General features: G+C 44.9%; 52 protein-coding genes, 3 tRNA genes and 4 pseudogenes (1 of these 59 running past the window's edge). 27 read left to right on the top strand and 32 right to left on the bottom strand.

Translation table 11 applies throughout. The features are described from left to right. The 3 genes in view from E2B99_RS05340 to E2B99_RS05330 are tightly spaced (each overlapping or abutting the next) and all read right to left on the bottom strand, a layout consistent with a single transcriptional unit that may run on beyond the window. Window positions 1–1,778 carry the 5' portion of a xanthine dehydrogenase family protein molybdopterin-binding subunit gene (locus tag E2B99_RS05340; protein WP_134243924.1) on the bottom strand. It extends 442 nt beyond the left edge of the window, so 1,778 of the gene's 2,220 nt are visible here — the first part of the coding sequence; its start codon is at window positions 1,776–1,778; the stop codon falls past the left edge of the window. After that, window positions 1,775–2,809, bottom strand: coding sequence for an FAD binding domain-containing protein (locus E2B99_RS05335; protein WP_134243923.1), 1,035 nt, complete (start codon window positions 2,807–2,809; stop codon window positions 1,775–1,777). Before E2B99_RS05335 ends, E2B99_RS05340 begins: the two co-directional genes overlap by 4 nt. After that, window positions 2,806–3,321, bottom strand: a complete 516-nt coding sequence (locus tag E2B99_RS05330) for a 2Fe-2S iron-sulfur cluster-binding protein (RefSeq protein WP_134243922.1) — start codon at window positions 3,319–3,321, stop codon at window positions 2,806–2,808. The genes E2B99_RS05335 and E2B99_RS05330 overlap by 4 nt, the downstream gene beginning before the upstream one ends. Before the next feature lie 321 nt (window positions 3,322–3,642). Between E2B99_RS05330 and E2B99_RS05325 the strand changes: the two genes are divergently transcribed. Beyond that, window positions 3,643–4,305 carry a CAP domain-containing protein gene (locus tag E2B99_RS05325; RefSeq protein WP_205669638.1) on the top strand — a complete coding sequence of 221 codons (663 nt, stop codon included), beginning with the start codon at window positions 3,643–3,645 and terminating at the stop codon, window positions 4,303–4,305. A gap of 75 nt (window positions 4,306–4,380) precedes the next feature. Here E2B99_RS05325 and E2B99_RS05320 read toward each other — a convergent pair whose 3' ends face one another. After that, the gene (locus tag E2B99_RS05320) at window positions 4,381–5,244 is read right to left on the bottom strand and encodes a metal-dependent hydrolase (protein WP_134243921.1); all 864 of its coding nucleotides are present in this window, start codon (window positions 5,242–5,244) and stop codon (window positions 4,381–4,383) included. A gap of 326 nt (window positions 5,245–5,570) precedes the next feature. On the opposite strand from E2B99_RS05320, the gene E2B99_RS05315 reads away from it, so the two are divergent. The 5 genes and pseudogenes from E2B99_RS05315 to E2B99_RS15075 form a co-directional block, all read left to right on the top strand. Beyond that, entirely contained in the window at window positions 5,571–6,320 is a 750-nt protein-coding gene (locus tag E2B99_RS05315) for an electron transfer flavoprotein subunit beta/FixA family protein (RefSeq protein ID WP_026470790.1), read from the top strand. 22 nt (window positions 6,321–6,342) lie between these two features. Continuing rightward, the gene (locus tag E2B99_RS05310) at window positions 6,343–7,275 is read left to right on the top strand and encodes an electron transfer flavoprotein subunit alpha/FixB family protein (protein WP_134243920.1); all 933 of its coding nucleotides are present in this window, start codon (window positions 6,343–6,345) and stop codon (window positions 7,273–7,275) included. A gap of 197 nt (window positions 7,276–7,472) precedes the next feature. Then, a complete protein-coding gene (locus tag E2B99_RS05305) occupies window positions 7,473–7,880 on the top strand; it encodes a hypothetical protein (protein WP_134243919.1) in 408 nt (135 codons plus the stop codon). A gap of 287 nt (window positions 7,881–8,167) precedes the next feature. After that, window positions 8,168–10,640, top strand: a pseudogene (gyrA, locus tag E2B99_RS05300) (DNA gyrase subunit A); the annotation flags it as partial. Between the two features lie 92 nt (window positions 10,641–10,732). Beyond that, a pseudogene (locus tag E2B99_RS15075) lies at window positions 10,733–11,230 on the top strand (DNA gyrase C-terminal beta-propeller domain-containing protein); the annotation flags it as partial. A 75-nt stretch (window positions 11,231–11,305) separates the two neighbouring features. Here the strand turns inward: E2B99_RS15075 and E2B99_RS05295 are convergent. After that, window positions 11,306–12,070, bottom strand: a complete 765-nt coding sequence (locus E2B99_RS05295) for a ZIP family metal transporter (RefSeq protein ID WP_134243917.1) — start codon at window positions 12,068–12,070, stop codon at window positions 11,306–11,308. A 119-nt stretch (window positions 12,071–12,189) separates the two neighbouring features. On the opposite strand from E2B99_RS05295, the gene serC reads away from it, so the two are divergent. Next, on the top strand, window positions 12,190–13,269 hold the full coding sequence (gene serC / locus E2B99_RS05290; protein ID WP_134243916.1) for a 3-phosphoserine/phosphohydroxythreonine transaminase: 1,080 nt from the start codon (window positions 12,190–12,192) through the stop codon (window positions 13,267–13,269). Between the two features lie 38 nt (window positions 13,270–13,307). Beyond that, entirely contained in the window at window positions 13,308–13,853 is a 546-nt protein-coding gene (locus E2B99_RS05285; protein ID WP_134243915.1) for a GNAT family N-acetyltransferase, read from the top strand. A gap of 85 nt (window positions 13,854–13,938) precedes the next feature. On the opposite strand, the gene E2B99_RS05280 is transcribed toward E2B99_RS05285, so the two are convergent. From E2B99_RS05280 to E2B99_RS05255, 6 genes are all read right to left on the bottom strand, one after another. Continuing rightward, window positions 13,939–15,063 carry a transglycosylase SLT domain-containing protein gene (locus E2B99_RS05280; RefSeq protein ID WP_134243914.1) on the bottom strand — a complete coding sequence of 375 codons (1,125 nt, stop codon included), beginning with the start codon at window positions 15,061–15,063 and terminating at the stop codon, window positions 13,939–13,941. A gap of 217 nt (window positions 15,064–15,280) precedes the next feature. Beyond that, entirely contained in the window at window positions 15,281–15,760 is a 480-nt protein-coding gene (greB, locus tag E2B99_RS05275) for a transcription elongation factor GreB (RefSeq protein ID WP_134243913.1), read from the bottom strand. 113 nt (window positions 15,761–15,873) lie between these two features. Next, window positions 15,874–16,863: a patatin-like phospholipase family protein gene (locus E2B99_RS05270; protein ID WP_134243912.1), complete on the bottom strand. Its 990-nt coding sequence runs from the start codon at window positions 16,861–16,863 to the stop codon at window positions 15,874–15,876. 244 nt (window positions 16,864–17,107) lie between these two features. Then, entirely contained in the window at window positions 17,108–17,743 is a 636-nt protein-coding gene (locus tag E2B99_RS05265; protein WP_026470778.1) for a superoxide dismutase, read from the bottom strand. Window positions 17,744–17,896: 153 nt separating this feature from the next. Further along, window positions 17,897–18,499: a peroxiredoxin gene (locus E2B99_RS05260; protein WP_134243911.1), complete on the bottom strand. Its 603-nt coding sequence runs from the start codon at window positions 18,497–18,499 to the stop codon at window positions 17,897–17,899. Window positions 18,500–18,662: 163 nt separating this feature from the next. After that, on the bottom strand, window positions 18,663–19,421 hold the full coding sequence (locus tag E2B99_RS05255) for a Nif3-like dinuclear metal center hexameric protein (RefSeq protein WP_134243910.1): 759 nt from the start codon (window positions 19,419–19,421) through the stop codon (window positions 18,663–18,665). Window positions 19,422–19,603: 182 nt separating this feature from the next. On the opposite strand from E2B99_RS05255, the gene E2B99_RS05250 reads away from it, so the two are divergent. Continuing rightward, entirely contained in the window at window positions 19,604–20,773 is a 1,170-nt protein-coding gene (locus E2B99_RS05250) for a S1C family serine protease (protein ID WP_134243909.1), read from the top strand. A 97-nt stretch (window positions 20,774–20,870) separates the two neighbouring features. Here E2B99_RS05250 and map read toward each other — a convergent pair whose 3' ends face one another. Then, the gene (gene map, locus E2B99_RS05245; protein ID WP_026470774.1) at window positions 20,871–21,695 is read right to left on the bottom strand and encodes a type I methionyl aminopeptidase; all 825 of its coding nucleotides are present in this window, start codon (window positions 21,693–21,695) and stop codon (window positions 20,871–20,873) included. 234 nt (window positions 21,696–21,929) lie between these two features. Between map and rpsB the strand changes: the two genes are divergently transcribed. Together rpsB and tsf are read left to right on the top strand one after the other, a co-directional pair. Continuing rightward, complete coding sequence (gene rpsB, locus E2B99_RS05240; RefSeq protein ID WP_026470773.1) at window positions 21,930–22,694, top strand: 30S ribosomal protein S2; 765 nt, start codon at window positions 21,930–21,932, stop codon at window positions 22,692–22,694. A 161-nt stretch (window positions 22,695–22,855) separates the two neighbouring features. Then, window positions 22,856–23,734 carry a translation elongation factor Ts gene (gene tsf / locus E2B99_RS05235; RefSeq protein ID WP_134243908.1) on the top strand — a complete coding sequence of 293 codons (879 nt, stop codon included), beginning with the start codon at window positions 22,856–22,858 and terminating at the stop codon, window positions 23,732–23,734. A 122-nt stretch (window positions 23,735–23,856) separates the two neighbouring features. Here tsf and E2B99_RS05230 read toward each other — a convergent pair whose 3' ends face one another. From E2B99_RS05230 to E2B99_RS05190, 9 genes and pseudogenes are all read right to left on the bottom strand, one after another. Continuing rightward, on the bottom strand, window positions 23,857–24,294 hold the full coding sequence (locus E2B99_RS05230) for a hypothetical protein (RefSeq protein ID WP_134243907.1): 438 nt from the start codon (window positions 24,292–24,294) through the stop codon (window positions 23,857–23,859). Window positions 24,295–24,349: 55 nt separating this feature from the next. Next, window positions 24,350–24,799: pseudogene (locus E2B99_RS05225) on the bottom strand (DUF962 domain-containing protein). A 152-nt stretch (window positions 24,800–24,951) separates the two neighbouring features. Next, on the bottom strand, window positions 24,952–25,611 hold the full coding sequence (locus E2B99_RS05220) for a septal ring lytic transglycosylase RlpA family protein (protein ID WP_134243906.1): 660 nt from the start codon (window positions 25,609–25,611) through the stop codon (window positions 24,952–24,954). A 283-nt stretch (window positions 25,612–25,894) separates the two neighbouring features. Continuing rightward, entirely contained in the window at window positions 25,895–26,851 is a 957-nt protein-coding gene (mltB, locus tag E2B99_RS05215; RefSeq protein WP_240687745.1) for a lytic murein transglycosylase B, read from the bottom strand. 112 nt (window positions 26,852–26,963) lie between these two features. Beyond that, on the bottom strand, window positions 26,964–28,106 hold the full coding sequence (gene rodA, locus E2B99_RS05210; protein WP_134243905.1) for a rod shape-determining protein RodA: 1,143 nt from the start codon (window positions 28,104–28,106) through the stop codon (window positions 26,964–26,966). A gap of 209 nt (window positions 28,107–28,315) precedes the next feature. Then, the gene (locus E2B99_RS05205; RefSeq protein WP_134243904.1) at window positions 28,316–28,975 is read right to left on the bottom strand and encodes a hypothetical protein; all 660 of its coding nucleotides are present in this window, start codon (window positions 28,973–28,975) and stop codon (window positions 28,316–28,318) included. Window positions 28,976–29,011: 36 nt separating this feature from the next. After that, entirely contained in the window at window positions 29,012–29,830 is an 819-nt protein-coding gene (queF, locus tag E2B99_RS05200) for an NADPH-dependent 7-cyano-7-deazaguanine reductase QueF (RefSeq protein ID WP_134243903.1), read from the bottom strand. 57 nt (window positions 29,831–29,887) lie between these two features. Continuing rightward, entirely contained in the window at window positions 29,888–30,661 is a 774-nt protein-coding gene (locus E2B99_RS05195; protein WP_134243902.1) for an ABC transporter permease, read from the bottom strand. Further along, window positions 30,658–31,626: an ABC transporter ATP-binding protein gene (locus tag E2B99_RS05190; protein WP_134243901.1), complete on the bottom strand. Its 969-nt coding sequence runs from the start codon at window positions 31,624–31,626 to the stop codon at window positions 30,658–30,660. The genes E2B99_RS05195 and E2B99_RS05190 overlap by 4 nt, the downstream gene beginning before the upstream one ends. 223 nt (window positions 31,627–31,849) lie before the next feature. On the opposite strand from E2B99_RS05190, the gene E2B99_RS05185 reads away from it, so the two are divergent. From E2B99_RS05185 to E2B99_RS05175, 3 genes are all read left to right on the top strand, one after another. After that, a tRNA-Arg gene (locus E2B99_RS05185) sits at window positions 31,850–31,926 on the top strand. A gap of 370 nt (window positions 31,927–32,296) precedes the next feature. Further along, the gene (locus E2B99_RS05180; RefSeq protein WP_134243900.1) at window positions 32,297–32,506 is read left to right on the top strand and encodes a cold-shock protein; all 210 of its coding nucleotides are present in this window, start codon (window positions 32,297–32,299) and stop codon (window positions 32,504–32,506) included. Between the two features lie 311 nt (window positions 32,507–32,817). Beyond that, a complete protein-coding gene (locus E2B99_RS05175) occupies window positions 32,818–33,189 on the top strand; it encodes a hypothetical protein (RefSeq protein ID WP_134243899.1) in 372 nt (123 codons plus the stop codon). A 130-nt stretch (window positions 33,190–33,319) separates the two neighbouring features. Here the strand turns inward: E2B99_RS05175 and E2B99_RS05170 are convergent, their stop codons facing one another. The 6 genes from E2B99_RS05170 to E2B99_RS05145 all read right to left on the bottom strand — a co-directional run bounded on the left by E2B99_RS05170 (window position 33,320) and on the right by E2B99_RS05145 (window position 37,254). Beyond that, complete coding sequence (locus tag E2B99_RS05170) at window positions 33,320–33,766, bottom strand: DUF2726 domain-containing protein (protein ID WP_134243898.1); 447 nt, start codon at window positions 33,764–33,766, stop codon at window positions 33,320–33,322. 109 nt (window positions 33,767–33,875) lie between these two features. Further along, window positions 33,876–33,951 (bottom strand) — tRNA-Asn (locus tag E2B99_RS05165). 131 nt (window positions 33,952–34,082) lie between these two features. Then, window positions 34,083–34,346, bottom strand: coding sequence for a hypothetical protein (locus tag E2B99_RS05160; protein WP_134243897.1), 264 nt, complete (start codon window positions 34,344–34,346; stop codon window positions 34,083–34,085). 122 nt (window positions 34,347–34,468) lie between these two features. Beyond that, a tRNA-Asn gene (locus E2B99_RS05155) sits at window positions 34,469–34,544 on the bottom strand. Between the two features lie 232 nt (window positions 34,545–34,776). Further along, entirely contained in the window at window positions 34,777–36,021 is a 1,245-nt protein-coding gene (locus E2B99_RS05150) for a pyridoxal phosphate-dependent aminotransferase (RefSeq protein ID WP_134243896.1), read from the bottom strand. Window positions 36,022–36,162: 141 nt separating this feature from the next. Next, on the bottom strand, window positions 36,163–37,254 hold the full coding sequence (locus E2B99_RS05145) for a YheT family hydrolase (RefSeq protein WP_134243895.1): 1,092 nt from the start codon (window positions 37,252–37,254) through the stop codon (window positions 36,163–36,165). Window positions 37,255–37,494: 240 nt separating this feature from the next. Between E2B99_RS05145 and E2B99_RS14590 the strand changes: the two genes are divergently transcribed. The 9 genes from E2B99_RS14590 (at window position 37,495) to proB (ending at window position 46,964) form a co-directional block, all read left to right on the top strand. Then, the gene (locus E2B99_RS14590; RefSeq protein ID WP_166738993.1) at window positions 37,495–37,662 is read left to right on the top strand and encodes a hypothetical protein; all 168 of its coding nucleotides are present in this window, start codon (window positions 37,495–37,497) and stop codon (window positions 37,660–37,662) included. Window positions 37,663–37,803: 141 nt separating this feature from the next. Then, on the top strand, window positions 37,804–38,208 hold the full coding sequence (locus E2B99_RS05140) for a hypothetical protein (protein WP_134243894.1): 405 nt from the start codon (window positions 37,804–37,806) through the stop codon (window positions 38,206–38,208). A gap of 182 nt (window positions 38,209–38,390) precedes the next feature. Next, window positions 38,391–40,511, top strand: a complete 2,121-nt coding sequence (gene uvrB / locus E2B99_RS05135) for an excinuclease ABC subunit UvrB (RefSeq protein ID WP_276320931.1) — start codon at window positions 38,391–38,393, stop codon at window positions 40,509–40,511. Window positions 40,512–40,811: 300 nt separating this feature from the next. After that, on the top strand, window positions 40,812–41,345 hold the full coding sequence (locus E2B99_RS05130; protein WP_240687743.1) for a lipocalin family protein: 534 nt from the start codon (window positions 40,812–40,814) through the stop codon (window positions 41,343–41,345). A 461-nt stretch (window positions 41,346–41,806) separates the two neighbouring features. Next, on the top strand, window positions 41,807–41,965 hold the full coding sequence (locus E2B99_RS14585; RefSeq protein ID WP_166738991.1) for a hypothetical protein: 159 nt from the start codon (window positions 41,807–41,809) through the stop codon (window positions 41,963–41,965). Window positions 41,966–42,470: 505 nt separating this feature from the next. Continuing rightward, window positions 42,471–43,931: a glyceraldehyde-3-phosphate dehydrogenase gene (locus tag E2B99_RS05125; protein ID WP_134243891.1), complete on the top strand. Its 1,461-nt coding sequence runs from the start codon at window positions 42,471–42,473 to the stop codon at window positions 43,929–43,931. Window positions 43,932–44,099: 168 nt separating this feature from the next. Further along, window positions 44,100–44,438: a hypothetical protein gene (locus E2B99_RS05120; RefSeq protein ID WP_134243890.1), complete on the top strand. Its 339-nt coding sequence runs from the start codon at window positions 44,100–44,102 to the stop codon at window positions 44,436–44,438. Between the two features lie 145 nt (window positions 44,439–44,583). Further along, the gene (cgtA, locus tag E2B99_RS05115; RefSeq protein WP_134243889.1) at window positions 44,584–45,795 is read left to right on the top strand and encodes an Obg family GTPase CgtA; all 1,212 of its coding nucleotides are present in this window, start codon (window positions 44,584–44,586) and stop codon (window positions 45,793–45,795) included. Between the two features lie 35 nt (window positions 45,796–45,830). Further along, window positions 45,831–46,964: a glutamate 5-kinase gene (proB, locus tag E2B99_RS05110; protein ID WP_134243888.1), complete on the top strand. Its 1,134-nt coding sequence runs from the start codon at window positions 45,831–45,833 to the stop codon at window positions 46,962–46,964. Window positions 46,965–46,974: 10 nt separating this feature from the next. Here proB and E2B99_RS14985 read toward each other — a convergent pair whose 3' ends face one another. The 3 genes from E2B99_RS14985 to E2B99_RS05095 all read right to left on the bottom strand — a co-directional run bounded on the left by E2B99_RS14985 (window position 46,975) and on the right by E2B99_RS05095 (window position 49,687). Continuing rightward, window positions 46,975–47,100, bottom strand: coding sequence for a hypothetical protein (locus E2B99_RS14985; RefSeq protein ID WP_276320930.1), 126 nt, complete (start codon window positions 47,098–47,100; stop codon window positions 46,975–46,977). A gap of 721 nt (window positions 47,101–47,821) precedes the next feature. Further along, window positions 47,822–49,009: a DUF1615 family protein gene (locus E2B99_RS05100; RefSeq protein WP_134243887.1), complete on the bottom strand. Its 1,188-nt coding sequence runs from the start codon at window positions 49,007–49,009 to the stop codon at window positions 47,822–47,824. Window positions 49,010–49,210: 201 nt separating this feature from the next. Then, entirely contained in the window at window positions 49,211–49,687 is a 477-nt protein-coding gene (locus tag E2B99_RS05095) for a pyridoxamine 5'-phosphate oxidase family protein (RefSeq protein WP_134243886.1), read from the bottom strand. A 317-nt stretch (window positions 49,688–50,004) separates the two neighbouring features. Between E2B99_RS05095 and dusB the strand changes: the two genes are divergently transcribed. Beyond that, window positions 50,005–51,024, top strand: a complete 1,020-nt coding sequence (gene dusB / locus E2B99_RS05090; RefSeq protein ID WP_134243885.1) for a tRNA dihydrouridine synthase DusB — start codon at window positions 50,005–50,007, stop codon at window positions 51,022–51,024. A gap of 133 nt (window positions 51,025–51,157) precedes the next feature. Here the strand turns inward: dusB and slyD are convergent, their stop codons facing one another. Together slyD and E2B99_RS05080 are read right to left on the bottom strand one after the other, a co-directional pair. After that, the gene (gene slyD, locus E2B99_RS05085; RefSeq protein ID WP_134243884.1) at window positions 51,158–51,640 is read right to left on the bottom strand and encodes a peptidylprolyl isomerase; all 483 of its coding nucleotides are present in this window, start codon (window positions 51,638–51,640) and stop codon (window positions 51,158–51,160) included. Between the two features lie 167 nt (window positions 51,641–51,807). After that, complete coding sequence (locus E2B99_RS05080) at window positions 51,808–53,130, bottom strand: NAD(P)/FAD-dependent oxidoreductase (RefSeq protein ID WP_134243883.1); 1,323 nt, start codon at window positions 53,128–53,130, stop codon at window positions 51,808–51,810. A 517-nt stretch (window positions 53,131–53,647) separates the two neighbouring features. On the opposite strand from E2B99_RS05080, the gene E2B99_RS05075 reads away from it, so the two are divergent. From E2B99_RS05075 to E2B99_RS05065, 3 genes and pseudogenes are all read left to right on the top strand, one after another. Further along, window positions 53,648–55,372, top strand: coding sequence for a M61 family metallopeptidase (locus E2B99_RS05075; RefSeq protein WP_134243882.1), 1,725 nt, complete (start codon window positions 53,648–53,650; stop codon window positions 55,370–55,372). A 121-nt stretch (window positions 55,373–55,493) separates the two neighbouring features. Continuing rightward, complete coding sequence (locus E2B99_RS05070) at window positions 55,494–57,275, top strand: AMP-binding protein (RefSeq protein WP_134243881.1); 1,782 nt, start codon at window positions 55,494–55,496, stop codon at window positions 57,273–57,275. Window positions 57,276–57,364: 89 nt separating this feature from the next. Beyond that, window positions 57,365–57,671: pseudogene (locus E2B99_RS05065) on the top strand (transposase); the annotation flags it as partial.

Genomic DNA, 57,671 nt, shown 5'->3' with positions numbered 1-57,671 from the left:
CTGGCCTGGGTATATTCCTTGGTGGTTTTGCCTGGTTCAATCTGGCCCATGGCAACAATATTTCCCTGAATTAGCTCGGGAATTGACTTGCTCATGCCATTGCCGCTGGCTATTCCGTCTTGCAGCGTTAGATTATCTTCTTCAACACCCAGCGTTTCTGCCAGCACTGCACGGATTTTTTTGCAGGCCATATATACTGAACTACCTGAGCTGCATGCCCCCCAGCTACCCCCAGACCCTGCAGCAGGTGGAAAGTTGGTATCGCCCAGCCTGACGTCTACCTGCGAAACCGGCAGTCCCAGCAGATCGGCAGCAATCTGGGTCAAAATGGTATAGCTGCCAGTGCCAATATCGGTCATGTCCGTCTCGACAATCGCCTTTGCATCCGGTGTCAGGGTCACACGCGCCGCCGATGCCTTAAGATCGTTACTGCGGGTGGCTGAAGCCATGCCCATACCAATCAGCCAGTCACCTTCACGCTGTGCGGCAGGTTGTTTATGCCGTTTTTCCCAGCCAAAATGCTTGGCACCATAATCCAGTGTGTCAGTCAGTTTGCGGGTAGAAAAGGGCACTCCCTTACTGGGGTCTATGGCTGGGTCGTTGATTTTGCGCAATTCCACTGGGTCCATGTTCAGTTTTTCGGCCAGCTCATCCATGGCACATTCCAGCGCCAGCATGCCCACTGCTTCACCCGGTGCGCGCATGGAACCGGCCAATACCTGATTCATGCGTACCATTTCATATTTAACTTCACGGTTTTGGCCGCTATAGGCAAAATGGGTGGAAACCGCTGTGGGTTCAAAAAAGGTTTCACCGGGCAAATTGGTGCAGATGGTATTATGAATAATGGTATGAATCCGTCCATCATGATTGGCACCCAATGCCACACGCTGACGGGTATTGGTACGACGCACGGTACTTTCAAATACCTGAGTCCGGTGCATTACCACCTTAACGCGGCGCTGAAGCTGTTTGGCAGCAATGGCAGCAGCAATTGATTCGGGCGAGATACCCAGTTTGGAACCGAACCCGCCACCCACATAACGTGAAATCAGGCGGACATTATCCGGTTTTAAACCCAAAGCATCACAAATCTGCTGCTTGCAGGAGGACAGCATTTGCATAGAGCAATGCAGGATAAGCTGATCGCCATCCCACTCGGCAATCGTGGCGTGCGGTTCCATGGCAGCACTGTTCTGGCTAGGGGTTACATAAATGGAATCTACCTTAACTGCCGCAGTGGCCAATCCTTCATCCGGGTTATTTTTATACTCGGGCTTGTCATTGCCTGAGGTGATCGGTTCACGCTTGCCAAGCTCTGCAATAAAGTCAAAGGCGCCCTGTTCCTGTGTGTAATGAACTTTAAGTGCTGCTGCACCTTCACGCGCTGCTTCAAACGAGGTTGCCACCACCAGCGCAATTGGTTGGCCAAAATAATCAACGTCTTTCACACCCTGCGTGGGTGCTTTTTTCTCGCCACCCTGCTGCGAGTTGCGAATAAATGCCTTGAAGTCAGTGATGACAGCCACCACGCCATCAATTGCAGTTGCGCTGCTCTCATCAATGGATTGCACTGTACCTTTGGCAATGCTCGCACTTACCAGATAACCATGCAGTGCTTCACCTTCAAAGGTATATTCGGCCGCATAAGTGGCCTTGCCGCTGACTTTAAGTGGCCCTTCAACCCGGCTTAATTCTTCGCCCACACAAGGATTGGGAACACGATCCAGCAGTGATTCTACGGCCTGATCCATTACGAGTTGAGAAGTCTCGCTCATTGCAGTTCTCCCTTGCAGGCATCAGTTAGTACAGACAGCAAAACCCGACGGGTTAGCGCTATTTTAAAATCATTATCGCCCGAACCCTTGGCATCCTTGAGTAGCAGATCGGCTGCCTGATTAAATAACTGCGGGCTGGCAGGCTGACTACATAGCAATTGTTCTACGTCTTTATTGCGCCATGGTCTTACCCCAATCCCGCCAAACGCCAGCCTTGCACCATGAATCTGGCCTGACGTGGCATCTATCACGGCAGCAACAGACACCAGCGCAAAGGCATAGGAAGCGCGATCACGGACTTTACGGTAGGCATGTTGTCCGGCAGGTGGCGGCGGTAAGATAATATGGGTAATCAGTTCACCTGTTTCCAATACAGTTTCACGCTCAGGATGATCTTCTGGCAGCAGATAAAAGTCCGCCAGTGCAATATGCCTTGTAGTGCCGTCAATACGGCGGGTTTCTACACGGGCATCCAGTGCTTGCATGGCAACCGCCATATCGGAAGGATGCTGCGCAATGCAGTGCTCACTAATTCCCAAAATGGCATGCATGCGGTTACGGCCTTCGCGTGCGGGGCAGCCTGAACCGGGAATACGCTTGTTGCAGGGGCTGTTGGGTGAATAAAAATAATAGCAGCGGGTGCGCTGGAGCAGATTACCGCCTGTGCTGGCTTTGTTGCGCAACTGGCCGGAAGCACCTGCCAGCAAGGCGCGCGATAGCACTGCATAGCGCTCACGAACCAATGGATGCGCTGCAAGGTCGCTATTGGTCACCATCGCGCCAATCTTCAGGCCACCATCTGCTGTTTGTTCAATATCCGTTAAAGGCAGACGCGAAATATCAACAAGGGCGATTGGGGTTTCTATTTGCAGTTTCATTAAGTCCAGCAAATTAGTGCCACCGGCAATGTATTTTCCACCCTGACTCCCCTGTATCTGATTGTCATCCCAATGATCTGCGTCAACCTGACTGGCAAGCAGGTGAGGTGCCTGTTCAGGCGTTTCGGCACGAAAATAAGCAAAGGTTTTCATGTATTGTCCTCACTTAAGGCACTGGCCGCGACACGCTTAATGGCCCTGACAATGTTCGGATAGGCTGCACAACGACACACATTACCACTCATACGTTCAGCAATTTCTTCATCGGTGAGAGGAGGCTGACCATTCAGTGAGTGGGTCACATGGCTGGGCCATCCCTGTTTTAATTCTTCAATCATGCCCATAGCCGAGCAAATCTGGCCCACAGTACAATAGCCACACTGATAGGCATCTTCTTCCACAAAGGCTTCCTGCATGGGAATCAATGCACCGGGCGCACCCATGCCTTCAATGGTAATGATTTCGTCATCCTGATGCATAACTGCCAGCGTCAGGCAGCTATTAATCCGTCTGCCATTAACCAGCATGGTACAAGCCCCGCACTGACCGTGATCGCAGCCTTTTTTTGAACCCGTTAAATCCAGATGTTCCCGGCATAGATCCAGCAGGGTAGTGCGTATATCCACCTCAACTTCATAATTGGTTCTATTAATATTAATTTTCATAGCAAACCTCTGTGGCTACTTTTGCTAAAAGTATTTGTATGGCTAAAAGGCAGTGTGCAGGCTTGGCTTCATTCCATTGAAACGTTATATTAATCAGTGGCTGGCCCAAGTTTTAAAAAACAATAACTGGATAAAAATGAATTGGCATTAAATTTTATAAAACAGCTACATAATGCTGTTAAAGGATTACTGAGCAGTAACGATATGGTTGAATAAGTGGTAATGATTTTTAAGCGAGCAAGGTCTAAAAGTCATTAATAATTGTTCAATAATGATCTGGAAAAATCATCGCATAACTGCGCTAGCAACAGGGAGTTCATAATGAAAATTGCCATGGAAACGCAAGTTCAACCGTCTACTGGCCAAAGTGCTCTTACACATCTGAGCTCAGCAACGCTAATACTCTGTGGTGCATTGATGCTGGCAGGCTGCGGTGGTGGCGGTGATTCAGGCTCAGGCAATAGTGGTTCGAACAGTAGCAATACACCAACGCCCAATAATCCAGACCCTGCACCAGCGCCAGACACCACAACAGGCAGTACGGCTTTATCCCTATGTGGTAACAGCACAACCGTGCAGCAGTTGGTGGACAAAATCAATGCAGTCAGGAGTCAGAGCCGTAGCTGTGGCAGCACATTTTATCCGGCAGTCGGCGCGCTGACCTGGAATACCCGCCTTGCCAATGCGGCGCAAGGCCATTCTACTGATATGGCCAATAACAACTATTTTGCCCATGAAGGCTTAAATGGCAGCACCATTGGCACTCGTGCCAGTGCAGCAGGCTATAATTATCGGGTGGTTGGTGAAAATATTGCAGCAGGATATAACAGTATTGATGAGGTCATAACAGGCTGGATTAATAGTCCCGGACATTGCGCCAACATGATGAATGCCAGCTTTAAGGAGTATGGTATGGCCTGCGCCAGCAATCCGAATTCAACCTATAAAACCTACTGGACGCAGGAGTTTGGTGCGACTAACTAGAAAAATAAACTGATCCAAATAAAAAGCCTGATCAATCAATTTAATCAGGCTATTTATTTGACTATTAAAACTGTTTCAATGAATGGCAGCGCTTGCCACTTCTTTACTAATTTCCTGATCAAATAACTGTTTACGCCAATGGGCAGTAATTTGTGTACTGTCATGCTGATTAGGATGAAAGTTGTCCTGATAATAGTCCAGATAAGCAGGCACTAGCGTGGTGAACACATCTTTCAACTGCTTAAAAGCAGTAATGTGCTGACGCCACTGCTTGCGGCCCACCGGATCATTCAGCAATAGCTTAAAGGTGAGATAGCTAATGCGGGACAGGAATGTTGTGGTGATAATCCGCATAATACGCTTACGGGTGGCCTGATCTGCAAAAATTTCCTGATACACATCAAATGCCACCGCCTTGTGTTCGGTTTCTTCCAGCGCATGCCACATCCATAGCTTGGCAACCCGTGGATTTAACTGACGGTGAAAGTCTGGATGCTCTAGCAGGTACTGCGCAATAATAGCCGTAAAATGCTCCAGTGCACAGGTAACAGCCAATTGCTGCTTATGATTCAGCTTGCTTTTGGCATATTCAATTTTTTCATATTCGCTGTCCAGAATAGGCTGAATATTAAGACCCAGACCCTCAACAAAACGGTTGAAATCTTCATGCGCATGGCTATGCATGGCTTCCTGGCCAATAAAGGCAGACACATCCTTTTGCAGTGTGTCATTTTTGATCTGGTCACGCACATTGCGCACGCTATGCACAAAGAATCGCTCACCATGCGGAAAGGTGAGTGACAACGCCGTTAGCAGGTAGGAAAGTAGCGGATTATTATCAAAGTAATATTTGGGAGTGGCCGCAAAATCAAAAGACTGGCGGCGCACCTGAATGCTTGAGGTGCCGCGTGTATTGGCAGGAACATTGCTACTGGTCATGATGGCATTCCTCGTTTTATAGGTAGAATGAGGGCAGTAATGCAGTATTGAATGTAAACTAAATTAGACAATTGATATTGTCAATAAACTTCTGCTGCAATTTGTATAAATTCAACTGCTCAGATTAACTAAAGACCTAAAGCCATCAGGGACACGGGTTTTGTGTCATTTTGTGCAAAAAGCGCTGTTAATTGCTGGTTTTTTTTAGTCTATTGGGTTTTCTGACTTGACCTGTTTACGCTCACATAGCAAGATAACGCACCATTTCCACATCGGGGTGTTTTGACACTTCCGTTTCATTGATTAGCTAAAAAGCCGAGGATTCCATGAAGGCTCTTGTTGCTGTTAAACGCGTTGTCGATGCCAACGTCAAAGTTCGCGTAAAAGCGGACAAGACTGGTGTTGATTTAACCAACGTCAAAATGTCTATTAACCCATTTTGTGAAATTGCTGTTGAAGAAGCAGTACGTTTAAAAGAAAAGGGTGCGGTTACTGAGATTGTGGTGGTTTCTGTAGGCCCACAAGCTGCTCAAGAACAAATTCGCTCAGCACTGGCACTGGGTGCTGACCGCGGTATTCTGGTTCAGACTGATGATGAAGTTGGTGCTCTGGAAGTTGCCAAAATCCTGAAAGGTATCGTTGATCAGGAAAAGCCGGAAGTTATCCTGCTGGGTAAACAAGCCATTGATGACGACAGCAATCAGGTAGGCCAGATGCTGGCTGCACTGATGGGTGCTGGTCAGGGTACATTTGCCTCTGAAGTTAAAGTTGAAGGCGGCAAGGTACAGGTTACCCGTGAAGTTGACGGCGGTTTGCAAACTGTTGAATTGGCCCTGCCAGCAATCATCACCACCGACCTGCGCTTGAACGAGCCACGTTACGCTGCACTGCCGAACATCATGAAAGCGCGTAAAAAGCCGCTGGATACCAAATCTCCTAGCGACTATGGCGTAGCAACCGGCACCAAGCTAAAAACCATTTTGGTTGAAGCGCCTGCTGACCGTAAAGCCGGTGTTCAGGTTAAATCTGTTGATGAGCTGGTTGAAAAGCTCAGAAACGAAGCTAAAGTAATTTAATTTTCGGTAAGGAATTCAAACGATGAGTATTCTGGTTTACGCCGAACACGACAACAATTCTATTCTATCTGCAACTTTAAATACGGTGACTGCTGCGCAAAAGATTGGCGGTGACATTCATGTATTGGTTGCTGGTCAAAATGCACAGGCTGCTGCCGATGCTGCTGCCAAGATTGCTGGTGTAAGCAAGGTATTGCTGGCTGACAACGCTGCCTATGGTCACCAGCTGGCTGAAAACGTTGCCAAACTGATTGCTGACCTTGGCAAAAACTATAGTCACATTCTGGCACCTGCAACTACCACTGGCAAAAACGTTCTGCCACGTGTTGCTGCGCTGCTGGACGTGAGCATGGTTTCTGAAATTATTGCCGTAGATAGCCCTGATACTTTCAAGCGCCCAATCTATGCTGGTAATGCTATTGCCACTGTTAAATCTGAAGAAGCCATCAAGGTAATCACTGTACGTGGTACTGGCTTTGATGCTGCTGCTGCCGAGGGTGGTTCTGCTGCTGTTGAAGCTGTTGGCACCGTTGAAGATGCTGGCGTTTCCAGCTTTGTTGGCGAAGAACTGGCCAAGTCTGACCGTCCTGAACTGACCTCTGCCAAGATTGTTGTATCTGGTGGCCGTGGCGTAGGTTCTGGTGAGAACTACTACAAAATCCTTGAGCCTCTGGCTGACAAGCTGGGTGCTGCGCTGGGTGCGTCCCGTGCTGCGGTTGACGCTGGTTTCGTACCAAACGACCTGCAAGTGGGTCAAACTGGTAAAATCGTTGCGCCAAGCCTGTATTTGGCTGTAGGTATTTCTGGTGCTATCCAGCATTTGGCTGGTATGAAAGATTCTAAAGTTATTGTTGCCATCAACAAGGACGAAGAAGCGCCAATCAATGCCATTGCTGATTACTGGTTAGTCGGTGACTTGAACACCGTTATTCCAGAACTGGTTAGCAAGCTGTAATTTTCAGATTTAGGTCTGAACTAAAAACGCCCCGGGTTTACCTTGGGCGTTTTTTTATGGTAAAAGTATATTAATAAATAGACCACTTGCATTAGTCAAAAGTTAAACAACAGACTTTGGCTTTTAAGGGGTTGCTTAAAATATAAATCATTGAAACCCCACTTACGTAAGAAGGGCAGTGTTTAAAAAGGTGTGACGTGTTCAAGCATAAAAAAATACTAAATGATCCTCTATTTGCTCGCATAAATCTCTTACTCATTGGCATAGCTTGGACTATTGGTTTTTTTATTGCGCCTTTTATATTAATGTCAAATGCTCAACCTTCGCCTCCTTTTGTTATGGATGGCTTATTAATATTGGTATTGATTGTAGGGTTAGCAGTATTATGGGGATGCCTAGTCTTCTATGGTTTATATTTAATATGGAAAGCATTGGTTAGTTCCGATCAAAGTTTGGCGAATTATTCTGTATATGATTTACCCACAGGAGTAGATTTTATTAATTTATTAATTCTTTTGCTAACAATTTTGGGTCTAGGTTTTATTGCTTTTATATTAACTCTTTTAATCCGATGGTTTAGACCTCATGGATATTCTCTGTTTTAAACTTAGGCTTGAATGGGCGTATTATTCATAATATAAGAGGTCTGTTAAAGTATGGGTAGTGCAATGAAAGACATACTTTTGTATTAAAAAAATGCAGAATATAAGTTATTGAAATATAATAATTAAAAATAAAAAGACCTGCAATAAAATTTAGCTTATATTCAGCATTTATGTTAAAATCCTTTAACTTTTTATTGTAACGTTTTTACTGTTTTGAGTTTGTATATTAAAGCGGTAGGCGACTGATTTGAATTCTAAATAGGCGAAAAGCCAGTAAAGGAGTGGGCATGAGCGTATCGGAAATTCTCCCGATTGCGATTGAGGATGAACTCAAACATTCTTATCTTGATTATGCCATGAGCGTCATTGTATCCCGTGCACTGCCAGATGTGCGGGATGGTTTAAAACCCGTTCATCGCCGTGTTTTATTTGCCATGCATGAGCTGGGAAACGATTACAACAAAGCCTATAAAAAATCTGCGCGCGTGGTGGGTGATGTTATCGGTAAATATCACCCGCATGGTGATACAGCCGTTTACGATACCATTGTTCGTATGGCGCAGGACTTTAGTTTGCGTTATTTGCTGGTAGATGGTCAGGGTAACTTTGGCTCGGTGGATGGTGATAGCGCGGCAGCCATGCGTTATACCGAAGTGCGCATGACCCGGCTGGCGCATGAGTTACTGGCTGATCTTGAAAAAGATACTGTGGACTGGGAAGACAATTACGACGGTTCCGAGCGTATTCCTCAGGTAATGCCCACCCGGTTTCCCAATTTGCTGGTCAATGGTGCTGCTGGTATTGCAGTGGGTATGGCCACCAACATGGCACCGCATAACCTGACCGAGGTGATTAATGCCTGTCTGGCCTATGTGGACGATAGCCATATCACCATTGAAGGCCTGATGCAGCATATTAGCGGCCCTGATTTCCCTACAGGCGGAATCATTTACGGTAAGTCCGGCATTGTGGATGCTTACCGGACTGGTAAAGGGCGTTTGCATATCCGTGGTAAGTATCATTTTGAAGAAGATGAGAAAACCGGACGCACGACCATTGTCTTTACTGAAATTCCGTATCAGGCCAATAAGGCGCGGGTGATTGAGCGCATTGCCGAGCTGGTAAAAGAGAAAAAGCTGGAAGGCATTTCCGAGCTGCGTGATGAATCCGATAAGGACGGCATGCGGATTGCCATTGATCTAAAGCGCAATGAAAACGCAGAAATTATTGTCAATAACCTGTTCCTGCATACCCCCCTACAAAGTTCTTTTAGCATTAACATGGTTTGTCTGGATAATGGCCAGCCTAAATTAATGAACCTGAAAGACCTGATTGCGGCATTTGTCCGTCACCGTCAGGAAGTGGTTACCCGCCGTACCATGTTTGAACTGCGTAAGGCACGTGAACGTGGTCATATCTTAGAAGGCCTGGCAGTTGCGCTGGCCAATATTGACGACATTATCGATACCATCAAAACCTCTGCCAATCCGGGTGAAGCACGGGAGCGCTTGCTGGCGGGTATGTGGCAGGCGGGTGGTGTTCTGGCTTTGCTGGAAAAATCAGGTCATCAATCTATCCGTCCTGATGAAATTGAAGGTGAAGATTTAACTAAACCGTTTGGTTTGACTGAACAGCAGTATCGTTTGTCACCTGCTCAGGTTGCAGCCATTTTAGAATTGCGCCTGCATCGCTTGACTGGTCTTGAGCAAGACAAGTTGCTGGGCGAATACAGTGAAATTCTGCAGCAGATTGCTGAGTTACAAGCCATTCTGGATAGCTTTGAATTGCTGATGGATGTAATCCGTGGTGAGTTGCGCGCTATTCTGGAGCAATATGGCGATGGTCGCCGTACCGAAATTATTGAATCCCGTGTTGATTTTTCACGTGAAGACTTAATTCCTGAAGAGCAGGTGGTACTGACCGTATCCAAAGCAGGCTATGCCAAGACTCAGCCATTGTCCGACTATGCAGCACAGCGTCGTGGTGGCCGTGGCAAATCTGCCACTAGCATGAAAGAAGATGATTTTATCCAGCATCTGGTGGTGACTTCAAACCATGCAACTGTGCTGTGCTTTACCAATGTCGGTAAGGTATATAGCCTGAAAGTCTATGAAGTACCGCAGGCATCACGTGGTTCGCGTGGCCGTCCAATGGTCAATTTATTGCCACTGGAAGCCAGTGAAACCATCACTGCCATTTTGTCGGTTATTGATATCCCTAAGAAATTTAAAGAGCGTTTTGTCAATTTTAAAGCCTTTGTTAAGGCACAAAGTACGCTACTGCAATCAGAAGCGTTAATTGCTGATCATTTCCCACAACTTGAAGCAGTACTTTCAGGCTTGAGTGAAGACAGTGTTGATGACTTACCGGAAACATTGAAAGAACCGCTAAAAGCCTTGCATGCCCTGTTGAATGAGCAGTTAAGTACGCCAGCTGCCGAAGGTGAAACAAGCTATTCCCCAGTGCTGACCCAATTTGCAGCGCAGGTAGAAAACATTGTTAAAAACTACTATGTGTTCATGGCCACTCAATGTGGTACGGTGAAGCGGGTTGAGCTGGAACAGTTTAGTAACGTGCGTTCAAACGGCTTACGTGCCATTGAACTTAACGGTGATGACACGTTGATCGGGGTTGCCATTACCGATGGCGAGCAGCAAATCATGCTGTTCTCCAATGAGGGCAAGGCTATTCGTTTCTCAGAAACGGATGCGCGAGTTATGGGCCGTACCGCCAAGGGTGTGCGTGGCATGCGTATTGGCGGTGTTCAGGAAGTGGATCAGGAGCTGGAACAGGATCAGTTACCTGATAGCGATGAGCAGGAAGACAATGAGGGAAGCTGTGATAGCACGGGTGCCCGCATTGTTTCATTGGTTGTTGTGCCGGAAAATGGCGAAGTACTGACGGCTTGTGCCAATGGCTATGGTAAGCGTACCCCAGTGGGTGATTACCCAACCAAAAAGCGTGGTGGTAAGGGCGTCATTGCCATTAAGACCAGCGAGCGAAATGGCGAGCTGGTAGGTGCGGTAGCCATTGATGAACATCATGAACTGCTACTCATTTCCAACGGCGGTACACTGGTGCGTACCCGTGCTTCAGAAATTGCAACCACAGGGCGTAATGCCCAGGGTGTGCGCCTGATTCGTGTGGATGAGGATGAAGTGCTCGTAGGCGTTGTGTCGCTGGATGACATCGACGATGTGGAAGATATTGCCGCTGATGATGTAAGCGCTGATGATTCTACTGCCGATAGTATGACTACTGGTGAGCCTGCTGCTTATAGTGAAGCAGAATTAATCACTGGGCAAGATCAGATAGAAGCTGATGAGCAGGATACTGACTCTGCTGACTAGATCAGGCTAAAATAAAAAAAGGACGTCCGGCTTTGGGACGTCCTTTTTTTATGACTTTAATTTTATAATAATGACTTAACCACCCAGTTTGGTGAGCATAAAGGCGGTTAAAAAGCCTAATACGGTGATCAAACCGGTCCAGTCATGCGCGGTTTCAAAGGCTTCTGGAATCATGGTGTCGGCAATCATGGCCAAAATCGCGCCAGCCGCAATAGCCGTGGTGGCTGCAATCACCTCAACTGAAAATGCATTAAACACGCTATAACCGCTAATGGCCGCGATCCCGCTAATCAACATAATCCCACCCCAGATTCCAAAAATATACAGCTTGGAGCGCCCGGCTTTTTTCATGCCTGCTGCACTGGACATGCCTTCTGGGATATTGGACAAAAAAATTGCCGCCACAGCCACCAGACTTACCTTGCTGCCTCCCAGCATGGATAAACCAATGACAATGGATTCAGGAATTCCATCCAGTAAGGCACCCACAGCAATGGCTGCTCCACCATTGGATTCTGTCGTAGATTGCGCTTCTTTAGCCTGCTGATCACCCGAGCGCTTACGATGCTTGGCGCCATATTTGGCCAGCAACCAGTTGGCCACTGTGTAGATCCCGGCACCCACTACAAACCCCAGCGCGGTGGCATTAAAGCCACCCTGTTTATAGGCTTCATCCATCAATTCAAATGACAGGGCAGAAATCAAAACCCCGCTACCGAAGGCCATAATGGCAGCAATCAGACGGGATGGAACTTTAAAAAAATAACCAATTGCTGCGCCAATCAATAGTGCAAAACCAGCCAGCCAGCCCCATAGTCCAGCCTGTAACCAGATTGGCATGTATTTTTCTCCTTAAATCATAGCGTGTAAGGCCAGTTTTAAAAAAACATGGCTACTTACACAAGAGGTTTTATGCTTAAATAGTGCTTCTTTTTTTCTTGTTTTTATAAGGAATATCCATGCGCGCGTATAATTTTTGCGCCGGCCCAGCGGCTTTACCCACTCCTGTACTTGAACGTGCCCAGCAAGAACTGGCTGACTGGCATGGTCGTGGCTTATCCATTATGGAAATGAGTCATCGCAGCAGTGATTATGTTGCCGTGGCACACAAGGCCGAAACAGACTTGCGCACATTGCTGAATATTCCTGACAACTACAAAGTATTATTTTTACAGGGCGGCGCTAGCCTGCAATTTTCGGCGATTCCGTTGAATTTGCTGGGTAAAAATGCACGGGCTGATTATGTGCATACGGGTATCTGGTCTGAAAAAGCCTTAAAAGAAGCCCAGCGTTACGGCGACATTAATGTGATTGAAGCGGGTCGCACCATTGATGGTAAGTTTGCCATTGCACCCCAGAGTGAATGGCAGCTTAGTGACAACGCGGCTTATTTGCATTATGTGGACAACGAAACCATTGGTGGTTTGCAGTTTGATTTTATTCCAGAGAGCAATGCGCCACTGGTAGCTGATTTTTCATCCAGCATTTTGTCTGCACCCCTAGATGTGAGCAAGTTCGGCATTATTTATGCGGGTGCACAAAAAAATATTGGTCCGGCTGGCTTAACCATTGTGATTGTGCGGGAAGACCTGCTGGATCAAGCCCGTTCTGATATTCCAAGCATCTTAAAATATAGCGACCAAGCCAAAAACGATTCGATGGTAAATACGCCTGCCACCTTTGCCTGGTATTTATCAGGGTTGGTATTTGAGTGGCTATTGGAGCAGGGCGGTGTTGCAGCCATTCAGCAGGTTAATCTGCAAAAAGCCAGATTGCTTTATGATTATATTGACCAAAGCGATTTTTATGCCAATCCGATTGCCCTTCAGAATCGTTCCATTATGAATGTGCCCTTTACCTTAAAAGACACTAATCTGGAAAAAATCTTTTTAAAAGAAGCTGAAGGTGTTGGGCTATTAAATTTGGCAGGCCATCGTTCGGTGGGTGGAATGCGCGCCAGCATTTATAATGCGGTTCCACTAGAAGGTGTACAAGCACTGGTGGCATTTATGCAGGAATTTGCCAAAAAACACGGCTAGGTTTTGTCGTGATTCATAGCAAGTATTTAGCTTAAACCATGATCACGCTAAATTTTCGGCCAGCCACTATGCAGGATGCTACTGCACTGGTGGCACTGATCAACCGGGCTTACCGGCCTGAGCCGGGTCAGGAAGGCTGGACGCATGAATCTGGCTGGATAACTCAGCAGCGAATTCATTTAGAGCAACTTCAGGATTTGCTGCAAGATCCAGTTAATCATTTGCTGGTTGCAACTGCTTTACCAACTGAAAACCATAATCAGCAAATTGTGGGTTGTGTGCTGTTAAGCAATACATCACCAATTGTGCAGATTGGCCTGCTGACTGTTGATCCTGATTATCAGGCGCAGCAAATCGGCAGATTGTTGCTAGACTATGCCGAACAACAGGGCCGTGAGCTGTATCAGCCTGAATGGTTTGAAAGGTCTGTGGTACATACCCGTCAGGAACTGATTGCCTATTATGAACGACGCGGTTATCAGCACACTGGGCAAATCAAGCCTTATCCCGTAGATCAAAACGTGGTTATATACCGAGAGAGCTTGCATTTAATCATCATGCAAAAGCCTGCTTATAGTATATAAACGATAAACGCACAAAGTAAAAAAAAGCCCTGCATGATCAACAGGGCTTTTTTATTTTGAAGCATATTCCAGCGTTATCTCTCAACTAGATATGAGCCAGTTGCTGATTCTGCTTGATATTTTCCAGATATGCCCGAATACGGGTCACATAGGTAATACACTGTTTGTAACGTGGATTAGCCCGTGAATTACTGGATAAATATTGATATACATCCACCCAGCTATTGGGATTGTTGCCTTTGCGTTTAACCGTAGCACGGACTTTATCCAGTGCACCAGGGCCCATATTGTAGGCTGCCAGAGCAAACCAGACCTGATCCGGCTTGGCAATATGATTATACTGGGTCAGCATCATGCGGAAATATTGTGCACCGCCCTGAATACTTTGCGTCGGGTCACGGCGATCTACTACACCCATTTCCTTGGCGGTATCCTGAGTGAGCATCATTAGTCCAGTCACCCCGGTTGGCGATACTGAGGCTGGATTCAGATAAGATTCCTGATAGCCAATGGCTGCCAACAAATGCCAGTCCAGCTGATGTTTTTTAGCCGTTTTCTGGAAACTGGCTTTATATACTGGCAAGCGTGTACGGATGTCACGATAAAAAACCTGTTGTGCGGTTTTATTCATCACATTACGGTCATAAAACGCTGCCAATTTCGACAGAGTACCTTGTTGCTTATTGCTGCAAATAAAGCCATTGGCTGTGGCAGCAATAGGGTCAGTTGCGTCCTTGAATGACCAGCTTAAATTGGTACTCAAGCCATACTGGCTTAAAGTTTTCTGGTCACCACAACTAATATCCAGTGCAATCAGGGATTTTTTCTCAATTAAGTCTGGCTGGGCAGTGGTCAGGGCAAAATCGGCCTGACCTTTTTTAACCATGTCCAGCGCAGCCGCGCTACTGGATGCAGTCTTAAACTTAAAGTTGACATTCAGGTCATTGGCATAGGCACGTGCCAGGTCATAGCCAAAACCGTGCAGGAACTGGTCTTCCTTAAAAAAGGTGCTACTGCCTTCAACACCAACGACAGTCAGGGTTTTCTTGCCCACAACTTTGTCATACTGGGTGACAGGACTACTACTAAAACTATGTAAGGGAAGAAATACGGTTGAAAGTAAAGCAATACGAAACGTGGAAGAAAATCGGTTTGACTGAAAAAATGCAAAAGCAGGCTTCAAACTCAAACCGCCGGAGCTATGGCGCATGGGTGTCTCCATCTTACGCTAGACAATGCACCTGAGCAAAGGGATGAACAGGTTGCACTAACTAATGGCTGAGGTACGGCATCGCATGACGTCATTCCAGACGACAAAACTTGGGTTAACCTTAGGGTTAAGGTTATTTATTTACTGATTGTTACAAATTAACAATTCAGGTGATTAATTTCTGAGCTGAGAATACTAGACTTTTATAATGCATTTGTCAAATTTTGTATGAAACGTGCGTTACTATGTAATTTGCTCGCTGATTGTGAGGTAGTTGCACAAAAACTTCATCGTCGACTTGCTTGCCCAGTAAGGCGCGTGCCAAAGGGGATTCAATACTAATCCAGTGTTTTTCAGGTAAAAATTCATCTGACCCTACAATACGGATTTTTAAAATTTCTCCTTCATCATTTTCAAGTTCCACGAAAGCGCCGAAAAAAATCCGCTCCGGCTGATCCGGTAAACGATCAATCACTTTTAAATCAGGTAGTCTTTTTTGTAAAAACCGGATGCGTCGGTCAGTTTCACGCAACAATTTTTTGCCATAGATATATTCTGCATTTTCTGAACGGTCGCCCAGTGCGGCAGCTTCACTGACAGCCCGGGTTAGTTCTGGCCGCCGTACACGCAGCAAGTAGCTCAGTTCATCAGAAAGGGTTTTATAGCCTTCAGCGGTAATATAGGGTGCTCTGGACATAGGTATTGCTTATAAAATCAAATCGTGGGTAATTTTAATTCACTCAAGGTACATAGCCAGTGAAATGACGGTGTAGCAAACCGTTTATTCAACAAGACCCATGTTTGTACCTGTTAAGGTAAAGTCTGGATGACAGGCGTACTTTGCTGTGCCAGCTTTTGCCGCGCTGTTTCAAGGGCATATTTAATCTTGTCCATCTGAAATAGCGTTGCTTCCTCACCAGCCACAATATTTTGCATTCGCGAATCAAGGGAAAAAATATGCTGTTTTTCCTTGATATTGGGCTGGATTACGATATCAGCGTCTTTGAGTTCATACGACGCCAGCCGGTTTTGCATCACGTTAATATTCTGGTTAAACAAACCCCAGATATTGGTCGTAGGGGTATTTTCCGGTTGTGCCAGAATATTTACCGCAATAATGACATCGGCTCCCAGACTTTTAGCCACTTCTACAGGAACAGGGCTAACCAGACCGCCATCAACATATTGTTTCTTGCTGATTGAAGCAGGCACAAACATGCTGGGAATAGACACTGAAGCACTGACTGCCTGTCCGGTATTTCCATAATTAAATACAGCGCGTGTCCCCGTTTGCAGTTCGGTTGCTACCACAAACAGTGGAATATCCAGTTGTTCCAGCGAGCGATTGTTGACTTGCCTGTTAACAAAATCAGCCACTTTTTCACTGTTAAAAAATCCTTGGCGGCTTAGGGTAATATCGCGCACATCGGAGCTTTTTAGGCTACTGGCAATTTTGTCCATCTGGGCTGCATTTTTACCGCTGGCATATAAGGCCCCAACAATACTTCCTGCGCTAGTGCCTACAATCAGTTGCGGTTTAATGCCATAGGTTTCCAGAATACGGATTACACCGATATGGGCATAGCCGCGTGCGCCACCACTGCCGAGAACCAGTGCTACCATCGGCTGGTTTTTACCCAGTTTTTGCCTTAACGCCAGACCTGCCTTTTGTAATTCATATTCACGCGCATCTGCAATTTTTGTGATGTTGACAGGCGAGGGGGGCGTAGCCATATGACTACAGCCGCTAAGCAACACACTACTGGCCAGCAGCATGGAAGTTAAAGTATGGCGTTGCATGAATTTAAAGAGCGTAATAGTACAAGGAAGGAAAGCTTTTTTTGGCATAGGCAAGTGTATTGGCAATCAATTGATAGATGAATGAGCCAGATTATAAAGATAGCCTACAAGTTGGTTATAGCAGGATTCGGTAAATAACGTTATTACAGGTAAATGAATTAATAAGAATAAAGTAAAAAGCGGGTATAAAAAAACAGGCCAAAAGACCTGTTTTTTTGTAGATAAAAACCTGTTGCTTTTGAGCTTACTTTTCAACACCAGCAGGCTGGCCAGCCAGTTTGGCATTGACGTAGTCCCAGTTGATCAGGTGATCAATAAAGGTGCTAATGTATTTAGGACGTGCATTACGGAAATCGATATAGTAAGCATGCTCCCACACGTCAATGGTCAGAATAGCAGTTTTGCCATGCGCCATTGGGTTGTCGCCATTGGCAGTTTTCATAATGGATAAGTCGCCATTGACCTGATCAGCAACCAGCCATGCCCAGCCAGAACCAAACTGGGTCGTTGCAGCTTTGGTAAATTCTTCAACGAATTTTTCATAGCTACCAAATGCAGCATTGATTTTATCGCTAACCGGGCCAGTAGGTTGACCACCACCATTAGGTGTCATGCAGTTCCAGTAAAAAGTATGGTTCCATACCTGGGCTGCATTATTGAAAATACCCGCTTTGCTTGGATCAGCAGCATCACCGGCTGTTGCACGGATAATCTCATCCAACTCTTTATCTTCAAGGTCAGTGCCCTTGATCAGGTTGTTCAGGTTGGTGACATAAGCCTGATGATGCTTGTCGTGGTGATATTCCAGTGTTTCTTTGCTGATATGCGGCTCAAGTGCGTCATGAGCATAAGGTAAATCGGGTAAAGAAATTTGTGTCATGGTGTTTTCCTTGCGTTCGCTGGGAAATTGATTTTAAAAACAGCATGTTTTCGTAAAACTGTCGGTTTCAAGTATGCCATGCTGTATGCGTGGTACAAAAGCATTAAAGTTTTGTAGTTTAGTATTAAAAATTAGATACTAATCATTCAGTGCTTATAGCGCAGTGGCATGTTCAGACAGATAAGAAGCCACACCAGCAGGCGTTGCTGTCATGCCTTTATCGCCTTTTTGCCAGTTGGCTGGACACACTTCGCCATGCTGTTCGGTAAATTGCAGTGCATCAACAATACGGATAATTTCATCAATATTACGGCCCAGTGGCAGGTCATTGATAATTTGTGAACGTACAATGCCTTCTTTATCAATAATAAATGCACCACGGAATGCAACGCCACCCGCAGACTGTACATCGTAGGCGCGTACAATATCCTGTCTGGTGTCGGCAGCCATGGTAAATTTAACCGGACCAATGCCACCCGCGTTCACCGGGGTATTACGCCATGCATTATGGGTAAACTGGGAGTCAATCGATACACCTACCACTTCAACATTGCGAGCCTTAAATTCTTCAATCTTGTTATCAAGCGCAATAATTTCAGATGGACAAACAAAGGTAAAGTCCAGGGGCCAGAAAAATACCAGCGCATATTTGCCTTTGCTGGCGTCGCTAAAGCAATAGGAATCGACAATTTCGCCATTGCCCAGTACAGCGGCCACATTAAAATCTGGTGCTGGTTTTCCAACGAGAACTGCCATGTATTTCTCCAAAATTGTTTAAAAATCAATCAGATTTTTGCTGTGAAAAAGAACTGCATTACCATGCCGTAACCCGTTGCAGATAGCAAGACTGTAGCCAGGTAAAATGTATTTTTTGCCCAAAAAATAATTCATTATTCAAAAAATAACGTCATCAGGAAATTTAAACTGGATTATTAAAATCCATAAAGGTAACGTCCAGATTAAACTGCTGTGCGACAGCTTGCCCCAAGCGTTGAATGCCACCGCGCTCGGTTGCATGATGTCCACAGGCAAAATAATGGATACCCAATTCTTTTGCTTCATGATAGGTGCGCTCACTCACTTCGCCAGAAATATAAGCATCACAGTCAAGGGCAGCGGCTTTATATAAAAAGTCCTGTGCTGCACCCGTACAAAACCCTACCTTTTGAATCGTGGCTGATGCGCCAGCAATATGTAACGGCATACGCTGCAAGCAATTGGTGAGGTGTGTGCTGAACTCATCAGCTGACATGGGTGCTGTGAGTTCCCCTACATTACCAATAGGCTGGTTTTCAGTGGGATCAAGTGGCCCCGTGATGGTAATACCCAGCAAATCCGCCAGAGCTGCATTATTTCCCAAACTCACATGAGCATCCAGCGGCAGGTGATAGGCAATCAGGGAAATATCGTGTTGCATAAGTTTCTTGATCCGCTGACCTTTGATGCCAGTTAGTGGTTCAGGTTCACCTTTCCAGAAATAACCATGATGAACCATGAGTGCATTGGCTTTTGCTGCAACCGCAGCATCAATAGCTTCTTGCGAGGCGGTCACTGCTGTAATTATTTTATAGACGCTATGGCTGCCTTCAATTTGCAGGCCATTGGGACAATAATCTTTAAATGCCTTCACATTTAGGGTTTTATTACACCATGCCAATAATTGATTTAACTCAACCATAACAACATTACTCTATTTAGCTGATTAATTTATAGTTAAACACTTTACAATAATTGCCAAACCCGGTGTATGGTTTATTGCCTGGCCTTTAAATTTTTAGGTGGGTGAAGTGATTATGGGAATGGAAACTTTGAAGTAAAAATCCATTTGCAATAAAGTAGCAGATAAAAAGGGGTATACACGTGCGTCGCACCATGATTTGGTTACCTTGGATTTTATTATTTATTTTTGTCGTCGGTTTTTTTATCTGGCACCAGCAAAATAGGCCCATAGAGCCTGTTATGCCAAACCTGCCTGCCGAAAAGCAAAAGCCACTGTTGTCTACAGCACCGCAGGGCGGGGTGGTTTCCTATAATCGAGCAGTGAAAGTCGCTGCGCCAGCGGTAGTGAATATCTTTACCACCCAAAAAGTAATTGCCCATCCACAAATCGAAGATCCGGTATTACGCAAGTTTTTTGAGCGCCAGTTTCCTCAGGAAAGCAGTGATGATGAAACCAGTCTTGGTTCAGGTGTCATTGTCAGTAAGGATGGCTATATTTTAACCAATAATCATGTGGTGGCGCAGGCAGAACAAATTGTGGTGGCGTTACAGGATGGCCGCCGTGCAACTGCAAAAGTAATTGGCACAGATCCGGATACTGATCTGGCTGTAATTAAAATTGAGCTCAGCAATTTGCCAGTATTACCATTTAAAAATTCTCCCAGTGAAGTAGGTGATGTTGTGCTGGCAATCGGTAATCCATTCGGGGTGGGTCAGACTGTCACCCAGGGAATTATTTCCGCTACCGGACGTTCTGGTCTTGGTATTAATACTTACGAAGATTTCATTCAGACCGATGCTGCTATTAATCCCGGCAACTCAGGCGGTGCGCTTATCGATGTGGCAGGTAACCTAGTAGGCATTAACACCGCAATTTTTTCCAGAACAGGGGGGTCGCTGGGTATTGGCTTTGCCATTCCGGCTAAGCTGGCCCAGCAGGTATGGCAATCTATCCTTGCAGATGGCAAGGTTACCCGTGGCTGGCTGGGAATTGAAGTTAAAGGGGTAGACCCTTCTGAGTTTCCAAGTACCACAGCACCAGATACCGGGGTGCAGGTGATGGGCGTACTGGCAAAAGGTCCAGCAGATCAGGGTGGACTGAAAAAAGGCGATATTATTTTGTCTGTGAATAATCAGCCCATGCAAAGTGCAACCCAGTTAATCAAATGGGTGGCCCAGCAAAAACCTAATACAGTGATTACTATGCTGGTGAAGCGCGGCAAGGAAAATATCAGTGTTAAAGTCACGATAGCCGAACGTCCGCAGCAGAAAAATACGCCAGTGATGGAATTGCCGGGCTGGATGGAATAATTGCCTTTTCTTCCTGATAATTATCAATTTATATAAAAAACCGCTCATCATGAGCGGTTTTTTTAAAATGAAATAAAGCAACTAAATGCGGACAGTATTATGCCTGAAAGCGGGATAAATCTTCTTCCGGACGGGCGGTCAGCACTTCAATACCGGTTTCAGTGACCAAAATCGTATGTTCCCATTGCGCTGACAGCTTGTGATCTTTGGTTACGACTGTCCAGTTGTCACCCAACAGGCGAGTTTGCCAAACGCCAGCATTAACCATGGGTTCAATGGTAAAGGTCATGCCAGCTTCCAGACGCATACCAGTGCCTGCCTTACCGTAATGCAGGATTTGCGGATCATCATGGAAAGTGGTGCCAATGCCATGACCGCAATATTCCCGAACGACACTAAAGCGCTCGGATTCCACATATTTCTGGATGGCAGCGCCAATATCACCCACATAGGAACCCGCTTTAACGGTTTCCATGCCTTTATACATGGCTTCTTGTGCAACTGCACAAATACGATTGGCTAGGATTGAGCCTTCACCAATAATAAACATCTTGCTGGTGTCACCATGATAACCGTCCTTAATTACGGTAACATCAATATTGACAATATCACCGTTTTTCAGGATTTTGGTTTCCGATGGAATGCCATGACACACCACATGATTTACTGATGTACAAATTACCGCAGGAAACGGTTTGCGGCCATGACCACCACCATAGCCCAGACAGGCAGGAATGGCATTTTGCACATTAACAATATAATCATGGCAAATTTTGTCTAGCTCAAGTGTGCTTACACCAGCTTTGACAAAAGGCGTAATCATGGTCAGCACCTCGGCGGCCAAACGACCTGCAACCCGCATTTTTTCAATGGCGTCAGGTGATTTGATCAAATGCCGATTTGGTGAGCTAAAACTATTCATGGGCTTAATTTTTTTTGGCAAAAATGACCTATATATGGTATAAATAGCGCCCCGTTTTAGCAAATGCTTTTGGGTAATAATTTTTAGCACAGTTATTTATCCAAAAATTATGTTTAGACGGTCAATCCCACACATATGTCGACACATTGCTCTGGGTGCTTTTCTGTTTTTAATCAACTGGAAAGTGGACAATGAGGACATATGGAGGCCTAACCCATATTTAAGGTAAATATCATGGCAGAATATAACGTAAGCATGCGTGACCTGTTACAGGCAGGCGCACACTTTGGTCACCAAACCCGTTTCTGGAACCCAAAAATGGGTCCTTACATTTTTGGTGCCCGCAACAAGATTCATATCATTAACCTGGAGCACACTGTTCCTGCGTTAAACGATGCGCTAAATTTTGTGAACAATCTGGCCAGCAAAAAGAACAAGGTACTGTTTGTTGGTACCAAGCGCGCTGCCAGCAACATCATTCGTGAACAAGCACAACGTGCTGGCCAGCCTTATGTTGACCATCGCTGGTTGGGCGGTATGCTGACTAACTGGAAAACCCTGCGTCAGTCCATCAATCGCCTGAAAGATCTGGAAGTTCAGTCTCAGGACGGTACTTTCGCCAAGCTGACCAAGCGTGAAGCGCTGGAACGCACCCGCGAAATGGAAAAGCTGGAGCGTTCACTGGGTGGTGTTAAAAACATGGGCGGTTTGCCAGATGCACTGTTCATCATTGACGTTGACCACGAAGCGATTGCCATCAAAGAAGCCAAAAACCTGGGTATTCCGGTAATTGGTATTGTTGATACCAACTCTAACCCGGATGGCGTTGATTACATCATTCCTGGTAATGACGATGCGATCCGTGCAGTTACCCTGTATGCCAGCTCTATGGCAAACGCAATTCTGGCGGGTAAAGAATATGCGCAGACTCAGGGTGGCGCAAAAGCTGCCGAGCCAGCTGAACAAGCTAGCGAAGAAACTGCTGCTACCGACGCTTAATGTTGGATACATCGGTTCTATTGGCAGTTTTTCATGGCTTTGACATGCTTTAACGTCACCATCTACCAGTAAACCGATGTAACGGCCCAGGCGGTAAACCCAATGGGCCGTTTTTATTTGCAATTAATTTCTTGATTTAAATGACAGTTTAGGAGACAAGCATGACTGCAATTAGCGCAAGCATGGTAAAAGAATTACGTGACCGTACTGGCCTTGGCATGATGGAATGCAAAAAAGCATTGACTGAAGCAGGTGGTGATATTGAAGTAGCCATTGATAACCTGCGTAAATCTGGTCAGGCTAAAGCGGCCAAAAAAGCAGGTAATATTGCTGCTGACGGCGCAATCATTATTGCTCAGGACGGTAATCGCGCTTTATTGCTTGAAGTCAACAGCCAGACTGACTTTGTTGCTAAAGATGAAAATTTCACAAAGTATGCTAACCGCGTTGCTGAAGTTGCCCTTGCAAACAATGCAACTGACGCTGCTGAAATTGCTAACCTGAAATTTGATGACAGCCTGACCGTTGAAGAAGCACGTGTTGAACTGGTTCAAAAAATCGGTGAAAACATTCAGGTACGTCGTGGCTATATCGTTGAAGGTGAAAAACTTGCAACTTACAGACACGGTCTGAAAATTGGTGTTGTGGTTGCTTACACTGGTGGCGATGAAGAAACTGGTAAAGGCGTTGCCATGCACGTTGCTGCGTTTAACCCAGCTGCAGTTAATGCTGAAGACGTTCCTGCTGAAATTCTGGCTAAGGAAAAAGAAATTGCTGAAGCTAAAGCAATTGAGTCTGGCAAACCTGCCAATATTGTTGAAAAAATGGTTCAGGGTAGCCTGGATAAATACCTGAACGAAGTAACATTGTTACGTCAGGCTTATGTAATCGACAATGAAAAGAAAGTTGGTGACGTACTGAAAGCTGCTGGCTTGACTGTTACTGAGTTCAAGCGTTTTGAAGTTGGCGAAGGCATTGAGAAGAAAGAAGTCAGCTTTGCTGATGAAGTTGCTGCTGCTCAGGCTGGGGCAGCCAAATAATTGTTATAGTGGCTGTAATTATTGCATTGCGATAATGACAGCTTGTGCAAAAAACCCCGCTTGTCGGGGTTTTTTGCTGCTATAAATAGAATAAACATTATTGCTATCAGCCATTGTCAGACTTATAGGGCTATTTCTACCTGATGAATTTTCCAGCCCTGTTCGTTATGCATGACCACCGACTGCTTTTGCAAATGACTTGAGCCTGGATTGCAGATGTCGGTTTGTTCATAACTAAGATAGGCTGTATTCCCATCAATGCGTTCCTCGAGCAACCGGATTTTTTTGCATCGGGCAACCGATTGTGAAATGCTCTGGTACATTTGAATAACCTGTTCACGGTTTTTTTTCATTTGCTGCATATATTGAGGGATTTTTTGTTCTATTTCAGCCTGCTTGGCATCGGTGAAATAGCTTTTTTCTTCCTCATAGCTGATACCCTGAATGATTTTATCATTATATTGTTCATAAACAGTGCTGGGTTTAGAAGAGGGAGTGGTGTCATTGCTGGAGCAGGCTACAATTAGCCCGCATGCAGCCAGATAAATTGCTAACTTCAAGAATAAACCTTAATAAACTTTTGTCTGCTTAAGCATCGCAAGGCGTTGTAACGGTTCAGGCGGTTTGCTCAATAAAGTGCTTGCGCCAGTTGGGAAAAAACTTGCTAATTGCTGCATCCATGCACCAGGCTGGGCCGATTAACAAAAATTGCAGGTCTTTAAAGAAAGATGGTTTTTTTCCTTCCACTTTATGGCCGTAAAACTGGCCAATCCATGCCACTACAAACAAGCCCACAAAAAATCCTGAACCTACCGGGAACCAGTTGATGAGCAGCACCATCAGTAACATGAGCACACTCATGGCCATGAGCAAGGGCAGGGATAAACGGGCATAGAATAATAAAGTTAAGGCAGTCAGGACAATGGTCATGACCGTACTTAGATGCCAGCTAAATCCTACAATAGAAAACAGGATGGCAGGCACACATTACCAGTGGATACGCTTATTGGTTAAGTTGCGGTGGCTTTCACTATATTCATCAAGCCATTGCTGAAGATTGCGCATGAGCATAGTCCCTTAATTTTCATGACATTCTGACAATGCCATAAGTCCAGTTGCAAAGCAAGCCTAAATCTTTCAGTCAGCCTAACTAAAATTTATAGTCAGAAATATTAAAGCCACCCGAAGGTGGCTAAAATTTTTGCCGTATTGATGCATTAGTTTGGCGCATCAATACGTTCAATAGTTACGTTACCTGTACCACTACCTGCGATGCCCAGTTTGTTGGCTGCTGCATAGGATAAATCAAGTACACGGTTACCATGGAATGGGCCACGGTCATTCACTTTCACCACAACACTTTTACCATTAGCTTTGTTGGTCACACGGATATAGCAGTTTAGTGGCAGGCTGCGGTGTGCGGCAGTCATCGCATACATGTCAAAAGTATCACCACTGGCAGTTTTGCGTCCATGAAACTGACGGCCATACCAGGATGCCATGCCAGTCTGGGTAAACTTGCGAACTGCTTCAGAGGCAACGGCACTCAGGCGATCAATAATGCCTGGCTCTTCAGTGCTTTCAACGCGGGCAGGTATGTTTTCAGTTTTAACACGGCTACCAGCAGTTTCGGTAATGCTTAACGCAGTCACAACAGCAGCCTTAGCGGGTGCAGCAACAGTTACAGGCGTAGGCGTATTCATTTTGAATAGCGCTGAGCTAATGCTTTTTCCATTCTGATCCAATACACGATTGGCCAGGCTTGCAGACTCAATATTACTGCTGAGTGGTTGAGCCTGAACCAGATCTGCATGAGAAGCAGTGGTGAAAGCCAAACCAAGTGACAAGGTCAGTACAGAAAATACTGATTTTTGCATATGTTAACGCTCCGGTGGGAACCTTATATGATGTTTATTTGAACAAGCATAAAAAGGTTTCTTTGCCACGTTTAATCGTAAATGAATGTCATTGGTGGTGATCATAGTGACTAATTTAAATACTTGTCCAATAAAAAATAGCGTTCAGTTACAAAAACAATTGTTTTTAGCAAGTTTTAGGTCAAAAAATAACCATTAATGTAAGTAAATATTTCAAAAACTCTCTAAAGGGCTTTTTTTACCTGCTGTATGAAGTTTCTTTAGGTAACTAATGTAATTTAACTCAGCGGTTGATTATTTCTTCGCCAAGCTGCCAAACTGCTGTGGCATAGTTACGACTGAAATTATAACGAGTAATCGTGATGTAGTTGGGATAGACAATCCAGTAGGTTGGCCCGAAATCTTCCATGAGCCGAATGCCATTGACCATATCCAAAGGATCAAGCTTAACGGCAGGATTAAGCGGTGCCAGTCCCAAAGTTGCAAATTCCCCGGCAGGACGGGTTTTATCAAGCTGGCCATCGGGTGCTACCACTTGTGAATCATTGAACCCGCGGTAAGTGGCCCGGAAGCCAATGGGCTGATTACGCTGCCAGCCATAGGTCGCCATATAGTGTGCAATCGAACCAATGGCATCAACTGGATCATTAATAATGTCGACCCGGCCATCCTGATTGAAATCAACACCAAGTTTGCGGATGTTGCTGGGCATAAACTGTGGATAGCCCAGTGCACCTGCATAGGAGCCTACATAGCTTTCTACAGGTTGATGCTGTTCACGTGCCAATACTAATAGCGCTGCCAGTTCATCAGTAAAATAATCTGCGCGGCGAGGGTAGCCAAAAGCCAGCGTAGAGAGTGCATCGAGGGTACGAAAGCTGCCTTTGTTTTGACCATAGCCGGTTTCTACGCCCAGAATGCCCAGAATGATGGATTGCGGCACGCCATATTGCTGTTCGGCACGCCATAGCGCATCGCCGTATTGTTGTTTAAAACGCACGCCACGGCCAATGGTGGACTCCACCAGAAATTGCGAGCGATATTCGTACCATTCCTTGCTTTCACCAGGCTTGGTCATAATAGAAAGAATGCGGTCAATACGCTGTGCCGAATTCATGGCAGTGTCAACTTCTGCCCCTGTAAACTGATATTCATTAATCATTTTCTGGCGAAAGTTGGCATAGGCCGGGTCAAGTAGAAAATCGTTTGCTCCTGCTACTGTGCTAGCAAAACCAGCCATCAACGCCAGCAAGCTGTGCCGGTAATCCTTCAATGGGAGTGAAATGGAAAAATTTTCGAACAACGGATTTTTAAATAACATCATTATTTCCAGAAAGCGCAAAATTATAAAACTAGCGATGGGTTTGAATAGAAACCAGCAGGCCAAAACCGGCCATCAGGGTAATAATGGCAGTTCCCCCATAGCTCATAAAGGGTAAAGGTACGCCAACCACTGGCAAAATGCCACTGACCATGCCAGCGTTGACAAATACATACACAAAAAAGGAAAGGCCAATTGCCCCAGCCAGCAAGCGGCCATAATTGTGATTACTGCGAAAGGCAATCTGAAAAGCCCTAAAAATAATGCAGCAATACAGGGTCATTAATACAGCAACCCCCAGTAAGCCAAATTCTTCAGAAAACGCGGCAATAATAAAATCGGTATGGCCTTCGGGTAAAAAATGCAAATGCGACTGGGTGCCATTTAAATACCCCTTGCCAAAAATACCGCCCGAACCAATGGCAGTTTTGGACTGGATAATATTCCAGCCTGTACCCAAGGCATCTGCTTCAGGATCAAACAGGGTAAGCACACGCTGCTTTTGATAGTCATGCAACAGAAAAAACCATGCCAGTGGAATAATGGCTGCAATTGCCCCGATACAAGCGCCAATCATCCACCAGCGCAGGCCGCTTAAAAACAGCACAAACATGCCGCTTGCCATTACCAGCAGAGAAGTGCCCAAATCGGGCTGCTCGGCAATTAATAGTACTGGGATGCCAATAAGCATTAAGGTCACGACAACCGCCTTAAACGTAGGTGGCAAGGGTCTGGCTGATAAGAACCAGGCTGTCATCATTGGCATAGCCAGCTTCATAAACTCGGATGGCTGTACACTGCCAAAGCCCGGAATATCCAGCCAGCGCTGTGCACCCATGCGAACTTCCCCAAAAACCATCACGCCCACAAGTAGCACCAGCCCGCTGGAATAAAACCAGGGTGAAAACGCCTGATAAATCTTGGGTGGTACCTGTGCCATCACCAGCATTACCACAAAACCGATAATGAAACTGACTAACTGGCGAATCACCAGTCCGGTATCCTGTGCAGAGGCACTGTAAAGCACTATCAGTCCCATGCTGGCGATCAACAGAAACAGGCCAGTGAGCCATGGATCAACATGGATACGTTCCCAGCGAGTGGGATTAAGCTGCATATTGCTGCCATCACGCGGGGCATAACGTAAAAAGCGGTACTGCGGATTTTCAGCCATGAAGAAGTAATACCACGAACAAGTAAAACCACGAAGAAGTAAAAAAGCCAGGAGGGGAATTTGAAGCCAAATCTTAACATAGAACTGGCATGGCCTGAAAAAACTGACTTATTGATTTATGCATGAGATTTAAGGTAGATATAAGGTCAGGCATAAAAAAGCCCGGCAATTGCCAGGCTTAAATATTGCAAAATTTTTTTTACAGCAAATTACTTTTGCACCAGCAGATTGTCAAAGTGAGTTGCCACAGCTTCAAGTTCGGCCTGACTTAATGACGGGATCAGCTTATCAATTGCGATATGCACGGCTTTGACCACTGCACTGGTCGCTAGCTCAGCCGCCTTGCGCTTGATTAAACCTAGATCCAGGGTCTTGTTATAGTCAGTCATAAAATGCTTGATGATCTGGTCAGCAAACAGTTTGAACTGCGTTGTCAGAGCAGCGCGCTGCTGTTTGCCTTCACCTGCATGTACCGCTGCAAAAGAGGCTTTCAGCTGATTTACCAGATCATCAGGCAGGGCTGTGCCAATACGACTGCTGCCTGTATTGTCCACAAAACTGCTGCTTTCCAGAAATTCCAGTGATTTTAATACCTGCTCATTAGGCGCTTTACCCAATAATTGCTTGAGTAAAACACTGACCGTACTGCGAACATAACCAGCTAGTTTCTCGGCTGTATCGCGTTTTTCGCTGGCTGGAAATTGCTGAACCAGCTTAACCAGTAGATTATCAATCAATTCATCATTTAGTTTTAAAGAGATTTTATCGCGTAAAGGATATTGTGGCTCGCTGCTGCCCCGATTAGACTTGGCCAGATTAATATCACTTTTAAGCTCATCAGATGGGATAATGCCAAAATAACTTGTCATAAAAATCTCCTAAAAATATCAATACAGAAATAAAAATTATTGTCGGGCTAAACGAATGGGTGAGGGTAGCCAGGCTGGGTCAGACACGCGGCATGGATTGATATCCAGACCACCACGTCGTGTATAGGCGGCATACACCATTAAACGTTCAGGTTGCAATTGTTGCCAGATGTCCGCAAAAATCTGCTCAACACATTGCTCATGAAATCCGCTGTGCTGGCGGTATGAGATAATATAAGCGAGCAGGCTTGAATAACAAGGCTTAGTTCCCTCATATCTGATAAAAAGTGTGCCCCAGTCGGGTTGTCCAGTGACTGGACAGTTACTTCTTAATAAATGTGAATATAGACTAGTTTCAATTACTTGCTGATCTGCTGCCTGTTCCAGCTTGAGCAGGCTACAGTGGGGATGCGGGCTAACTCCGTTTGGAGTCAGCTGGTCAAGACAAAATCCGCTAGGCTGACTCACCTGAAGTGCATCAGCATCATACAGTTCAAGCCTTACTGAGGCATTGGCTGCACGGCTAAGATCCTGTTCTACACAGTCAACAAAGGCCTGAGTGGATGCAAAATTTTTAAAGTTCAGGCTATTGAAATATAGCTTGAGTGACTTGGATTCAATTAAAAATTCTGAACTCGCCGGAATATGCAGCCGGCCAATAGCAACCTGCGGCTTATTTTCCAGATCCAGCCAGGACAGCTCAAAGGCATGCCACCAGTCCATGCCCTGAGCAATGCCGTTAATCTGGGCATAGGCCTGTCTTGATGGCGCACGTGCAATAGGAAACAGAATGTCAGGCGCATATTCTGTGGGGTAGCTGGTGGTTTGACCCAGCAGCGATTGTTCAACACTCATGTTTTAACCAATACTGTGTAATCAATATTTAAATCGTGATTATTTCTGCATTACTACTTATTCACGCATACCTGTACCACGGGCCAGCAGGCGATAGGCAAATGCATACAGTGCAATACAAAAAATGCTAATGGCAGCTAATGATGCCCAGACGTTGACATCACTGGCACCTAAAATGCCATAACGGAAAGCATTGACCATATAAACGATAGGGTTTAGCAGAGAGAGCTTTTGCCAGAATGGCCCAAGCTGATCCATGGAGTAAAAAACACCACCCAGATAGGTTAAAGGCGTGAGCACAAAAGTCGGCACAATAGAGATATCATCAAATGAGCGGGCATATACTGCATTAATAAAGCCACCCAGAGAAAACAGCACGGCGGTGACCAGTACCGTAAAGATCATCACAAACGCATGATGAATGGACAGCTCGGTAAAAAATAGCGAGAGCAGGGTAACAATAAAACCCACCAGTAAACCACGGGTAACGCCGCCAATCACATAACCAATCAGAATAATATGATGCGGCACCGGGCTGGCAATCAGTTCTTCAATACTGCGCTGGAATTTCACACTAAAGAAACTCGACACCACATTGGAATAACTGTTGGTAATTACCGCCATCATGATTAAACCGGGCACAATAAATTGCATGTAACTGTAGCCATTCATTTGACCGATGCGTGATCCCACCAGATTGCCAAAAATCACAAAATACAGGCTCATGGTAATGGCAGGCGGCAGCAGGGTTTGTGGCCAGATGCGCATAAAGCGGCGAATTTCTTTGGTAACTAATGTATTTAAGGCGATTTGTAATTGCTGGACGTTCATGCTTGTGCTCCAGCAGGCTTTTGAGAGGCCAAATTTTTACTATCTAGGTTTTTTTCAACCATATGAATAAATAATTCTTCAAGCCGATTGGACTTGTTACGCATACTCGTCACCACAATGTCATGGCTTGCCAGCAGGGCAAACACATCATTCAGCGCCAGACCTTTATCAATGCTGACTTCAACTGTTAAGGGATCAACCTGCCGGAAATGTACGCCTTGTACATTTAGCGCAGGCCAACTGGTGACAGGTTGTTTTAAATCCAGTACAAACGTTTCTACCGATAACTGGCTCAGCAGCGTTTTAATGTCAGTGTCTTCCTTGATTACGCCTTTATCAATAATGGCAATACGGCGACACAGCATTTCCGCTTCTTCCAGATAATGCGTGGTTAGAATAATGGAAGTGCCCTGATTATTAATTTCGGTTAAAAATTCCCACATGGAACGGCGCAGTTCGATATCTACACCCGCAGTTGGTTCATCCAGAATCAGCAGGCGTGGCTCATGAATCATGGCTCGCGCAATCATCAGGCGACGCTTCATGCCCCCAGAGAGCAAGCGCGACTGTACATTGCGCTTTTCCCACAGACCCAGCTTGTTTAAATATTTTTCTGCACGAATTTGTGCTTCTTTTTTAGGGATACCGTAATAACCGGCTTGCGTAACCAGAATGTCAAAGACTTTCTCAAACTGGCCGAAGTTAAATTCCTGCGGCACCACACCCAGACATTGCTTGGCCTGTGATGGGTGGCTATCTAAATCATGGCCAAATATTTCAACATGACCCGAGGATTTCCGGGTAAGGGAGCTAATGATACTGATGGTGGTGGATTTGCCCGCACCATTTGGCCCAAGCAGTGCGTAAAAATTACCTTCACTGACGGTGAGATCAATGCCTTTTAATGCCTGGAACCCGTTTTTATAGGTTTTAGTGAGTTGCTTTAACACTAAAGCATCGGTCATGAAATTCTCTCAAGTGACTGACTAAGCACAGGGTATCTATTGTCGGGAATATTGTCACAAAAGCCAAGTCTTATCCGGTTGTATTTTATGAACGCTGCGTTGCAACTTACTCAGCAGGCATTATGGTTTAGCCATTTAACTATGAAAATTGCACAGAAAACTAGCAGTTAAAAAACCAAGGCTTTACCCGCAGCGTATTTTTGCCTATGATGTCTCGCCTTATGCGCTTATAGCTCAGCTGGATAGAGTACTGCCCTCCGAAGGCAGGGGTCGTGGGTTCGAATCCCGCTAAGCGCGCCATTTTATTATAATAATTACAATGACTTGCTGATAATTGATAGTATTGAAACAAGAGTCTGTCTGTTAAAGATAAGGAAAACGTGTTCTATCCTTAACAAATCATCTTGTTTATTTATGCGTTCATATTTTTAAATAAAAGATTGACCATTTGAACCAATAAACGTATAAAGGACTCACCCAACGATGAATGGTCTCCTTAAGGTTGCCATTTGTAATTAAGCACTCTATAAAATAATATTGTCTCGTTAAGTCCGTTATCTCGCAGTTTTATTTATAATCCTTCGTTTTCATAAGATTTAGTTTCATAAATTATTTTTTGAGTGATCAATATGGTCAAAGGCCATATTCATTTTTCAAAGAGGATTATATTATGTCAAATACGACTACTGGCGTTGTTAAATGGTTTAATGACACGAAAGGTTTTGGCTTTATTCAGCAAGATTCTGGTCCGGATGTGTTCGCCCACTATAGCGAAATTCAAAGCAACAGTTTTAAAAGCCTAAGCGAAGGCCAGCGCGTTCAGTTCAGCGTAAGTGATGGCCCTAAAGGCCCGCAAGCCAGCAAAATTGTAGTATTGTAAGAGACTTGATTTAAATTTTTAGCTGATAAACACCAGGTTTACAGTATCAAAATTTGAAACCTCCATCATGATGGGGGTTTTTTTACATCTCTAATCTATATTTTCAGGTTTTTTGGGATAATTTGGCGTTGTTTTCTTGTTGGCGCCAAGGCTGTTTAGCTATGCACTCATAATGCCACTGTACTGATCAATATTGCTTGTTTTTTAATGAATAATTTTATTAAACTGATGAGTAGGCTGGCACGCTGATATTAAATTTATAATATAAAACTGCTGGATATAATTTACATTTACTTTTTAAATCGATTGTTATGGCATTAAAAAAACTTGTTCAACTTGGAATTTTTCTGATCATTGCGGTTGTCGCTTTTAATTTCATTAAAAAACAGTCTTTTTTTAAGACCGAGCCTGGACAGATTTCTTCAGGGTCAATCCCTGCAAGCACTGATACTGCTGATAATGTTCAGCTTCAAAACGAACAGATCAAAACTCAACTGCATCGGTTAAATTCCCGTACACAAGCGCAGTATGTGGCCGGATGCATGAAAACCCCTGCAGGCTGTACCTGCTACGATGCCAGGGCCAAGCCGGTGAAGGTCACTGCAAGCATTTGTGCGCAAAACGTACGTGATGCCAGCGGGAACCAGCACAAAATTTTTGATCAGGGCACGCACAGCAGATAGAGCCAGAAATCAATTTAAATTAGTCTACGCTGCATTAAGGGTTAAGAGACTTTTATTGAAAAATAACCCTGATACAAAATTTGCAAGCATAAGCCATCATCACAGGCAATCAATAGCAAAGCATAAATCACTACTTAAAGTATTTGTACAAGTCTTTTTGCAGTTGGCCCGCTGAAGGAATCTGGGTATAACGCAACACAGCGTAGCCAGCTTCATGGAGCATGGCATCACGCGCAGCATCCTGTTGCTCGCGGCCTTGATGACTCCTGTCATCCAGTTCAATAATCGCTACAATCTCAAGATCCTGGTCACATAACACAAAGTCGGCAATCTTGCGGTTAAACTGACTGCGCGTATAAAAACCCTTAGTGGTCAAGATGGCGGAAAAGCTGACTTGCGGGAAAATATAAGCGCGGGGCATGGCTTGTTGCAGTACGGCAAAAAACTGCTGTTCACGGCGTGTTAATATTGCTTTGGCATGAATGGGTGTGTGCTGCTGGCGGGGCTTTTTGTTTTTCCCTGCAATAATGCCCAATAATGCAATGATCACAACACCAATAATCAGCCACATGCTCATTTTTTGCTTTCCTATAAAATTTAAAGTGGCGCTAAAGCGAGAATAAAAAAAACACCAATAAAAAAATCCCTGCTCACATGGCAGGGATTTTTTTATTACCGCAGAATTCTGGCTCTCCAACCTGGGCTCGAACCAGGGACACACGGATTAACAGTCCGTTGCTCTACCGACTGAGCTATTGGAGATCGATCAGTACGGCGGCATTTTATGCATCAATCCCCATAGGGTCAAGGGGTTTTGCGAAAATATTAATAAAATCAGGTTTCTTTGCTGGTTTTGTAGACAAAGAGGATTTTATTAAAATTTTAGAATAAATTCATTTATTCTGTCGCAGAACAGATTCAGAAAGAGCAGTAATAATTTGCATACATTCAGAGATGCTAAGTTTATCGTGTTGAGCGGCGAATTTAGCTAACGGTACTAAATCACTAATAGGAAATTCACTAGAGCTTCTTGGACTAAAACCACCATTAGCAGTTTTATAGCGATTCCTTATTGAAAAAGCATTTTCATCCCAACTGGCTTGACCAATTTCTACACTATGCCCATTTGCTACTGGATTGGAATGAGTAACTTTCATAATTTTAAGTCCTTTTTAAAAATAATGAATATAAAGCGCTTTAAATAGTATAGGACAAATAAATTAAAAATATAAAAAAATCCCTGCTCACATGGCAGGGATTTTTTATTACCGCAGAATCTTGGCTCTCCAACCTGGGCTCGAACCAGGGACACACGGATTAACAGTCCGTTGCTCTACCGACTGAGCTATTGGAGAACAGTTGGTGATGCGCATTTTAGGCAGCAACGCTTTAGGGGTCAAGCCCTTTTAATGAAATAAACAATTGATTGCTTAAATCATGAGCGCAAGTGAATTATTAAGACCACAAGAGGCTCTATTTACCTTTAATGTAAGATTATGAACTACACAACAATGTTTTAATAGCAGTGGGATAGCCATAAAAAAGCCCCATCAATAATGACAGGGCTTTTTCAAATATACAGTTAAATTACTTGCCAGCTGCCTGATCTGCTGCAACAGATTCAATCGCAGCATTCAATGCGGCTGGATCAATACTGTCTACCGCGTCTTTAATACGCTTTAAGGCATCTTCCAGCACACTGTCAGCAGTGGCGTAGGAAATACGCATGTAGCCACCCAAGCCGAATGCATCACCAGGTACAACTGCAACACCAGTTTTATTCAGCAGCCATTCAGAAAATTCAGTGCAGGATTTTAAACCCAGCGCGCGAATGACAGGACGGATTGAAGCATAGGCATAAAAAGCACCATCTGCATCCAGACAGCTAATTCCGTTAATCGCATTTAAGCCATTAACCACCAGATCATGACGACGCTTGAACGCTTCAATCATAGGTTGCAGCACATCTTGAGGGCCATTTAGTGCAGCTTCAGCAGCAACCTGACTAATGGAAGTCGGGTTAGAAGTTGATTGCGATTGTACTTTGGTCATGGCTTTAATGATGCTAGCCGGACCAGCCGCATAACCAATACGCCAGCCAGTCATGGCATAGGCTTTGGAGACGCCATTGAGTACCAGTGTGCGGTCATACAAATCAGGTGCAACATTCACAATGTTATAGAATGGACCAGACCAGCGAATTGGCTCATACATATCGTCAGAGGCAACATACACTTGTGGATGGCGACGCAGCACTTCTGCCAGTGCTTTGAGTTCTTCCTTGGTATAAATCATGCCAGTCGGGTTAGACGGGCTGTTCAATACCAGCAGACGGGTTTTTGGTGTAATTGCTGCTTCCAGTTGTTCCGCAGTAATCTTGAAGCGTTGTTCTTCGCCGCATTTCACAATCACCGGAACGCCTTCAGCAATCAGTACCATGTCTGGATAGCTTACCCAGTATGGCGCAGGAATGATGACTTCATCACCCGGATTAATAAAGGCCAAGGCTAGATTAAAAAAGCTTTGCTTGCCACCGCAGGAAACCAGAATCTGGTTAGCCGCATAGTCAAGGTTATTGTCGCGCTTGAACTTGGCAATAATGGCTTTTTTCAGGCCGGGTGTACCGTCTACAGCCGTATATTTGGTAAACCCGTTATTGATGGCCGCAATGGCAGCATCCTTAATATGCTGTGGGGTATCAAAGTCTGGCTCACCAGCACCCAGGCCAATAATGTTATGGCCGGCGGCTTTCAGTTCAGCTGCTTTATTGGTAACAGCTAGAGTTGGTGAGGGCTTGATAGAGTTAACACGGTCAGACAGACGTACGTCCACGGCAGGGATTCCTTCTTTTAGGGAATTGAACACAAAAAATCGGGTTATTCTAGCTGATTTTGCAAGGCGTTTGGCCGGATATTAAAACTAATTTTCAATTCCTGTTCTTTATTAAAGGCAATAGAAAACGCTTTAACCAATTTAGGCATCCCTTTTGTGTATCACCTGAAAATATTCGGCCATTAGTTTGTGTGCCCATGATTTGGCTTGCCAGCCTTGCTGATAGGCACAATGGCTGCCTTTTTTGGTTTTAACCACAATAAGATTAGGCATTTGCTGAATATCAGCCAGATAGGGGTCAAGATTTTGAATATTGCACACCGGATCGTCCTCGGCATTTAGCAACATGACCGGAATAGCAACCTGCTGAAAAACCTTCATGGGATTGGTGGCATCCGAGTAGTGCTGATAACATGGATAACCGGAAAATTCATACACTTTTTCATGAAAAGCCAGCAGGTCTTTGGCAGCTTTAAGATGGTTAAATGTCGCTAATTGCTGCAACTTGCTTTGATGAGGCTCAATAAAAGTTCTGATTAATTTTTTAGCCATATATTTGCTATAAAACGGATGACAATATTTAAAGCCTTCATCCGTGTTGTAGCCGGGGCAGAATGCAAAAGATGCCTTAAACCGGGCGTTTTGCTGTTCTTCCCCTAAATAACGAATAAGCAGGCCTGAACCTGCTGAAGAACCCACCGCATATAAGGGTGATTGTGGAAAACGTTGTTCTATGTGTGCGAGTTGTTCCCGAAGGTCTTGCGTAGAACCAAAGATATTGAAACGTGGTGGGTCAAATTCAAGCCCACCATGTCCACGACGCACCGCAACCACTACACGCCAACCGGTATATTCATGTAAATCCCTTACCATATCCTGCATGCTGCGCGGGCTGCCTGTTAACGTATGCAAAATAACAATCGTTGGGGTAGAGGCTGGCAAGTTATAGCCATACCACGCTAGGGCCGTTTTACCACCATCGGCCATGGTGAGGGTTTCAACATGATCATAAATTAAAGGCTTTTCCAGCTTTTTCTTAAGTTCAAGATATATGAGCTGGACATGCGTGTTGGCCAGCCAGAAGGTGGGCTGATAGGGACGTTGTAACTGCCGAATTTCCTGAATGAGCTGTTTATTGTCTGTTGTTGGCTTATAAAAAATCTCAAGTAACGGTGCGGATTTATTTTTTAAGAATGATGGAAATGAATCTAACAAGCTGGTTATTGCTGGCATCAGGAAATCCTCGTGCTGCACTCTAACGCGTGCTGCGTCCAAAATGGATAGTCGTTATTGCTGGTTCAGTTGATTATGCAATTTGTTGCATAGTTCGTCAATTTCATTCTGTGATCTTGAATGAACGATTTTTAAACTAATTCGATGTGTATAAATTTCTGATGTGAGAGGCAATAATCTTACAGTTTAGCCAGCAAAAGGTTTAAACTAGGCCCGGTGATTAATGATAGGTTTTTTAAGATGAGCAAGCCCGCCAAACGACAGGTTGCCCAGTTGCCGTTTCCCATGCCACAGCGCGATGAGGAACAAGATGAAACACTAGAGCAGGTACGCCCCAAGCCCAAGCGTTATGCTGACCGTACTTTTATGCCACCTGCTGGAACGAGAAGGTCGATGGGCAAGCGCTAATTTCTTCAGATGAAAGTATTTTTTCAAACTGTAGCTATATTATGTTTGCTGATATTGCTTTTTTTGGGGTGGGCAATTTGGGGCTATTTATATCCTAATCGTAATGAAGTTTCGGCTTGCTATCTAGATGATAGTATTTGCATGGATATTTTTTATTATGACCGTCCAGATATTAATCGAAGTCGTAAATCACTGTATTTTACTAATCCACAACTTACTAAAGATCAGCAAATCAATTGGAGAAATGAGCATATTATTTATTCGGATGGATTATTCGGTGACTGGCAGGATTGTAAAGAGCTTAATTCATCCACTTTAATTTGTTCATTTCAAGCATTACCAAAATTTGAAAAAACTAAATGTACTGAGATGAGTGTTGATCAGTATCCTCTAAAGGATTGGCATTTAAGGTTTTTTGAAATAAAAGTAATTGATGGTAAAAATTTTAAATACGTGATTTCTGAACCTAAGTCAAATAATAATTTTCGCCTTGCTAATTGGAAAGCCGAACAAAAAATTAATCCCGATTTATGGATTTACTGTTAATTATAAGGTTGTAATTAAAATATTAAAAACTTATTAATTTGTTAGGATTAATATTACTCCAAGCTAATATTAATCCTAACATTGATACTCCATTACATTTAACAGTATTTATAGCCTTGATTTTTCAGTCTAAAGCCTTATTTATTAGTGTGATCTGGCTGAATATAAAGAGTTAAAATACAATGCGGGAACCAACCAAGATGCGCTCTTTGGATGAGCTGAACCATGTGGCAACCCAGATTCAGGAGCAGGCATTGCAACGCGGTGTCAATCTTTCTGGCACACAAGTATTGGATAAAACATTTGATTTAAAAACAGACTTTCAGCCTGCTGGTGATCAGCCGCAAGCCATTGAAAAACTGGTACGTGGCGTCAATGACGGTTTAAAAGGGCAGTTGCTGCTTGGGGTAACAGGTTCTGGTAAAACCTACACGATGGCTAATGTCATTGCACAAACTCAGCGTCCAACCATTATTATGGCGCATAACAAAACACTGGCTGCCCAGTTGTATGGTGAATTCAAGGCATTTTTTCCCAATAATGCGGTTGAGTATTTCGTTAGCTATTACGATTATTATCAACCCGAAGCCTATGTACCTTCAAGCGATACCTTTATTGAAAAAGATTCGGCAATTAACGACCATATTGACCAGATGCGTTTGTCTGCTACGCGGTCATTATTAGAGCGCCGTGATGCCATTATTGTAGCGTCTGTTTCAGCCATTTACGGTCTGGGTGATCCTGAAGCTTACCTGAAAATGCTGCTGCATATTGTGCAGGGTGACCGCATTGATCGTGATGCCTTAATTCGCCGTTTGGTAGAAATGCAGTACACGCGTAATGAGCTGGAATTTACCCGGGGTACGTATCGTTTGCGCGGTGAGATTCTGGATATTTTCCCGGCTGAATCCGAGCAAATGGCAGTGCGCATTGAAATCTTTGATGATGAAATTGATTCCATTCGCTGGTTTGACCCATTAACTGGCAAAATGGTGCGCAAAGTGCCACGCATCACCATTTATCCAAAAAGCCATTATGTCACGCCCAAAGAAAATCTGGAGCGTGCTGTTGGAACAATTAAGCAGGAACTGGCCGAACAACTGGAATTTTTCAAGTCGCAGGATAAATTGCTGGAAGCCCAGCGCATTGAGCAGCGCACCAAATATGATATTGAGATGATTCAGCAGTTGGGCTACAGCAACGGCATTGAAAATTACTCACGGCATTTGTCGGGCCGACCTGCTGGGGAAGCGCCGCCAACTCTTTTTGATTATGTACCGGAAGACGCACTGCTGATTATTGATGAATCGCATGTTTCGGTGCCGCAAATTGGTGCAATGTATAAGGGTGACCGCTCGCGCAAGGAAAATCTGGTGAATTATGGTTTTCGTTTGCCCAGTGCGCTGGATAACCGCCCCATGAAATTTGAGGAATGGGAACGGATTGCACCTGCTACCATTTTCGTAAGTGCAACGCCTGCGCGTTATGAGTTGGAACATAGCCAGCAAATTGTAGAGCAGGTCGTGCGTCCAACCGGTCTGGTTGATCCAGAAATTGAAATTCGTCCGGTGCTTACGCAGGTGGATGATGTCTTATCTGAAATTAATCTGCGCAAAAATATTAACGAGCGGGTGTTAGTCACCACTTTAACCAAGCGGATGGCTGAGGATTTAACCAGCTATCTAAAAGAATACGGCATCAAGGTAGCCTATTTGCACTCGGATATTGATACGGTTGAGCGGGTTAAGATTATCCATGAATTGCGTACCGGCGTTTATGATGTACTGGTTGGGATTAACCTTTTGCGTGAAGGTCTGGATATGCCGGAAGTATCCTTGGTGGCTATTCTGGATGCTGACAAGGAAGGCTTTTTGCGCTCGGATCGTTCACTTATTCAAACCATTGGTCGTGCAGCACGTAACTTGAATGGTAAGGCAATTTTGTATGCCGACCGCATTACGGATTCCATGCAGCGTGCCATTGAGGAAACCGAGCGTCGTCGTAATAAACAAATTGAATTTAATGAAAAACACGGGATCACACCGCGCAGTGCGATCCGTCAGGTGATCAAGGAAATTGATACCGGTGAGGTGTATGAGGAAGATGAAATTGATGCCAAGCTGCACAAGAATATTGCGCTCTCCGGAGATGACCAGCATTTGCTGGCTGATCCTAAACTGTTTGCCAAACACATCAAGAAGCTGGAAAGCGAGATGAACAATATGGCCAAGCAGTTGCAGTTTGAGCAAGCCGCGCGTATCCGTGATGAAATTACCCGATTAAAAGCGCAGTTGTTGTATTAATAGGCTGTATTTAGCTGCACAAATGATAAAAAAGCCGCTGGTTAATCAGGCGGCTTTTTTTATAAATGTTCGCTAAGTCATGGCATATTCAAAATTTTAAAACTTCCAAACCACTACAAAAAGCCTGCATGAGTTCATTGGATTTTTACAGCAGCTTGGCGTAAGGTTAAGCCAATCAATTTTCTACTATTTCTGGCTCAAATTTACTATTTCTTAACCTGTCCAGTGTATACATTGAGGAGAATTCATATGACCACTACCCATGTTGTGCCATCACATAAAATACTCAAGCGTGGTGCCATGGCTTTGCTGGGATTTGCAGTTTTAGGCTCGGTTGCCATTGCAGCACCAGCGAATAAACCGCAAACCGTAAGTCAGGTGGACCTAAACCGCTATCTGGGTAAATGGTATGAAGTTGCGCGCTTTCCCATGTATTTTCAGCGCAAGTGTGCCAGTGATGTCACCGCAACCTATGGCTTGCAAACCAATGGCAAGGTGTCGGTGCTTAACCAGTGTCGTAAGGCTAATGGAGAAAACATCGCATCACAGGGTGAGGCTACGCCGATAGACAAGAGTAATAGCAAACTTAAAGTTAGCTTTTTGCCACAGGGCTTGCGCTGGATTCCTTTTACCAAAGGCGATTACTGGATTTTAAAGCTGGATGACAATTACCAGACTGCCTTGGTTGGCGCACCCAACCGCAAGTATTTGTGGATTTTGTCTCGCACGCCAAATCTTGATGAGCAGACCTACCAGCAATATGTAGAGACCGCCAAACAGCAGGGTTTTGATACTAGCAAGCTGATACGTACACCGCACTCGCTCATTAATTAATTCATAAAATAAGCGCTTACTATTTTTTAAAAGAAATAGCTTATCTGCGCTTAAAGGTAAAAGAATAAAATTAATTTGCTTTAATATGCTGGTAGATTTAAAGCGCAATTAGTCCTTATACAAGCCATTAGTCAAAAACAATAATATAGACTGATGGCTAAAATCTTCTCTCAAACAGCTACTCTACAGTTATCTTCTATGTAACCAGCCTCTGATTTATTAACACAAGATGACTAAAGCCTGCGTTAGCTTTTATAAATTGCTGGTTTACTTATACATTTGAGTTTATTTTACACAAAAAATGCGGTAGCGCCATGTAGATTATTACAAGGCCGATTTATATATTTAAGTTGTGGTAACAGAGGTAATAACAAACATTGTTCTGCCCGTGGTTGGGGTGAAATGATGCAGTGCCAAGTCGTTATTGTGAATTAAACCTGAAAATAAATTGGAGAAATCTTATGATTAAGGTGACTATCCAGCCAAAGTCAGGACAGCTGGTTACCCGTACTTTTATTACGTTACTGGCTTCAGCAATTGATTTGGTAGAAGGATTTACCGCTACATACGCGCATGATGAACTAAAACAAAGTGATGAGCACAGCGGTTCAGCTTCCTAAGCCGTCTAAAGGTGCTGAGTTGCTTGGATCTGGTTTTAGATTGGTAGTTCATGCTGCTAATGCTGTATAAACAATAAATACCTGATAAACGCAGTAGCATCAGGTATTTATTGTTTTACCTAATTCTATACCTAACTAGAATGCACTTTATTAGACTTCTTTCACAAGTTGTACCAACTCGCCTTCGACAGGCTCAGGCAGCGTTGGTTGATCTTGTCGAAACCAGACTTATGCAAGAGATGTATTATTTATTTTCTAACTTTATAGCATAAAAATTTTCAAGCCTACCACTTTAAAGCTTGCCATTTCTTTATTGATGATCCAAATCCTGATAACCAATTCTATCAGTTTAAACCTTTATAAAATTTCAATATTGGAAGAACTTCTTGCTGTTTTATCCGTTGCCAACATTTTCAGGCAGGCAATTTTCCATTACAATATGCGCCTTTAAAACTTGCCTGCTGCTGTTACTGTGATGGCAGCCAACCCCAAAGAGGAAGCCTCCGTGAGCAAAGAGACCATCGTTGCCCTGCATAGCGAACATTTTGGCCGCTGGAAAAATCGCGAAGAAATTGCTGAACGCATGATTGCCTTGATCGGACAGCTTTACCGTGAAAAAGACATTATTATTACGGTATATGGTCGCTCACTGATCAACCGCTCTGTGATCCAGATTCTAAAAGCTCATCGCCGTGCACGCATGATTGCTGTTGAGCTGTCTGTAGTAGACACCATGCCTTTACTCGAAGCACTGGTAAAGTTTGACAACATTGCAAGCTGTGAAGTGGATTTGGGTAAGCTGGCTGCTGATTACAAGCAAAAAGGCGGCGACATCAATGAGTTTTTGCAAGCTGCTTTAGCACCAGTAGCAGGCAACAAGTGCGAACCAAAAACCAGAGACGTGGTTCTTTATGGTTTTGGCCGTATTGGTCGTATTCTGGCCCGTTTGATTATTGAGCAAACTGGTGTTGGGCGTGGCTTGAGCCTTAAAGCAATTGTGGTGCGCAAATCCAGTGAAAATGATCTGGCTAAGCGCGCTTCCTTGCTGCGTCGTGATTCCATTCATGGTTCATTTGAAGGCACCATTTCCATTGATGAAGAAAATGAAGCCATTATTGCCAATGGTAACTACATCAAGGTAATTTATGCCAGTAGTCCGGCTGAAGTGGATTACACCCAGTATGGTATTGACAATGCCTTGTTGATTGATAACACCGGCAAATGGCGTGATGCTGAAGGCCTTGCCCAGCACCTGAAATGCCCAGGCGTTGCCCGCGTAATCCTGACTGCACCAAGCAAAGGTGAAATGAAGAACGTGGTGTATGGCGTCAACCATAGCGACATCATTGATTCTGACCAGATTATCAGTGCTGCAAGCTGTACCACCAATGCCATTACACCAGTACTTAAAGTCATCAATGACAAGTACACCGTTGAAAATGGCCATGTAGAAACTGTTCACTCATTCACCAATGACCAGAACCTGATTGATAACTACCATAAGGCTGATCGTCGTGGCCGTGCCGCAACATTGAATATGGTCATCACTGAAACTGGTGCTGCCAAAGCCGTTGCCAAGGCACTGCCAGTTCTAAAAGGCAAGCTGACTGGTAACTCGGTTCGCGTACCAACGCCAAACGTGTCACTGGCAATTTTGAACCTGAATCTGGGGCAGGAAGTGTCTACTGAAGAAATCAATGAATATATCCGCTTGATTTCCCTGAACTCCAACCTGCAAGGTCAAATTGGCTATACCAACTCAACTGAAGTCGTATCATCTGACTTTATTGGTTCACGTACTGCTGGTGTGTATGATGCGCAAGCCACCATTACCAGTGGCAACCGTGTCACCCTGTATGTCTGGTATGACAACGAAGTAGGCTATAGCTGTCAGGTACTGCGCATTGCCGAGCAAATGGCAGGCGTAGTATATCCACATATTCCTGTGGATAGCGTTAGCGTATAAGCAGATTTGATCTGTTAGGAAAACCTGGCTTCGGCTGGGTTTTTTTATGCTGGTGTTATTCGTGCACTTACAATAAAAACTGGTTGATGATTGCTAAAGCAAGATAAGTTTAAGCTTATGTTAGTTGCTCACTTAATTAAATAATTCATCAAAAATCTGGATTTTTATATGCTAAATCAGTTTGTTAAAGCAATAGCTCTAATGATTGCTTTAAACCTTTTTACTCATGTGGCTAACGCTGCTGCCCCGGGGCATTATTATTTAAATGGCATTACCGAAGTAGGTTCCGAGTTACTTTTAAACCCTGATGGTCACTATCAGGCTGTCTTGATGTATGGCACTGTTGATCTGGAATCTAGTGGCATCTGGCAGCAATCCGGCAATTTAATTGAACTGCAAAGCAGTGAAACACAGCAAACCGTGTTCAAGGGCCTAAAACTGCTATTACAACAGGATAAACTGTATCCACAGGAAGCACCGCTAAGCACGGGTTACTATCAAAAGTAGCAGGAGCAGGTGTCTACAGCTGGCTCACACGGCTTTAGGAATAGAAGCCTAAAACAACTTCAAAAAACCTTAAGCAGCTTTTATACAGCTCAGGCCTAAACTATGGCATAATATTGTGCTTTTTTATCAGGTGGAGAATGTAGTCATGCGCTTTGTCGATGAAGCCGTAATTTCGGTACAAGCTGGGGACGGTGGCAATGGCGTGGCTAGCTTCCGCCGTGAAAAGTTTATTCCGTTTGGTGGCCCCGATGGCGGCGATGGCGGCAAGGGTGGGGATATTATTTTAGTTGCCGATGATGATGCCAATACACTGGTTGATTACCGTTATACCCGCAAGTTCCGTGCCGAACGTGGTAAAAACGGACAGGGTGCTAATTGTTCTGGCCGTGGTGGTGCAGATGTTGTGCTCAAAGTACCTGTCGGGACTACCGTGGTTGATGTCGCCAGTGGTGATGTGATTGGCGACATGATTGAAGACGGGCAGCGCCTGCTGGTGGCCTCTGGTGGTCAGGGCGGACTGGGCAATACTCATTTTAAGTCATCTACCAACCGCTCACCACGCCAATGTACCTCAGGGTCGCAGGGTGAAAGCCGTGAAATCCGCCTTGAGCTAAAAGTGCTGGCCGACGTGGGTTTACTGGGCATGCCCAATGCAGGCAAATCCACCTTTATCCGTTCGGTGAGTGCCGCCAAGCCCAAGGTGGCAGATTATCCATTTACCACGCTAGTCCCTAATCTGGGCGTGGTGGATGTTGACCGTCATCGTTCATTTGTGATGGCTGATATTCCTGGACTGATTGCCGGTGCAGCCGAAGGTGCGGGCTTGGGTATCCGGTTTTTGAAGCATTTGGCACGTACCCGAATTTTACTGCATATCATTGATGTACAGCCAGTCGATGGTTCTGATCCGGTAGATAATGCCAAAGCCATTTTAAATGAACTTAAAAAATTCTCACCGGCACTGGCAGAATTACCTGTGGTGCTGGTACTCAACAAACTGGATCAGATTCCTGAGGACACACAAAATGAATGGTGTACCCATATTGTAGCTGAGCTTGGCTGGACTGGACCAGTATTTCGCTGCTCAGGACTGACTGGTGAAGGCACACGTCAGATCGTCTACTACCTGATAGATCAGATCGAGCAGCAGCGCGAGCTGGAAGTAGAAGATCCAGATTTTGCACAGGCGCAAAAAGAGTTTCGCGAGCGTCTGGAACAGGAAACCCGCGAAAATTCACTGGCTGCCAAGGAAGCCTACAAGGAAGCCCGTCGTGCTGCGCGTCAAGGTGGCGATGACGACGATGATGACTGGGATGAATCTGATGAAGGCGGCATGGAAAATATTTACGTCCGATAACGAAAAAACCTGTTAATTTGATTTTGAGTGTATACATGTCGTTGTTACAACAAGGCAGTCAGCGTCAGCTTCAATGTAAACGCGTTGTCATAAAAATTGGATCGGCGCTGCTCACAGCCAATGGGCAGGGGCTGGATCATCAGGCCATTAATGCCTGGGCTGCCCAGGTTGCCCTGCTGCATGAACAGGGCATTGAGGTGATTCTAGTATCATCCGGTGCTGTGGCAGAAGGCATGGTGCGCATGAAAATTGGCGCCCGTCCTGATGATTTGCCGGGTTTGCAGGCCTGTGCTGCCATTGGGCAAATGGGATTGATTCAGGCATGGGCTGGCGCACTGGTTCAGCACCAGATTCAAACTGCTCAGGTCTTGCTGACTCATGATGACCTGGCTGATCGCCGCCGTTACTTAAACGCTGGTGATGCCTTGCTGCGCTTAATCAAGTGGCGTGTAGTGCCGGTGATTAATGAAAATGACACGGTTGCTACTGATGAAATCCGTTTTGGTGATAACGATACGCTGGCTGCCATGGTTGCCAGCCTGGTCGGTGCAGACCTGCTGATTATTCTTACCGATCAGGAAGGCATGTTTGACCGTGATCCGCGCAAGGATGCTAGCGCCACACTGTTATCTACCGTGCGGGCCATGGATGAAAGCTTGCTGGCCATGGCAGGTGGTGGCGGTGTGCTGGGACGTGGTGGCATGGTGACCAAAGTGCGTGCTGCACGGCTGGCGGCAAAGTCTGGCTGTCCAACCCTCATCACCAGCGGTCAAACCAGTAATGTCCTATTGCGCCTGATTCAGGGTGAGGCTTTGGGAACGCTACTGACAGCGGACGAAGACCGCATTACTGCGCGTAAGCAATGGCTGGCTGCGCATTTGCAAACAGCCGGACGTCTGGTGCTGGATAACGGTGCGGTTGAAGCCATTCAGGTAAAACACCGTAGCTTGTTACCTGTTGGCGTGCGTCAGGTTGAAGGTCATTTTGAGCGTGGTGATGTGGTGGAGTGCGTGAACTTAAATGGTGAGCGTATTGCTGTTGGGCGGGTAAATTTTAGCTCAGCATCAGCACGGCAGGTGATTGGCCAGCCCTCTGAGCGGGTGCATGAAATTCTGGGTGAAAACCGCTCAGTCGAAATGATTCACCGTGATCATATGGCAATTTATTAAACCTTAAAATTTATAGTTTAGCCTGATGCACTAGCATGCCTTGCAGCAATAAAAGCGGGTTAATGCGACTAAAACCAGCTTGCTGTAGCGCAGCATATTGTTCTTCAATGGTCATATAAAGCTGGTCATTGTGCATGCCTTGGATACCATCAGGGTCAATACCTGCATAATGATCACATACCAGAAAAATGCCATTTGCTTTTAAAACCTGTTGAACCTGCTAAAATAAATTAACCGCATAGCATTTATGGCGTAGCTCATGCACAGCCTGCATGGTGACAATCACATCAAATTTTCCTAAGCCTGCTGTCCAGTTGTCATCCTTAAAGCTGCACTCAATAAATTGTACTTTGTCAGCACTGGCTCCCAGTCTTTCCTACGCGAGTTGATGCATGGCTGCTGAGAAATCCAGCGCAACGTATTCACTAGCTGGAATAATATCGAGTACATGCTGTGCCAAAAATCCCGGCCCGGAGCCCAGTTCCAGAATGCGCGGATTGGAGATTGGATAGTAAAGGATGTCAGTACTAAAACTATTAAAAAAATCAGTACGCGCTGGCCGTTTTTGCAGGGCAGAATCAGCCTATACTGTGGCATCACTCATCTGGCGTAAATCTATGGGGCTTGCAACATCAAGGTTCTGGGGCATGGCTATTAGTTATAAATTAGGTTTTTATGTGTGCAGTTATAGCTTACAGGTTGGAAAGATCCAATCACTTATTAAGTGCTTTATCCTTAAAATAATTATTAAATTCATAAATAAACAGAAATAAGAAATATTCAGCCAGAATTTAAACCATCAACTCCTAACTGATAAAAGTAAATGCTTATGATGAGTGAGTAAAGTCTATTCATGATTAGGATAGTTTAAAACCCAGACGCTTGCCACGGCTAACACAGCGATTGTAACGCTGGTTTACTTTGCTGGCGTACCAGTTGGTATTGTAATCACGGCTTAGCTTGGGGCCAGAAATAACCACTTCCGGCATAATGGCATACGGTGCATCTTTCTTGGTTTTTTCCTCGTATAAAGCCACCACTTGCTGATAAGTTTTGGTTTCTTCAAATTCCTGCTGCTTTTCTTTTTTTAGGTCACGCCGGATATTCTTGGCATCCAAGGCAATATTTTTTTCCAAAAATAACTGGGCCAGGGCAGTTTCAGTGGCTGTTGGCTCTGAGATAACATCGCCATCTTTATTATAGGACAGCAAGTCACCATCAAGACTGAGTTCCTGCTTTGATAGTTTGTTCACCATTTGCTGAAATGCTGCATTGCGGCTGGAATAGATGCCTGAGTTATAATCCGCAAACCGGTAAATTGGCTTGTCATAGTGGGTTGGATAGGTCATCAAGCGATGAATACCATAGTATAGGCCACCGTACTGGGTATACAGGTCATCACGGATTTTATGGATGTTGCTGCCACTGCGTGAGTTTTCAACGGCATAATTAATATGTACCTGCATGGAGCCTAAAGTGGTAATGGGATTAAAGGCTTCCTCAATATCCTGTCTGGCAATAATACGTGCAGCGCTGGTCACCAGATTAATCTTGTATTGTCTGGTATAAAACTCAAACATCTGCCGATAAAGTTCGTCCAGTTCACGCTCGGTTTTTACGCGCTCAAGCTGCATTAAAAAATTATCGTCAGGCGAGGGCTGCTTGGCCAGCATATCATTGAAATAGCCTGCCATTTTTTTACCCAGCTTTTTTTCAAGGCGCTCATTCATTTCCTTGACGGCTTTTTTGCCCAAATTGGGCACAGCGGGATCAGCTACAAAATTGGATTCCTGATCCACTACGGCCACAATGGAACAGGTATTACTTAGATTGCGCTCAATTTCCAGCTCATCCATGATGGCGTGGACATCATTGGCCCAGGCCATGCGGTTGGTGGTGGCTGGAATAAGTTTATAAATATGTTTGGTATCCAGAATCATGTGGCTCTGGCTTTCACTTTCTTCAGTCTGAGATTGGCAGCCGGACAGGGCAAATGCGCCAACTAATAAGGCGCCAGTAATTTGGCCAATAACACGCGTAGACATGATGTATTTCAAAAAAAACGAGGCAGGCGCCAGTATGCCATAAGTTGAATTTGTAACCAATTATATCCAAATACTTTAACTGTATTTTTGTATCGCAACTTTTAAATTGCTCATACATGGAATAGGTTTAAATAAATAAAAAGTCCGGCAAGGATCAGCCGGACTCTAAAAACATGCCTCAATAAAGCGCATGATTTTATTTTACAGTTTAACACCTTTCGTTTCGCCCAGTTTGGCCGTATCACCTGTAATGGCAGCTTTGGCCATTTTAATAATGCTGACTACACGGCCTGAGCCTTCCCAGTATTGAGCGCCATTACTTGTTACTTTAATCAGCTGAATATTCGGGTCTTCTTTGCCTTGCTCAAAAAAGGCATTGTAACCATCGTTCCAGAGTTCATCCAGTTTGGCTTGATCAGTCACCAGTTCAGCAGTGCCATTAATGGACACATAATTATGGCCTGCAGGATCGCTATAGCCCAAGTTAACCTGTGCATTGCCAGGAACACTGCGCACCAGATCAGAATCCTTGGCCCCAATAAACCACACAGTACCATTAAATTCTTCATCTTGCGTGGTCATAGGTGCAGAGTGAAGATGGCCTTCATGGTTAACAAAAGTTACCATGGCAAATTTGATACCGCGAATTAATTCTGCAATTTTAGTGATGTCAGACATTGCTATACTCCAGGTTTATGGAAACCATAAAATTATGATTTAAAAACATCGTTAGAAACCTAACAGACTCTTTTCTTAAAAATCAGTTTCCTTAAAAATCATTCTTTTTAAGAAATGCGCATTAAGCTGAGCCATTAAGTCCAATCTTTAAGTCTCAGTATCCTGACAATTTTTTATGTAGGGCTAAAGCACTCTTGTGTGCCTGTGTTGTAAGAAGTTTTGCGGCAACCGTACAAAACCTGCTGTTTTGTTGCTGGTTTTTTATTTGCAGTAAGATATTGCTATGATATAGGCCGTTTAAATCCAGATTGTTCATTATGCAGATTGGCCCATATCGTCTAAAAAACAACCTTATTGTGGCCCCGATGGCGGGCGTTACTGATCGTCCATTCAGAACCTTATGTAAATATTTTGGGGCAGGTCATGCGGTGAGCGAAATGATGACCTCAGATAAAACTTTGCGCATGAATAAAAAAAGCCTGTATCGCGCCAATTTTGATGGAGAGATTGCTCCGATTTCAGCACAGATCGCAGGCTCTGACGCGCAGCAAATGGCCGAGGCGGCACGTTATCAGGTGGCCAATGGGGCGCAAATTGTTGATATCAATATGGGATGTCCGGCAAAAAAAGTGTGCAACAAGTTGGCGGGTTCAGCTTTATTACAAAATGAAAGTCTGGTGGCCGAAATTCTGGATGCGGTGGTTGCAGCGGTTGATGTGCCAGTCACCTTAAAAACCCGGCTTGGTTTTTGTAATGGTGAAGAAAATATCCTGCGTGTTGCCAGACGTGCAGAGCAGGCAGGTATTGCTGCACTGGCAATCCATGGCCGTACCCGGGAAGATATGTATACAGGTGCGGCCCGTTATGCGTTGATCGCACAGGTCAAGCAGGAAATTACCATCCCAGTAATTGCCAATGGCGACATTGACAGCCCGCAAAAAGCCAAAATGGTACTGGAACAAACGGGTGCCGATGCCATTATGATTGGCCGAGCAGCACAGGGCAGACCGTGGATATTTCGCGAAATTGCACATTATCTGGACACGGGAGAGTTCCTGCCCCCCCCAGATATTCTGGAAGTTAAAAATGTACTGCTGGAGCACTTGCAGGAGTTGTATGCCTTTTATGGCGAATATTCTGGCTGCCGGATTGCACGCAAACACATTGCCTGGTACACCAAGGGCTTAAAATCCAGTAATGAGTTCCGGCAGGCCATGTATCAGGTGGAATCAACCCACGAGCAGGCGCAAGTGGTGGCACGCTATTTTAATCAATTGCTGGAGCAGGGTGAACGCCTGCAATACAGTGAAGCGGTAAATCTGCTGGAGGGCTATTAGGTTTATAAGACGATAGTTATAAGCAAATTAATGCAGCATGTTGTGATAAACACCAGATATAAAAAAGCCGCTTTAATTCAGGTAAAAAGCGGCTTTTTAATGTCTAAATCAACTTGGCTGATCTAGGCAGTGCTTAGTGGTGATGACCACCAGCACCATGAACATGACCATGATCCAGCTCTTCTTGAGTGGCTGGACGAATATCAACGATTTCAACGTCGAAATTCAGGTTCTGGCCAGCCAGTGGATGGTTGCCATCAACAAAAACGCTTTCGTCATTCACATCTTTAACAGTAACGATTTGGATGCCATCGTCTGTTTGAGCCTGAAACTGCATGCCGGCCTGAATGTCATCAACACCCTGGAACATGTTGCGTGGAACTTCCTGCACCATCTCAGCGTTATATTCACCGTAGCCTTCAGCAGCAGGAACATTGACGTTCAGTTTGTCACCAACATTTTTGCCGGTTAACGCATTTTCCAGACCTGGAATAATATTACCAGCGCCATGCAGATATACCAGTGGCTGGCCTTCGGACTTGTCAATCACAGTACCGTTTTCATCGGTCAGGGTATAATGAAATGATACGACCTGATCATTTTGAATATCAGCCATGTCAATTTTTCCGTTTTAAATAAAAAGTTGCATAATAATAACCTGTTTTAGCGGGTTATTTTGTTTTTTTAATGCAATCGTTCATTTATTAACTGTTTCAGGCAGCCTCACTTTAGTCACAATCAAGGCACTAAAATGAGGACAGGGTTGTAAGTTATTCACACGGATCAATGCAGCTTAAGGCGTGGGCCGGATGAGCGGGACAAAAGGTCTTTGGTCATCAGCACCGCTGTTTTGAAAAAGCCGTGAATGGCGACCTGATGCAAACGGTACAGTGATACATACATCAGGCGGGCAATAATGCCTTGTACGTTGATGTCACCCATCAAGTTACCCACACTGTTCTTCTGGCTTAAAGACACCAGTGAGCCTTTGTCGGTAAATTTAAAATGTGGAAGCGGCTGGCCTTTTAGTCGTGCCTTCATTGATTTCGCCAACAGGATGGATTGCTGGTTGGCCACTTGTGCACGTGGCGGTACTGGACGGCTTTCACCTTCAGGAATATAGCTGGCACAGTCACCCATGGCAAAAATATCCGGATCCAGCGTGGTTTGTAGGCTAGGGCCAACTACCAGTTGATTAATACGATTGGTTTCAAGGCCAGCAATATTCTTTAAAAAATCCGGAGCCTTGATTCCAGCAGACCAGACTTTCAGGTTTGCTGGAATCTGAATATCCCCATCGCATTCAATAGCATTTTCAGTAATGGCCACCACACGCCGGCTGGTCATGACATTAATGCCCATTTTTTTCAGTTCACGTTCGGCAGTATGGGAAGTCTGTGGAGGCAGGCCCGGTAAGATGCGCTCGGCAGCTTCAATCAGGTTAATATTGACATTGCGGGGATCAATACTAGTTAAGCCGTAACGTGGTAACTCGTGCGCCGCATGGTGCAATTCGGCGGCAAGCTCAACGCCAGTTGCCCCGGCGCCAATAATGGCAATGTTTAAAAATTGCGGATTCTGGTCAGACAACGAGCGTGCCTGTGCCTGCAAATAAAGGCTTAAAAATTCACGCTGGAAGCGGTCTGCCTGCGGGCGGGCGTCCAGAAAAATGCAGTTTTCCCGTGCGCCTCTGGTGCCAAAGTCATTGGAGGTTGAACCCACAGCCACCACCAGCGTGTCATAACGTACCCGGCGTTCCGGAGCAATGACAACATTTTCGCCATTACTTAACGGCTCAAGAATAACCTGCTTTTGTTCACGGTCAATATCGCACATGCGGCCTAGATGAAACTCAAAATGATGCTTGCTGGCATGGGCAAAGTAGTTGAGTTCATCTTCATAGGAATTGATGGTTCCGGCAGCCACTTCATGTAGCAAAGGCTTCCAGATATGGGTCAGGGTCGCATCAATCAGGATTACTTGTGCCTGTCCATGCTTGCCGAGTGACTGGCCTAAACGGGTAGCCAGTTCAAGGCCGCCTGCACCACCGCCAACAATCACAATCCGGTGCAGGTGAGGTTGTCCGCTTGGGTTTAACTGTTTCATTGATCTGCTCTCAAGGCTGCTTAAAATAAAACTTAAAATTCGTTAAGACTTAAAATGCTTTAAAGCGTGCTGCATTGTCTCATTGCTTTAGAGTAAGAGTAGGGCGACTTGAAATCAGGCAGGTGTGCTACGTGTGTATTTTAAGCACTTGAATAATCGTTAACGCTTGCCTGATTCAGCCATAGCACCAATAACAGTAAATAGGATGATCTGTTTCGAGTATGCCATAAGCGTTAAAGCAAGCTGCATGATTTGTCTGACAATTTTCCCCACCATTTACACGAGCCACTTTTTAGGCCTTATTAATATGTTTTGAGCTTGAAACAACTCGACTAATTTTTGAGCATTGCACTGTCATAATTTTGCCTTTTTTGATCAGGCGGAGTAAGGTATTTACTGGAATGCTGTGTTTTGGCTGGTGATGGTTTTCACTGTAATCGGGGTGATGAGGGTCTGCCAGCTTGTATTGCAGCATTGTCAGGCTATTTTTAATTTCTCCCAGAGTATGCAGGTTGCCATGATTTATTACACCTTGTCTTTTGCGCAGTACTATCAGCATTTGATTCAGGTAAAAGTCAGGTTTAAGGCACAGGCACAGCAAAAAATCTGGCTGCCCACCTGGATTCCCGGCAGTTATCTGATCCGTGAATTTGCCAAACATATTGAATCGGTTAAGGCGCTGCATGTCGGCACGGGTGAAGCAATCAAGCTGCACAAGCTCACCAAGAACCAGTGGCAACTGCAAAATACGCAAGCTGATGAAATTGAAGTCAGCTATCAGGTATACGCCTATGATTTGTCGGTGCGGGGAGCTTATACCGATGATGACCGTTTGTATGTCAATCCGGCAGCTGTCTGTATTGGTGTAGAGGGGCAGGAAGACAGTGCCATACAATTGCAGCTGGATGTGCCTAAGACTTTAAGCCGGTTTGAACTGGTAACCAGTATGCCGGTTGTTGAGGCCAGCAATACTACATATATCTTAAATGCCATAAATTATCATGAGCTGATAGACCAGCCTTTTGAGCTGGCAGAACAAACCTGCATTTCTTTTGACATCGAAAATATCACGCACCGGATTGCCATTTCTGGCCGTCATCAAACTGACCTAAAACGACTGGCTGCTGATCTGGAAAAAATCTGTGCAGCGCAGATTCGCATGTTTGGCGAAGCACCGTTTAAAGATTACCTGTTTATGGTGATGGCAACGGCCAACAGCTATGGCGGGCTTGAACATCAAAGTTCTACCAGTCTGATTACCCCACGGGATGATTTGCCAAAATCTAGTGAACCTGCCAAACCCTCAGTCAATTACCAGCGCTTTTTAGGGCTGTGTAGCCATGAATATTTTCATGCATGGCTGGTTAAATTTATCCGTCCGCACAATTATGTAAAGCCCAACCTGCATCAGGAAGACTACACCACGCTGTTATGGGTTTTTGAGGGAATCACCTCTTATTATGATGACCTAATGCTATATCGCAGCGGTGTTATAGACCAGAATGCCTATGTAGATCTGCTTAGGGATCAGATCAGCCGTTACCTCAGCAATCCGGGCCGCCAGATTCAAAGCGTGGCTGAGTCCAGTTTTGATGCATGGATCAAGTATTACCGTCCCGATGAAAACACCAATAATGCAGGCACTAGCTATTACAACAAAGGTGCATTGGTTGCATTGTGTCTGGATTTAACTTTAAGACAGCATGGTAGCAATCTGGATTTGCTCATGCAGGCCTTGTATCAGCGTGCCAAAAATGGCCAGCATGTGGATGAGCAAACCCTGCCGCAACTTTGCCAGCAGCTAACGGGTCATTCACTCACCGAGTTTTTTGATAACTATGTAGAGGGCACAACTGAGTTACCCTTACAACAATTACTGGCCGAGTTTGGCATTAGCCTGCACATCGAACACAAGGTGTGGCCACTAGGCCTGAAAGTACAGGAAAATCCGCAGGGCCTAATCGTACAGCAGGTACTACGTGATTCAGCAGCAGCACAGGCTGGACTATCCTGTCAGGATATTATTATTGCCTTAAATGGTCTAAAGGCCAGCACAAGCTTGTTACAGCAACTGGGCAACCATACCAATACTGCGCCACACATTACCTGTCATGCGTTTCGGCGTGATGAGCTAAAAGTTCTTGAGATTCAGGGCCGTGGTTCTATGACCTCGGCTGCAAAATTGCTGATTGAAGATAAAAACCGTTTGAGTCAATGGATTGATCACCCGGCTAAATTGTAATTACTGTTAAATTGTAAGTATTGTTGCCCTGCCGCAAAAGTAAATGGCAGGGCAAGCCTAAATCACGTAAATTAGAGAAATAATTAAAACAATAGTTTGATCACAACGGGATGACAGTCAAATGCCTAAGCAAGTTCATGTCTTGAACCATTTAAAATTATCTAAACCCGAGCACCTAAAACAATTCAAGTTGCAGGAACATGAGTCGTGGAGCAGTTTTGACAGCTTGTATCAGGGCCGCAAAATGCCCATGCAGGACTGTAGTTTCCTTGACTATTTTGATGACATGGTTAACCAGTTTCCTACGTCGTCGGCCATTACTATGGATGGCTGCACGTTAAACTATGCCGAGCTGTCTTTTAGTGTGGATGCACTGGCTACCTGGTTTTTAGAGGACAGTACCATTAAGGCAGGTGACCGGGTGGCACTTTATTTGCCCAATAGCCTGTCTTATATCATTGCAATACTGGCCGCATGGCGTGCGCAGCTTGTGGTGGCCAATTTAAATTTTTTGCCGGAAGTGGATTATACCCTGCATCAGTTGCAGGATTCCAGTGCCAAGATTCTGGTTACTATTCCAGGGTTTTTGCCGCAAGTTGAAAAAATGCTATTGGAAACCAGCATTCGCCATATTATTACCACGCACACCGATGACTATTTAGATGTGCTGGGCCGCATTAAAACCTGGCTGTCACCGCGTAGATGGATTTCACAGTGGCGTGAAGACAACACAATTATTCGTTATGTGCGTTTGCGGCAAATTTTTAAAAAAACCGTCAAAAAACACTATGAGTGGCCACGCCTAAATCTGGATGATCTGGCGATTATTCAATACACCAGTGGCACCACCGATATTCCGATGGGTGCTGCACTTTCACACCGAAATTTGTCCAGCAATTATCAGCAGGTCAAACAGATTTTAAATGGCATTGTCACGCCGGAAAAATGCGGTTTGTGCCCAATTGCCTTGCAGCATATTGTCGGGATCAGCTTTTGTCTGATGCTGCTGTCCGGTGGCGCGCATGTGGTTCTTACCCGGCCATCAGAGCTGTTGCACAAGGCCAAGTATCTGCAAAATCACCAGTTTGACCTGATGGCAGGTATTCCTCACCTGTATGAACAAATCCTGCAACAGGATGCCACTCGCCATTTGGTTAAAAAAATGGAATTGTACATGTGCGGCGGCAGTTTCGCCAGCCGTAAGCTGCAACAACAATGGTGTGAATTAACGGGCCGCTATTTGTGCGAAGCCTATGGCTTAAGTGAAACTGCACCATTGATCAGTATTAATCCGCCACAACGCATCCGTGCGGGAACAGTGGGTGTAATACTGCCCAATACCGAAGTGTGTGTGGTGAGCAACAAGCAAAAGCCTCTGGGTTTTAACCAGCCCGGCGAGCTGTGGGTCAGGGGGCCACAGGTGATGCGTGGCTATTGGCATCAGCCTGCGGCCACCCAGCATGCCATGACTTATGATGAATGGTTTAAAACCGGTGATCTTGTTTCCATCTCTGAGGATGGCTTTATTACCATGCTGGAGCGTGAGACAGATACTTTCTGGTGGAAGGGTCAACTGATGTTCCCACAGGAAATAGAACAACAGATATACCAGCATGAAGATGTGCTGGATTGTACCATCGTGCAGGAGCTGGATGACCCGGCAGCACCAGTGCGCTTGATGGTAGTAGCCAAGAAAGGTCTTACACCCGAACGGCTGAAGGAGTTTATTGCAAGCCGCCTGCACTACGGTTTTTTACCATGCAGTATTGAATTTGTCGATCACCTGCCACGTGGCCCCATGGGAAAGATATTTCGCCGATTATTACGCCGACGTGCTGTGGCAGGCGTCAACGCTGCACCGGATCGATTTGCCGATTCAGCAGAAACTGACCAGCCTAATTGAGCCAGTAGCCTAGGGCGTGTCCTCATTTGAAGAATTGGTTTTAAATACTTAAAATCTTCCTTTGAGTTATTTTCATTTCTATATTTTCAATGGCACGTACTCTTCTTACCGATGATATCTGGCAGCAAATTCAAGATACTATGCGATTACATGGTTGCTACTGTTCAAAAAACAGTAGAAATATCATGGAAGCGATCTTATGGAAACTGCGTACAGGCGCCACATGGCGTGATATTCCTCAAGAATTTTGTCCTTGGCAAACTGCTTACAATCGTTTTAATCGCTGGGCAAGCAAGGGATTATGGGATAAATTTTTTTTAGATTACGAGGCGTCCTGGATCAGGAATGGGTATTCATTGACGGAAGCTACATACGCGTGCATCAACATGCAAGTGG

Source organism: Alkanindiges illinoisensis (genome assembly GCF_004377485.1).
GTDB classification, from domain to species: domain Bacteria; phylum Pseudomonadota; class Gammaproteobacteria; order Pseudomonadales; family Moraxellaceae; genus Alkanindiges; species Alkanindiges illinoisensis_A.
Note: the sequence above shows the minus strand (reverse complement) of the source record. Positions and strands in the feature narration are given on the sequence as shown.

Excerpts from the sequence above, each read along its gene's own strand:
- E2B99_RS05220 (WP_134243906.1), bottom strand. The coding sequence starts at position 25,611 with ATGCAAAAATCAGTATTTTCTGTACTGACCTTGTCACTTGGTTTGGCT.
- E2B99_RS05075 (WP_134243882.1), top strand. The coding sequence starts at position 53,648 with ATGATTTATTACACCTTGTCTTTTGCGCAGTACTATCAGCATTTGATT.
- E2B99_RS05315 (WP_026470790.1), top strand. The coding sequence starts at position 5,571 with ATGAAGGCTCTTGTTGCTGTTAAACGCGTTGTCGATGCCAACGTCAAA.
- cgtA (WP_134243889.1), top strand. The coding sequence starts at position 44,584 with ATGCGCTTTGTCGATGAAGCCGTAATTTCGGTACAAGCTGGGGACGGT.
- E2B99_RS05160 (WP_134243897.1), bottom strand. The coding sequence starts at position 34,346 with ATGAAAGTTACTCATTCCAATCCAGTAGCAAATGGGCATAGTGTAGAA.
- E2B99_RS05190 (WP_134243901.1), bottom strand. The coding sequence starts at position 31,626 with ATGACCGATGCTTTAGTGTTAAAGCAACTCACTAAAACCTATAAAAAC.
- E2B99_RS05175 (WP_134243899.1), top strand. The coding sequence starts at position 32,818 with ATGGCATTAAAAAAACTTGTTCAACTTGGAATTTTTCTGATCATTGCG.
- E2B99_RS05280 (WP_134243914.1), bottom strand. The coding sequence starts at position 15,063 with ATGCGCCATAGCTCCGGCGGTTTGAGTTTGAAGCCTGCTTTTGCATTT.
- E2B99_RS05080 (WP_134243883.1), bottom strand. The coding sequence starts at position 53,130 with ATGAAACAGTTAAACCCAAGCGGACAACCTCACCTGCACCGGATTGTG.
- E2B99_RS05320 (WP_134243921.1), bottom strand. The coding sequence starts at position 5,244 with ATGACCAGTAGCAATGTTCCTGCCAATACACGCGGCACCTCAAGCATT.
- E2B99_RS05255 (WP_134243910.1), bottom strand. The coding sequence starts at position 19,421 with ATGGTTGAGTTAAATCAATTATTGGCATGGTGTAATAAAACCCTAAAT.
- tsf (WP_134243908.1), top strand. The coding sequence starts at position 22,856 with ATGACTGCAATTAGCGCAAGCATGGTAAAAGAATTACGTGACCGTACT.
- E2B99_RS05130 (WP_240687743.1), top strand. The coding sequence starts at position 40,812 with ATGGCTTTGCTGGGATTTGCAGTTTTAGGCTCGGTTGCCATTGCAGCA.
- E2B99_RS05285 (WP_134243915.1), top strand. The coding sequence starts at position 13,308 with ATGATCACGCTAAATTTTCGGCCAGCCACTATGCAGGATGCTACTGCA.
- dusB (WP_134243885.1), top strand. The coding sequence starts at position 50,005 with ATGCAGATTGGCCCATATCGTCTAAAAAACAACCTTATTGTGGCCCCG.
- E2B99_RS05330 (WP_134243922.1), bottom strand. The coding sequence starts at position 3,321 with ATGAAAATTAATATTAATAGAACCAATTATGAAGTTGAGGTGGATATA.
- rodA (WP_134243905.1), bottom strand. The coding sequence starts at position 28,106 with ATGGCTGAAAATCCGCAGTACCGCTTTTTACGTTATGCCCCGCGTGAT.
- E2B99_RS05095 (WP_134243886.1), bottom strand. The coding sequence starts at position 49,687 with ATGTCTGACATCACTAAAATTGCAGAATTAATTCGCGGTATCAAATTT.
- E2B99_RS14585 (WP_166738991.1), top strand. The coding sequence starts at position 41,807 with ATGATTAAGGTGACTATCCAGCCAAAGTCAGGACAGCTGGTTACCCGT.
- E2B99_RS05310 (WP_134243920.1), top strand. The coding sequence starts at position 6,343 with ATGAGTATTCTGGTTTACGCCGAACACGACAACAATTCTATTCTATCT.
- serC (WP_134243916.1), top strand. The coding sequence starts at position 12,190 with ATGCGCGCGTATAATTTTTGCGCCGGCCCAGCGGCTTTACCCACTCCT.
- map (WP_026470774.1), bottom strand. The coding sequence starts at position 21,695 with ATGAATAGTTTTAGCTCACCAAATCGGCATTTGATCAAATCACCTGAC.
- slyD (WP_134243884.1), bottom strand. The coding sequence starts at position 51,640 with ATGGCTGATATTCAAAATGATCAGGTCGTATCATTTCATTATACCCTG.
- mltB (WP_240687745.1), bottom strand. The coding sequence starts at position 26,851 with ATGGCTGGTTTTGCTAGCACAGTAGCAGGAGCAAACGATTTTCTACTT.
- E2B99_RS05270 (WP_134243912.1), bottom strand. The coding sequence starts at position 16,863 with ATGCAACGCCATACTTTAACTTCCATGCTGCTGGCCAGTAGTGTGTTG.
- E2B99_RS05145 (WP_134243895.1), bottom strand. The coding sequence starts at position 37,254 with ATGCCAGCAATAACCAGCTTGTTAGATTCATTTCCATCATTCTTAAAA.
- queF (WP_134243903.1), bottom strand. The coding sequence starts at position 29,830 with ATGAGTGTTGAACAATCGCTGCTGGGTCAAACCACCAGCTACCCCACA.
- E2B99_RS05260 (WP_134243911.1), bottom strand. The coding sequence starts at position 18,499 with ATGGCAGTTCTCGTTGGAAAACCAGCACCAGATTTTAATGTGGCCGCT.
- rpsB (WP_026470773.1), top strand. The coding sequence starts at position 21,930 with ATGGCAGAATATAACGTAAGCATGCGTGACCTGTTACAGGCAGGCGCA.
- E2B99_RS05295 (WP_134243917.1), bottom strand. The coding sequence starts at position 12,070 with ATGCCAATCTGGTTACAGGCTGGACTATGGGGCTGGCTGGCTGGTTTT.
- proB (WP_134243888.1), top strand. The coding sequence starts at position 45,831 with ATGTCGTTGTTACAACAAGGCAGTCAGCGTCAGCTTCAATGTAAACGC.
- E2B99_RS05100 (WP_134243887.1), bottom strand. The coding sequence starts at position 49,009 with ATGTCTACGCGTGTTATTGGCCAAATTACTGGCGCCTTATTAGTTGGC.
- uvrB (WP_276320931.1), top strand. The coding sequence starts at position 38,391 with ATGCGGGAACCAACCAAGATGCGCTCTTTGGATGAGCTGAACCATGTG.
- E2B99_RS05120 (WP_134243890.1), top strand. The coding sequence starts at position 44,100 with ATGCTAAATCAGTTTGTTAAAGCAATAGCTCTAATGATTGCTTTAAAC.
- E2B99_RS05180 (WP_134243900.1), top strand. The coding sequence starts at position 32,297 with ATGTCAAATACGACTACTGGCGTTGTTAAATGGTTTAATGACACGAAA.
- E2B99_RS05195 (WP_134243902.1), bottom strand. The coding sequence starts at position 30,661 with ATGAACGTCCAGCAATTACAAATCGCCTTAAATACATTAGTTACCAAA.
- E2B99_RS05325 (WP_205669638.1), top strand. The coding sequence starts at position 3,643 with ATGAAAATTGCCATGGAAACGCAAGTTCAACCGTCTACTGGCCAAAGT.
- E2B99_RS05205 (WP_134243904.1), bottom strand. The coding sequence starts at position 28,975 with ATGACAAGTTATTTTGGCATTATCCCATCTGATGAGCTTAAAAGTGAT.
- E2B99_RS05265 (WP_026470778.1), bottom strand. The coding sequence starts at position 17,743 with ATGACACAAATTTCTTTACCCGATTTACCTTATGCTCATGACGCACTT.
- E2B99_RS05170 (WP_134243898.1), bottom strand. The coding sequence starts at position 33,766 with ATGAGCATGTGGCTGATTATTGGTGTTGTGATCATTGCATTATTGGGC.
- E2B99_RS05140 (WP_134243894.1), top strand. The coding sequence starts at position 37,804 with ATGGATATTTTTTATTATGACCGTCCAGATATTAATCGAAGTCGTAAA.
- E2B99_RS05335 (WP_134243923.1), bottom strand. The coding sequence starts at position 2,809 with ATGAAAACCTTTGCTTATTTTCGTGCCGAAACGCCTGAACAGGCACCT.
- E2B99_RS14985 (WP_276320930.1), bottom strand. The coding sequence starts at position 47,100 with ATGCACAATGACCAGCTTTATATGACCATTGAAGAACAATATGCTGCG.
- greB (WP_134243913.1), bottom strand. The coding sequence starts at position 15,760 with ATGTCCAGAGCACCCTATATTACCGCTGAAGGCTATAAAACCCTTTCT.
- E2B99_RS05070 (WP_134243881.1), top strand. The coding sequence starts at position 55,494 with ATGCCTAAGCAAGTTCATGTCTTGAACCATTTAAAATTATCTAAACCC.
- E2B99_RS14590 (WP_166738993.1), top strand. The coding sequence starts at position 37,495 with ATGAGCAAGCCCGCCAAACGACAGGTTGCCCAGTTGCCGTTTCCCATG.